This is a genomic window from Micromonospora mangrovicola (assembly GCF_047200535.1).
GTDB lineage: Bacteria > Actinomycetota > Actinomycetes > Mycobacteriales > Micromonosporaceae > Micromonospora.
The window spans coordinates 1-55,431 of sequence record NZ_JBJZOG010000015.1 but is presented as its reverse complement, the minus strand read 5'-3'; the positions used below and the strand labels follow the sequence as shown (position 1 = coordinate 55,431).

General features: G+C 74.0%; 57 protein-coding genes and 1 riboswitch (1 of these 58 only partly in view). Of the genes, 44 read left to right on the top strand and 13 right to left on the bottom strand.

What is annotated here, in order from left to right; genetic code table 11:
• Positions 1-524, top strand: partial view of a primosomal protein N' gene (locus ACL02O_RS09110; protein ID WP_412817548.1) — the 3' end only. 1,411 nt of this gene lie to the left of the window's left edge; the window shows 524 of its 1,935 coding nt (coding positions 1,412-1,935); its start codon lies beyond the left edge, outside the window; the stop codon is at positions 522-524.
• Positions 525-772: 248 nt separating this feature from the next.
• On the top strand, positions 773-1,756 hold the full coding sequence (locus ACL02O_RS09105; RefSeq protein ID WP_412817547.1) for an AAA family ATPase: 984 nt from the start codon (positions 773-775) through the stop codon (positions 1,754-1,756).
• Positions 1,757-1,768: 12 nt separating this feature from the next.
• On the opposite strand, the gene ACL02O_RS09100 is transcribed toward ACL02O_RS09105, so the two are convergent.
• Positions 1,769-2,485 carry a CTP synthase C-terminal region-related (seleno)protein gene (locus ACL02O_RS09100; protein WP_412817546.1) on the bottom strand — a complete coding sequence of 239 codons (717 nt, stop codon included), beginning with the start codon at positions 2,483-2,485 and terminating at the stop codon, positions 1,769-1,771.
• Positions 2,486-2,561: 76 nt separating this feature from the next.
• Here ACL02O_RS09100 and ACL02O_RS09095 point away from each other — a divergent pair, with 76 nt between their 5' ends.
• The 6 genes from ACL02O_RS09095 to ACL02O_RS09070 all read left to right on the top strand — a co-directional run bounded on the left by ACL02O_RS09095 (position 2,562) and on the right by ACL02O_RS09070 (position 9,869).
• On the top strand, positions 2,562-3,416 hold the full coding sequence (locus ACL02O_RS09095) for a LysR family transcriptional regulator (RefSeq protein ID WP_412817545.1): 855 nt from the start codon (positions 2,562-2,564) through the stop codon (positions 3,414-3,416).
• Between the two features lie 60 nt (positions 3,417-3,476).
• The gene (locus ACL02O_RS09090; protein ID WP_412817587.1) at positions 3,477-4,778 is read left to right on the top strand and encodes a cytochrome P450; all 1,302 of its coding nucleotides are present in this window, start codon (positions 3,477-3,479) and stop codon (positions 4,776-4,778) included.
• 42 nt (positions 4,779-4,820) lie between these two features.
• Positions 4,821-5,381: a peptide deformylase gene (def, locus tag ACL02O_RS09085; RefSeq protein WP_412817544.1), complete on the top strand. Its 561-nt coding sequence runs from the start codon at positions 4,821-4,823 to the stop codon at positions 5,379-5,381.
• Between the two features lie 5 nt (positions 5,382-5,386).
• Positions 5,387-6,313, top strand: coding sequence for a methionyl-tRNA formyltransferase (fmt, locus tag ACL02O_RS09080; RefSeq protein ID WP_412817543.1), 927 nt, complete (start codon positions 5,387-5,389; stop codon positions 6,311-6,313).
• Positions 6,310-7,887 carry an RsmB/NOP family class I SAM-dependent RNA methyltransferase gene (locus tag ACL02O_RS09075; protein WP_412817542.1) on the top strand — a complete coding sequence of 526 codons (1,578 nt, stop codon included), beginning with the start codon at positions 6,310-6,312 and terminating at the stop codon, positions 7,885-7,887. Before fmt ends, ACL02O_RS09075 begins: the two co-directional genes overlap by 4 nt.
• Before the next feature lie 242 nt (positions 7,888-8,129).
• On the top strand, positions 8,130-9,869 hold the full coding sequence (locus tag ACL02O_RS09070) for a M28 family peptidase (protein ID WP_412817541.1): 1,740 nt from the start codon (positions 8,130-8,132) through the stop codon (positions 9,867-9,869).
• A 44-nt stretch (positions 9,870-9,913) separates the two neighbouring features.
• Here ACL02O_RS09070 and ACL02O_RS09065 read toward each other — a convergent pair whose 3' ends face one another.
• On the bottom strand, positions 9,914-10,801 hold the full coding sequence (locus tag ACL02O_RS09065; RefSeq protein ID WP_412817540.1) for a septum formation family protein: 888 nt from the start codon (positions 10,799-10,801) through the stop codon (positions 9,914-9,916).
• A 122-nt stretch (positions 10,802-10,923) separates the two neighbouring features.
• The gene (locus ACL02O_RS09060; protein WP_412817539.1) at positions 10,924-11,811 is read right to left on the bottom strand and encodes a septum formation family protein; all 888 of its coding nucleotides are present in this window, start codon (positions 11,809-11,811) and stop codon (positions 10,924-10,926) included.
• Between the two features lie 254 nt (positions 11,812-12,065).
• On the opposite strand from ACL02O_RS09060, the gene rpe reads away from it, so the two are divergent.
• The 7 genes from rpe to ribH all read left to right on the top strand — a co-directional run bounded on the left by rpe (position 12,066) and on the right by ribH (position 18,262).
• Complete coding sequence (rpe, locus tag ACL02O_RS09055) at positions 12,066-12,746, top strand: ribulose-phosphate 3-epimerase (protein ID WP_412817538.1); 681 nt, start codon at positions 12,066-12,068, stop codon at positions 12,744-12,746.
• A 1-nt stretch (position 12,747) separates the two neighbouring features.
• Positions 12,748-13,704 carry a GGDEF domain-containing response regulator gene (locus ACL02O_RS09050; protein ID WP_412817537.1) on the top strand — a complete coding sequence of 319 codons (957 nt, stop codon included), beginning with the start codon at positions 12,748-12,750 and terminating at the stop codon, positions 13,702-13,704.
• An 81-nt stretch (positions 13,705-13,785) separates the two neighbouring features.
• A riboswitch (FMN riboswitch) is annotated at positions 13,786-13,959 on the top strand.
• A gap of 168 nt (positions 13,960-14,127) precedes the next feature.
• Complete coding sequence (ribD, locus tag ACL02O_RS09045; protein WP_412817536.1) at positions 14,128-15,189, top strand: bifunctional diaminohydroxyphosphoribosylaminopyrimidine deaminase/5-amino-6-(5-phosphoribosylamino)uracil reductase RibD; 1,062 nt, start codon at positions 14,128-14,130, stop codon at positions 15,187-15,189.
• A 1-nt stretch (position 15,190) separates the two neighbouring features.
• Positions 15,191-15,802 (top strand): riboflavin synthase, encoded by a 612-nt coding sequence (locus ACL02O_RS09040; protein WP_412817535.1) that lies wholly within the window; start codon positions 15,191-15,193, stop codon positions 15,800-15,802.
• Positions 15,802-16,497 (top strand): nicotinamide riboside transporter PnuC, encoded by a 696-nt coding sequence (gene pnuC / locus ACL02O_RS09035; RefSeq protein ID WP_412817534.1) that lies wholly within the window; start codon positions 15,802-15,804, stop codon positions 16,495-16,497. Before ACL02O_RS09040 ends, pnuC begins: the two co-directional genes overlap by 1 nt.
• Positions 16,494-17,762, top strand: a complete 1,269-nt coding sequence (locus ACL02O_RS09030; protein ID WP_412817533.1) for a bifunctional 3,4-dihydroxy-2-butanone-4-phosphate synthase/GTP cyclohydrolase II — start codon at positions 16,494-16,496, stop codon at positions 17,760-17,762. Before pnuC ends, ACL02O_RS09030 begins: the two co-directional genes overlap by 4 nt.
• Before the next feature lie 2 nt (positions 17,763-17,764).
• Positions 17,765-18,262, top strand: coding sequence for a 6,7-dimethyl-8-ribityllumazine synthase (gene ribH, locus ACL02O_RS09025; RefSeq protein WP_412817532.1), 498 nt, complete (start codon positions 17,765-17,767; stop codon positions 18,260-18,262).
• 239 nt (positions 18,263-18,501) lie between these two features.
• Here ribH and ACL02O_RS09020 read toward each other — a convergent pair whose 3' ends face one another.
• Positions 18,502-19,851 (bottom strand): MFS transporter, encoded by a 1,350-nt coding sequence (locus tag ACL02O_RS09020; RefSeq protein WP_412817531.1) that lies wholly within the window; start codon positions 19,849-19,851, stop codon positions 18,502-18,504.
• Entirely contained in the window at positions 19,848-20,501 is a 654-nt protein-coding gene (locus tag ACL02O_RS09015) for a winged helix-turn-helix domain-containing protein (RefSeq protein ID WP_412817530.1), read from the bottom strand. Before ACL02O_RS09015 ends, ACL02O_RS09020 begins: the two co-directional genes overlap by 4 nt.
• A gap of 172 nt (positions 20,502-20,673) precedes the next feature.
• Between ACL02O_RS09015 and ACL02O_RS09010 the strand changes: the two genes are divergently transcribed.
• The 19 genes from ACL02O_RS09010 (at position 20,674) to argH (ending at position 38,846) form a co-directional block, all read left to right on the top strand.
• Positions 20,674-20,880, top strand: coding sequence for a hypothetical protein (locus ACL02O_RS09010; protein ID WP_412817529.1), 207 nt, complete (start codon positions 20,674-20,676; stop codon positions 20,878-20,880).
• A gap of 109 nt (positions 20,881-20,989) precedes the next feature.
• Positions 20,990-21,253, top strand: coding sequence for a phosphoribosyl-ATP diphosphatase (locus ACL02O_RS09005; RefSeq protein WP_459560882.1), 264 nt, complete (start codon positions 20,990-20,992; stop codon positions 21,251-21,253).
• 48 nt (positions 21,254-21,301) lie between these two features.
• Complete coding sequence (gene hisG, locus ACL02O_RS09000; protein ID WP_412817528.1) at positions 21,302-22,147, top strand: ATP phosphoribosyltransferase; 846 nt, start codon at positions 21,302-21,304, stop codon at positions 22,145-22,147.
• A complete protein-coding gene (locus ACL02O_RS08995) occupies positions 22,144-23,103 on the top strand; it encodes a DMT family transporter (protein ID WP_412817527.1) in 960 nt (319 codons plus the stop codon). The genes hisG and ACL02O_RS08995 overlap by 4 nt, the downstream gene beginning before the upstream one ends.
• Entirely contained in the window at positions 23,100-23,570 is a 471-nt protein-coding gene (locus ACL02O_RS08990) for a PH domain-containing protein (RefSeq protein ID WP_412817526.1), read from the top strand. Before ACL02O_RS08995 ends, ACL02O_RS08990 begins: the two co-directional genes overlap by 4 nt.
• Before the next feature lie 441 nt (positions 23,571-24,011).
• Positions 24,012-24,614, top strand: coding sequence for a translation initiation factor IF-3 (gene infC, locus ACL02O_RS08985; protein ID WP_412817525.1), 603 nt, complete (start codon positions 24,012-24,014; stop codon positions 24,612-24,614).
• A 19-nt stretch (positions 24,615-24,633) separates the two neighbouring features.
• Entirely contained in the window at positions 24,634-24,828 is a 195-nt protein-coding gene (gene rpmI, locus ACL02O_RS08980; RefSeq protein ID WP_073835294.1) for a 50S ribosomal protein L35, read from the top strand.
• 32 nt (positions 24,829-24,860) lie between these two features.
• Positions 24,861-25,253, top strand: coding sequence for a 50S ribosomal protein L20 (gene rplT / locus ACL02O_RS08975; RefSeq protein WP_091263835.1), 393 nt, complete (start codon positions 24,861-24,863; stop codon positions 25,251-25,253).
• Between the two features lie 35 nt (positions 25,254-25,288).
• A complete protein-coding gene (locus ACL02O_RS08970; RefSeq protein ID WP_412817524.1) occupies positions 25,289-26,173 on the top strand; it encodes a TrmH family RNA methyltransferase in 885 nt (294 codons plus the stop codon).
• Between the two features lie 172 nt (positions 26,174-26,345).
• Positions 26,346-27,419, top strand: a complete 1,074-nt coding sequence (pheS, locus tag ACL02O_RS08965) for a phenylalanine--tRNA ligase subunit alpha (protein WP_412817523.1) — start codon at positions 26,346-26,348, stop codon at positions 27,417-27,419.
• A 42-nt stretch (positions 27,420-27,461) separates the two neighbouring features.
• A complete protein-coding gene (pheT, locus tag ACL02O_RS08960) occupies positions 27,462-30,008 on the top strand; it encodes a phenylalanine--tRNA ligase subunit beta (protein WP_412817522.1) in 2,547 nt (848 codons plus the stop codon).
• Positions 30,009-30,372: 364 nt separating this feature from the next.
• Positions 30,373-31,374: an N-acetyl-gamma-glutamyl-phosphate reductase gene (gene argC, locus ACL02O_RS08955; RefSeq protein WP_412817521.1), complete on the top strand. Its 1,002-nt coding sequence runs from the start codon at positions 30,373-30,375 to the stop codon at positions 31,372-31,374.
• Complete coding sequence (argJ, locus tag ACL02O_RS08950) at positions 31,371-32,543, top strand: bifunctional glutamate N-acetyltransferase/amino-acid acetyltransferase ArgJ (RefSeq protein WP_412817520.1); 1,173 nt, start codon at positions 31,371-31,373, stop codon at positions 32,541-32,543. The genes argC and argJ overlap by 4 nt, the downstream gene beginning before the upstream one ends.
• Positions 32,540-33,535: an acetylglutamate kinase gene (gene argB / locus ACL02O_RS08945; RefSeq protein WP_412817519.1), complete on the top strand. Its 996-nt coding sequence runs from the start codon at positions 32,540-32,542 to the stop codon at positions 33,533-33,535. The genes argJ and argB overlap by 4 nt, the downstream gene beginning before the upstream one ends.
• Positions 33,532-34,719, top strand: a complete 1,188-nt coding sequence (locus ACL02O_RS08940; RefSeq protein WP_412817518.1) for an acetylornithine transaminase — start codon at positions 33,532-33,534, stop codon at positions 34,717-34,719. The genes argB and ACL02O_RS08940 overlap by 4 nt, the downstream gene beginning before the upstream one ends.
• A complete protein-coding gene (gene argF / locus ACL02O_RS08935; RefSeq protein ID WP_412817517.1) occupies positions 34,716-35,645 on the top strand; it encodes an ornithine carbamoyltransferase in 930 nt (309 codons plus the stop codon). The genes ACL02O_RS08940 and argF overlap by 4 nt, the downstream gene beginning before the upstream one ends.
• Entirely contained in the window at positions 35,642-36,157 is a 516-nt protein-coding gene (locus ACL02O_RS08930) for an arginine repressor (RefSeq protein WP_412817516.1), read from the top strand. The genes argF and ACL02O_RS08930 overlap by 4 nt, the downstream gene beginning before the upstream one ends.
• Positions 36,154-37,365 (top strand): argininosuccinate synthase, encoded by a 1,212-nt coding sequence (locus tag ACL02O_RS08925; protein ID WP_412817515.1) that lies wholly within the window; start codon positions 36,154-36,156, stop codon positions 37,363-37,365. The genes ACL02O_RS08930 and ACL02O_RS08925 overlap by 4 nt, the downstream gene beginning before the upstream one ends.
• Positions 37,366-37,382: 17 nt before the next feature.
• Entirely contained in the window at positions 37,383-38,846 is a 1,464-nt protein-coding gene (argH, locus tag ACL02O_RS08920; protein WP_412817585.1) for an argininosuccinate lyase, read from the top strand.
• Between the two features lie 39 nt (positions 38,847-38,885).
• On the opposite strand, the gene ACL02O_RS08915 is transcribed toward argH, so the two are convergent.
• Complete coding sequence (locus ACL02O_RS08915; protein ID WP_412817514.1) at positions 38,886-39,239, bottom strand: MmcQ/YjbR family DNA-binding protein; 354 nt, start codon at positions 39,237-39,239, stop codon at positions 38,886-38,888.
• 87 nt (positions 39,240-39,326) lie between these two features.
• On the opposite strand from ACL02O_RS08915, the gene ACL02O_RS08910 reads away from it, so the two are divergent.
• A complete protein-coding gene (locus ACL02O_RS08910; RefSeq protein WP_412817513.1) occupies positions 39,327-39,650 on the top strand; it encodes a nucleoside triphosphate pyrophosphohydrolase family protein in 324 nt (107 codons plus the stop codon).
• Positions 39,651-39,729: 79 nt separating this feature from the next.
• Here the strand turns inward: ACL02O_RS08910 and ACL02O_RS08905 are convergent, their stop codons facing one another.
• The gene (locus ACL02O_RS08905) at positions 39,730-40,164 is read right to left on the bottom strand and encodes a DNA-binding protein (protein ID WP_412817512.1); all 435 of its coding nucleotides are present in this window, start codon (positions 40,162-40,164) and stop codon (positions 39,730-39,732) included.
• An 83-nt stretch (positions 40,165-40,247) separates the two neighbouring features.
• Here ACL02O_RS08905 and ACL02O_RS08900 point away from each other — a divergent pair, with 83 nt between their 5' ends.
• Complete coding sequence (locus ACL02O_RS08900) at positions 40,248-40,865, top strand: DNA-3-methyladenine glycosylase (protein WP_412817511.1); 618 nt, start codon at positions 40,248-40,250, stop codon at positions 40,863-40,865.
• Positions 40,866-40,973: 108 nt separating this feature from the next.
• On the opposite strand, the gene ACL02O_RS08895 is transcribed toward ACL02O_RS08900, so the two are convergent.
• Positions 40,974-41,462, bottom strand: coding sequence for a hypothetical protein (locus tag ACL02O_RS08895; protein WP_412817510.1), 489 nt, complete (start codon positions 41,460-41,462; stop codon positions 40,974-40,976).
• A 174-nt stretch (positions 41,463-41,636) separates the two neighbouring features.
• On the opposite strand from ACL02O_RS08895, the gene ACL02O_RS08890 reads away from it, so the two are divergent.
• Both ACL02O_RS08890 and ACL02O_RS08885 read left to right on the top strand, forming a co-directional pair.
• Positions 41,637-42,785, top strand: coding sequence for an LLM class flavin-dependent oxidoreductase (locus tag ACL02O_RS08890; protein WP_412817509.1), 1,149 nt, complete (start codon positions 41,637-41,639; stop codon positions 42,783-42,785).
• On the top strand, positions 42,782-43,408 hold the full coding sequence (locus tag ACL02O_RS08885; RefSeq protein ID WP_412817508.1) for an FMN reductase: 627 nt from the start codon (positions 42,782-42,784) through the stop codon (positions 43,406-43,408). Before ACL02O_RS08890 ends, ACL02O_RS08885 begins: the two co-directional genes overlap by 4 nt.
• A gap of 36 nt (positions 43,409-43,444) precedes the next feature.
• Here ACL02O_RS08885 and ACL02O_RS08880 read toward each other — a convergent pair whose 3' ends face one another.
• Together ACL02O_RS08880 and ACL02O_RS08875 are read right to left on the bottom strand one after the other, a co-directional pair.
• Complete coding sequence (locus ACL02O_RS08880) at positions 43,445-44,332, bottom strand: universal stress protein (protein WP_412817584.1); 888 nt, start codon at positions 44,330-44,332, stop codon at positions 43,445-43,447.
• Positions 44,333-44,587: 255 nt separating this feature from the next.
• Positions 44,588-45,484, bottom strand: a complete 897-nt coding sequence (locus ACL02O_RS08875) for a universal stress protein (RefSeq protein ID WP_412817507.1) — start codon at positions 45,482-45,484, stop codon at positions 44,588-44,590.
• Positions 45,485-45,633: 149 nt separating this feature from the next.
• Between ACL02O_RS08875 and ACL02O_RS08870 the strand changes: the two genes are divergently transcribed.
• Positions 45,634-46,050 carry an Hsp20/alpha crystallin family protein gene (locus tag ACL02O_RS08870; protein WP_412817506.1) on the top strand — a complete coding sequence of 139 codons (417 nt, stop codon included), beginning with the start codon at positions 45,634-45,636 and terminating at the stop codon, positions 46,048-46,050.
• A 59-nt stretch (positions 46,051-46,109) separates the two neighbouring features.
• On the top strand, positions 46,110-46,580 hold the full coding sequence (locus ACL02O_RS08865) for a cyclic nucleotide-binding domain-containing protein (protein ID WP_412817505.1): 471 nt from the start codon (positions 46,110-46,112) through the stop codon (positions 46,578-46,580).
• A 242-nt stretch (positions 46,581-46,822) separates the two neighbouring features.
• On the opposite strand, the gene ACL02O_RS08860 is transcribed toward ACL02O_RS08865, so the two are convergent.
• From ACL02O_RS08860 to ppdK, 3 genes are all read right to left on the bottom strand, one after another.
• A complete protein-coding gene (locus ACL02O_RS08860) occupies positions 46,823-47,098 on the bottom strand; it encodes a hypothetical protein (RefSeq protein WP_412817583.1) in 276 nt (91 codons plus the stop codon).
• A gap of 201 nt (positions 47,099-47,299) precedes the next feature.
• Positions 47,300-47,752, bottom strand: coding sequence for a hypothetical protein (locus ACL02O_RS08855; protein WP_412817504.1), 453 nt, complete (start codon positions 47,750-47,752; stop codon positions 47,300-47,302).
• Between the two features lie 12 nt (positions 47,753-47,764).
• Entirely contained in the window at positions 47,765-50,425 is a 2,661-nt protein-coding gene (ppdK, locus tag ACL02O_RS08850) for a pyruvate, phosphate dikinase (protein WP_412817503.1), read from the bottom strand.
• A 144-nt stretch (positions 50,426-50,569) separates the two neighbouring features.
• Here ppdK and ACL02O_RS08845 point away from each other — a divergent pair, with 144 nt between their 5' ends.
• The 4 genes from ACL02O_RS08845 to ACL02O_RS08830 all read left to right on the top strand — a co-directional run bounded on the left by ACL02O_RS08845 (position 50,570) and on the right by ACL02O_RS08830 (position 55,282).
• Positions 50,570-51,049, top strand: coding sequence for a GNAT family N-acetyltransferase (locus ACL02O_RS08845; protein WP_412817502.1), 480 nt, complete (start codon positions 50,570-50,572; stop codon positions 51,047-51,049).
• A gap of 488 nt (positions 51,050-51,537) precedes the next feature.
• On the top strand, positions 51,538-52,932 hold the full coding sequence (locus tag ACL02O_RS08840; protein WP_412817501.1) for a sugar transferase: 1,395 nt from the start codon (positions 51,538-51,540) through the stop codon (positions 52,930-52,932).
• Positions 52,933-53,237: 305 nt separating this feature from the next.
• Positions 53,238-54,314 (top strand): GNAT family N-acetyltransferase, encoded by a 1,077-nt coding sequence (locus tag ACL02O_RS08835; protein WP_412817500.1) that lies wholly within the window; start codon positions 53,238-53,240, stop codon positions 54,312-54,314.
• 35 nt (positions 54,315-54,349) lie between these two features.
• Positions 54,350-55,282 (top strand): glycosyltransferase, encoded by a 933-nt coding sequence (locus tag ACL02O_RS08830; RefSeq protein WP_412817499.1) that lies wholly within the window; start codon positions 54,350-54,352, stop codon positions 55,280-55,282.
• Positions 55,283-55,431 lie beyond the last annotated feature (149 nt).

Genomic DNA, 55,431 nt, shown 5'->3' with positions numbered 1-55,431 from the left:
GGGCCGAACCGATCGCCGCCGGCGGGTACGGGGCGGTGCTGCTGCTCGACTCGTGGGCGCTGCTCACCCGGGCCGACCTGCGGGCGGGGGAGGAGGCGCTGCGGCGCTGGCTGGCCGCCGCCGCGCTGGCCCGGCCCGGTCCCGCGGGCGGCCGGGTCGTGGTGGTGGCCGACGGCGGCCTCGGCCCGGTGCAGGCGCTGCTGCGCTGGGACGCGCCCTGGTTCGCCGCCCGGGAACTGGCCGAGCGGCGCGAGCTGGGTTTCCCGCCGGCGGTCCGGATGGCCAGCGTCACCGGGCCGGCGGAGGCGGTGGCCGACCTGCTGGCCGGCGTCCGGCTGCCCGACGGCGCCGAGGTGCTCGGCCCGGTGCCCGCCGCGGAGGGGCGGGAACGGATGCTGGTCCGGGTGCCCCGGGCCCGCGCCGCCGCCCTCGCGCAGGCGCTGCACGCCGCCGCCGGGCAGCGCAGCGCCCGCAAGGCCGCCGACCCGGTCCGGCTGCAGGTCGATCCGCTCGCCCTGTTCTGACCCGGCCGGCCCGGTGACGTGCCGCGCCCGGCCCGTCGCGATGGTCGTGACCTGGGGTTTGTCGCACACGTCGTGCGGCAGTTCGGTAATCGGCGCGTGATAACATCGCCCGTCATGCCTGGGTGTACGACGGCTCCGGGTCGCGGGGCGGCGTCAGCCGCGCCGAGCCGGGGCGATGAAGGCGGAAGAGCGTCGGGCGACGCCAACTCGATGATGTCAATCAGCCGGTGAGCGAGGGTGGACCAGTCGTGACCGTTCGTCAGTCGATCGTCTTCAACGGTGACCTCGGCAGCGGCAAGAGCACCGTCTCCGTCGAGATCGCCAAGCGGCTGAACCTGCGTCGGGTCAGCGTCGGCGACCTCTACCGGCAGATGGCCGAGGAGCGGCAGATGACCGCCCTCCAGCTGAACCTGCACGCCGAGCTGGACCAGGCCGTCGACGGCTACGTCGACCAGCTCCAGCGGGACATCGCCGCCTCCGGCGAGAGCCTGGTGATGGACTCCCGGCTGGCCTGGCACTTCTTCACCGACGCGCTCAAGGTGCACATGATCACCGAGCCGACCGAGGCGGCCCGCCGGGTGCTGGCCCGGCCGTCCGGCCCGGCCGAGAGTTACACCTCGATCGAGGAGGCGAAGGCCAAGCTCAAGGAGCGCAGCGAGAGCGAGCGGGGCCGGTTCATCGTGCGGTACGGCGTCGACAAGGCCCGGCTGCGCAACTACGACTTGATCTGCGACACCACCCGGGCCACCCCCGAGCAGGTGATCCAGCACGTCATCGACGCGTACGAGGGCCGCCTCGGCGCGGACGTGCTGCGCGACGGCCAGCCGCTGCTGCTGCTCGACCCGGCCCGGGTCTACCCGACCGAGGACATCACGACCCTGCGCGGGCTGTGGGACGCGGAGTTCGTCGGCGAGGTGGCCGAGGCCGGCGACGAGGCCCTGGAGCCGCTGACCATCGGCTACACGGGCGAGTACTTCTTCGTGGTCGACGGGCACCGGCGGCTCAGCGCCGCCCTGCAGAGCGGCTTCCCGCTGGTCCCGGCCCGGCTGGTCGCCGAGGTGGAGGAGCCGGTGGTCGGCGGGATGAGCGCGGTCGACTACTTCACCGCCCAGTCCCGGCCCAGCCTGATCCACGACTGGGAGGCCGCGCACGGCATCCAGCTCCCGCTGCCCGAGCACGCCCTGTTCGGCGGGGACGCGGTGCTCGCCGGGGAGCCGGGCACCGGCGCCTGACGGGTCGCCGCCTCACCCGGTCGTCCGCCGCCGGGCCGCCCGCTCCGCCGTCGCCTCCGCGAACGCCCGGATCAACGGGTGCGGCTCGTCCCCGTCCCCGGCCAGCTCCGGCTGGAAGAGGGTGGCCAGGAAGAACGGGTGCCCGGGCAGCTCGGCCACCCGTACCTCACCGGCCTCGTCGTGCCCGGTGAACCGGAGGCCGTGCGCGGCCAGGGTGTCCAGGTGCCGGTGGTTGAGGCCGTACCCGCACTGGTACCGCTCCATGCTGCGTTCGACGCCGGTCGCCCGCTGAACCAGCGAACCGGCGGTGAACCGCACCGCCGCCTGGTGGCCGCGCAGCGCGCAGGCGAGCGGCTCGATCAGCAGGTCCGCCGCCTCCGGCGTGTTCTCTGCGTGGGCCACCCCGGTCAGGCCACAGACCGTCCGGGCGTACTCCAGCAGGGCGTGCTGGAAGCCGCCGCAGGTGGCCAGGAACGGAATGCCGGCGCGGCGGGCGGTGCCCGCCGCCTCCAGCGCGCCGGCCTCGCTGCGGTACGGGCTGCCCGGCAACAGCCAGATCCCGTCGAACTCGGCGAGGCGGCTCGCCGGGACCTCCTCGGTGGGGATCCAGTACGCGTCGAGGTCGGTGGCCTGCCGGTCGCGGAGGGCGGCCAGCAGCGCGGGCAACCGGACGTGCGAGCGGACGGCGGGGGAACGGTCGGCGACCAGCGCGAGCCTGGGAACGATCATGCGAGCATCGTGACCCGGAACGGTTCATCAGCGCCAACGATGATCTCTGCTGGGCCGATCAGGAAGACTTATCGACGTGGACCCGCACCTGCTGCGCACCTTCACGACCGTGGCGCGACTGCGATCGTTCTCGGCGGCGGGGGCCGAGCTCGGCTACACCCAGTCGGCGGTCAGCCAGCACGTCGCCGCGCTCGAGGCCGACCTCGGCGTACGCCTACTGGAGCGCCGCCCGGTGACGCCGACCGTCGCGGGGGAGCGGCTGCTGGCGTACGCCGAGCCGATCCTGCTCCGGCTGGCCGCCGCCCGGGCCGACCTGGCCCGGCTGCGCGCGCCTCGGCCCGGACCGCTGCGGGTCGGCGCCACCGCGCTGGCCGTGCCGGCGGCGGTGGCGCTCGCAGCCGACGAGCACGCGACCGGCCTGGTGCTCCGGGTCGTGTCCCGCGCGGACCTGGTCCGCCGGGTCGCGACCGACGAGCTCGACCTGGGTGTGCTGGACGGTTTCGTGGCCCCCAGCGACCCGCTGCCGGTCGTCGAGCTCGGGCCCACCGCCACCACCCGGCACGCGGAGCAGCCGGTGGTGGTGGCCCTGCCCCGGACCCACCCGCTCGCCGCCCGTTCCGGCCTGCGGCTGGCCGACCTGGCGGTCGCTCGCTGGATCGCCGCGCCGGACGTCGCCGCGCCGCTGCCGCAGCTGCGCGCCGCGGCCGGCGTCGACGGTTTCCCCGCGGCCACCCGCTACGACGGGACGGACGTGGCCGGCCTGCTCGCCGCGGTGGCCGCCGGTCACGGCCTCGCGGTGCTGCCCGCCGGGCCGGTGCACGACCACCCGGGGCTGGCCGGCGTCGCCCTCGTCACGCCTCGACTGGTGCACCGCGTCGAGCTGGTCCGGCCGGCCGGCGGGGATCGCCCGATCGAGCGGATCGGAGCATGATGAGGGCCTTCGACCCTGGGGAGGCTGACCGTGGATCCTGCCGACGCCCTCGCACTGCTGATGTCCCCGGCGGGGCGGGTGAATCCGTACCCGACGTACGAGCAGTTGCGCGCGCACGGGCCGATCGTCCCGGCCGGACCGGTCTTCTACCTGGTCACCGGCTACGCCGAGGCCGACGCGATCCTGCGCGACGCCCGGTTCGGGGTGATGGACGACGGCCTGCGCGACCAGTTCATGCCCGGTTGGCGGGAGAGCCCGGCCGCGCTGTCCATCTCCCGGTCGATGCTGCGCACCAACCCGCCCGACCACAGCCGGATGCGGCGGCTGGCGGCCGGCGCCTTCACCCCGCGCCGGATCGCCGCCATGCGGGACGTGGTCGCCGCCCAGGCCGACGAGCTGATCGACCGGATGCTGGCCCGGGGCCGCGACGGCACGCCCGTCGACTTCCAGGCCGAGTTCGCGTACCCGCTGCCGGTGGGGGTCATCTGCGCGCTGCTCGGAGTGCCGGCGGCTGACCGGCCGCTGTTCCGTCGCTGGGCCACCGACCTCACCGGGATCCTGGAACCGGAGATCACCCCGGAGGAGCTGGCGGTGGCCGACCGGGGCGCCAGCGAACTGCGCGCCTACTTCACCGAGCTGGTCGAGGCCCGTCGTCGGGCTCCGGCCGACGACCTGACCACCGCGCTGGTGCAGGCGCACGACGCCGACGGCCATGATCCGGCCTCCGCGCCGGCAGGCGGCGCCACGGACCGAATGAGGGCCGACGGCGACCGGCTCTCCGGGGACGAGCTGCTGGCCAACCTGGTCGTGCTGCTGGTGGCCGGCTTCGAGACCACCACGAACCTGCTCGGCAACGGGCTGGTCGTGCTGCTGGAGCACCCCCGCGCGGCGGCGGCGCTGCGCGACCACCCCGAGTTCGCCCCCGGGTACGTCGAGGAGCTGCTCCGGTACGACTCCCCGGTCCAGCTGACCTCGCGGATGAGCACCGCCCCGGCCCGGCACGGCGACGTCGACCTGCCCGCCGGGACCTGGACGATCGTGCTGCTCGGCGCGGCGAACCGGGACCCCCGCCGCTATCCGGAGCCGGACCGCTTCGACCCGTGGCGCCCGCAGGTGCACCCGCTCTCCTTCGGCGCCGGTCCGCACTACTGCCTGGGCGCGGCGCTGGCCCGGCTGGAGGCGCAGGTGGCCTTCCCGCTGCTGCTGCGCCGGCTGCCCGGGCTCGCCCTGGCCGGGACGCCCGAGCGCCGGGTCCGGCTCACCCTGCGCGGCTACGCCACCCTGCCGGTCACCGTCGGTGACGAGGCGTCGCGGGTCACCGATCGCGGTACGCCGGCCGGGGCGGCGGGGGCGACTCCGTAGACTGGTACGGCACCACTCGTCCCACCGAAGGAGCCACCCCGCGTGACCGTCCAGCCCATCCGTCTGTTCGGGGATCCGGTGCTGCGCACGCCGGCCGACCCGGTCGTCGACTTCGACGCCGAGCTGCGCAAGCTGATCGCCGACCTGACCGACACGATGCGCGAGCAGAGCGGGGCCGGCCTGGCCGCGCCGCAGCTCGGAGTGGGCCTGCGGGTGTTCACCTTCGACGTGGACGACGTCCTCGGGCACCTGGTCAACCCGGTGCTGGAGTTCCCCGACTCCGAGGAGCAGGACGGACCGGAGGGCTGCCTCTCCATCCCCGGGCTCTACTTCGACACCAAGCGCCGGCAGAACGTGGTCGCCAAGGGCTTCAACGGTTACGGCGACCCGGTGCAGATCGTCGGCACCGGCCTGATGTCCCGGTGCGTCCAGCACGAGACCGACCACCTCGACGGGGTGCTCTTCGTCGACCGGCTCGACCCGGCCGGCCGCAAGGCGGCCATGAAGGCGATCCGCCAGGCCGAGTGGTACGACCCGGCCACTCCGCCGATGGTCAAGCTCAGCCCGCACGCCGCCGGCAACCCGTTCGGCCTGGGGCGGTGACCCGGATGCGCCTGGTCTTCGCCGGTACCCCGGCCGTCGCCGTCCCCGCCCTGGACGCCATCGCCGCGTCCGGTCACGAGCTGCTGGCCGTGGTCACCCGGCCCGACGCGCCGGCCGGGCGGGGCCGGGGCCTGGTCCGCTCGCCCGTCGGGGCCTGGGCCGACGCGCACGGCGTCGAGGTGCTCACCCCGGCGAAGCCGCGCGAGCCGGAATTCCTGGACCGGCTCCGCGAGCTGGCCCCGGACTGCGTGCCGGTGGTCGCGTACGGTGCGCTGGTCCCGCCGGTGGCGCTGGAGATCCCCCGGCACGGCTGGATCAACCTGCACTTCTCGCTGCTGCCCGCGTGGCGCGGCGCCGCGCCCGTGCAGCACGCGGTGCTGCACGGCGACGAGCTGACCGGTGCCAGCGTGTTCCAGCTGGAGGAGGGGCTGGACACCGGCCCGGTGTACGGCACGGTGACCGACGAGGTCCGTCCCGGCGACACCTCCGGCGACCTGCTGGAGCGGCTCGCCCACTCCGGTGCCGGCCTGCTGGTGGCGGCGCTCGACGCGCTCGAGGCGGGCACGGCCCGGGCCGAGCCGCAGCCCGCTGACGGGGTGTCGCTCGCGCCGAAGCTGACCGTCGAGGACGCCCGGGTCCGCTGGGCCGACCCGGCGTTCGCCGTCGACCGGCGGATCCGTGCCTGCACGCCCGCCCCCGGCCCGTGGACCACCTTCCGCGGCGACCGGGTGAAGCTCGGCCCGGTCACCCCGCTGGCGAACGGCCCGGAGCTGAAGCCGGGCGAGCTGCTGGTCGAGAAGTCCCGCGTCCTCGCCGGCACGGCGACCGTGCCGGTGCAGCTCGGTGAGGTGCGGGCGGCCGGTAAGAAGGCGATGTCGGCGAGCGACTGGGCGCGCGGCGCCCGGGTCGCCGCCGGTGAGGTGCTCGCGTGACGGGGCCCGTCGAGCCCCGGGGTGACCGTTCCTCCGCCGCGGGCCCGCCCGGCGACCGCGACGGCCGTCCGGGTGCCGAGCGGCCCGCCGGGGGCGGGCGGGGCCAGCGGTACGGCGGTGGCGCCCGGTCCGGCGACGGCGGCCGGTTCGCCGGCGGGGACCGCTCCCGCGGGGGGCGCTCCGGCGCCGACCGGCGCGGCGGTCGCCCGGCCCGGCCCGCCGTCGACCTGCCCCGGCACGTGGCCTACCAGGCGATCGCCGCGGTGCACCGGGACGACGCGTACGCCAACCTGGTGCTACCGGCGATGCTGCGCGAGGAGGGGCTGACCGGCCGGGACGCGGCCTTCGCCACCGAGCTGACCTACGGCACGCTGCGTCACACCGGCACCCTGGACGCGATCATCACCGACGCGGCCGGGCGGGACGTGCAGCGGATCGACCCGCCGGTACGGGACGCGCTGCGGCTCGGTGCGTACCAGCTCCTGCACACGAGGGTGCCGGCGCACGCGGCGGTCTCCTCCACGGTGGACCTGGTCCGGGCCGTCGGCCCGGGCGCGACCGGGTTCGCCAACGCGGTGCTGCGCGAGGTGGCCGGCCGGGACAGCGACGGCTGGGTGACGAAGCTCGCCCCGTCGGCCGAGACCGACCCGATCGGGCACCTCGCGCTGGCGTACAGCCATCCGCAGTGGATCGTGCGCGCCTTCGCCGAGGCGCTCGGCGGTGACCTGGGCGAGACGACCCGGCTGCTGATCGAGGACAACGAGCGCCCCCCGGTGCACCTGTGCGCCCGGCCGGGCCTGGCCGACCCGGTGGAGCTGGCCGACGACGTCGGCGGCGCGCCCGGTGCCTTCTCGCCGTACGCGGTCTACCTGCCGGGCGGCGCGCCGGGCGAGCTGCCGGCGGTGGCGCAGGGACGCGCCCACGTCCAGGACGAGGGTTCCCAACTGGTGGCGAACGCCCTGGCCGTCGCGCCGCTGGACGGCCCGGACGGCCGCTGGCTGGACCTGTGTGCCGGCCCGGGCGGCAAGGCGGGCCTGCTCGGCGCCCTCGCCGCGCAGCGCGGCGCCCGGCTCACCGCCGTCGAGGTGGCCGAACACCGGGCCCGGCTGGTCGAACAGGCCACCCGCGGGCTGCCGGTGAACGTGCTGAACACCGACGGGCGCACGGTGGGCGCCGACCCGAAGCTGCCGGAGGGGCACTTCGACCGGGTGCTGGTCGACGCCCCGTGCACCGGGCTGGGCTCGCTGCGTCGCCGGCCGGAGTCCCGCTGGCGTCGCCAGCCGGCCGACCTGCCCCCGCTGACCCGGTTGCAGCGGGAGCTGCTCACCGCGGCGTTGCGCGCGGTGCGGCCCGGCGGCCTGGTCGCGTACGTCACCTGCTCGCCGCACACGGTGGAGACCCACGTGACGGTGACCGAGGCGTCCCGCCGCTGCGGCTTCCCGGTGGACTTCGTGGACGCCCGGCCGCTGCTGCCGGCCGGGATGCCCGGGCTCGGGGACGGGCCGACGGTGCAGCTCTGGCCGCAGCGCCACGGTACCGACGCGATGTTCCTGGCGGTGCTGCGCCGGGGCTGAGCCGGCCGTCGCTGAACCACCGACGACCCCGGGGCAGGTGACTGCCCCGGGGTCGCGTCGTGCCGGGCGGGGACATCCCGGCGAAGAGAGTGTTCAGGCGGGATGTGACGCACCGTTGACTCTTAGATTGATACATGTAACTGTTCCGATCACCGGTCCGTCGACGCCGGGGCTCTCACCGGAGCCCACGGGTCGCGCTCCACCCCGCCCGTACGCCCCGTCGACCCCCACGAGGAGTCTCCATGAGACGTGCCACCCCGACCGCGGGCCTCGCGCTCGCCCTCTTCGCCGCGATGACGGCGACCCTGGCGGGGACCGCCGCCTCCGCCGCCCCCGCCCCGGTGGCCGCGGCGCCCGCGCTGGCCGCCGCCGCACCGGACATCTCGGTGACCAACGTCCAGGCCCACCTGACCCAGCTCAACAGCATCGCCACCAGCAACGGCGGCACCCGGCGGGCCGGCTCTGCCGGCTACACCGCCTCGGTGGCGTACGTGAAGTCGAAGCTCCAGGCCGCCGGCTACACGGTCACCGAGCAGACCTGCACCACCTGCACCTACCCGGCGAGCAACCTGATCGCCGAGTGGCCGCAGGGCCCCGCCGACCAGGTGATCATGTTCGGCGCGCACCTGGACAGCGTCTCCGCCGGCCCGGGCATCAACGACAACGGCTCCGGCTCGGCCACCCTGCTGGAGAACGCCCTGGTGCTGGCGAGTCAGCACCCGACCATGACGAAGCGGGTCCGGTTCGCCTGGTGGAACGGCGAGGAGCAGGGACTGCAGGGCTCGAAGTACTACGTCGGCCAGCTCAGCTCGACCCAGAAGAGCTACATCAAGGCGTACTACAACTTCGACATGGTGGCCTCACCCAACGGCGGCTACTTCATCAACCGGGTCACCTCCACCACGGCCGCGCCGTTGAAGGCGTACTGGGACTCGTTCAACCTCCAGCCCGAGGAGAACACCGAGGGGCAGGGCCGCAGCGACGACTACTCGTTCGCCAACGCCGGCATCCAGACCTCCGGGTACGCCTCGGGAGCCAGCTACACCAAGACGTCCGCCCAGGCCGGCAAGTGGGGTGGCACCGCCGGGGCGGCGTACGACTCCTGTTACCACAAGTCCTGCGACACCACCAGCAACATCAACGCGACCATCCTCAACCGCAGCGCCGACGGCGTGGCCTACACGATCTGGCAGCTCGCGGTCGGCACCGGCACCCCGACCGACGACTTCTCCGTCGCGGTGAGCCCGACCTCCGGCAGCGTCGCCCGTGGCGGCTCCACCACCACGACGGTCAGCACCGCCACGACCAGCGGCAGCGCGCAGACGGTCAGCCTGTCCGCCACGGGCGCCCCGAGCGGGGTGACGGTGAGCTTCAGCCCGTCCTCGGTGACCTCGGGCGGCTCGGCCACCATGACGGTCAGCGCCTCGTCGACGGCCGCCACCGGCACGTACGCCATCACGGTCACCGGCACCGGCTCGGTCACCCACAGCGCCACCTACAGCCTCACCGTGACCGGCGCGGGTGGCTGCACCGGCGGCCAGATCATCGCCAACAGCAGCTTCGAGTCGGGCAGCGCGCCGTGGAGCGCCACCGCGGGTGTGATCACCAGCTCGTCCAGCCAGCCGGCCCGGACCGGGTCGTACAAGGCGTGGCTGGACGGGTACGGCAGCTCGCACACCGACACGCTGTCGCAGTCGGTGACCCTGCCGGCCGGGTGCGGCAGCTACACCCTCGCCTTCTGGCTGCACATCGACACGTCGGAGACGACCTCGTCGATCGCGTACGACAAGCTGACCGTGCAGGTCGGTGGCGTCACGCTGGCGACGTACTCGAACCTCAACAAGGCCGCCGGCTACACCCAGCGCACCTTCGACCTGGCCGGGTACGCCGGGCAGACGGTGACGCTGAAGTGGACCGGCGTCGAGGACGCGTCCCTGCAGACCAGCTTCGTCATCGACGACGTGACGCTGCAGGTCGGCTAGGCGGCTCCCCGGGGCGGGGCGGGCGGTGGTCCGTCCCGCCCCGCTCACCGGAGCGGCAGCCCCTTGCTGCCCGCGCCCTTGAGCGAGCGGGTGAGCGTGCGGTCCGACAGCCACAGGAAGCACTGGATGCCCCGGTTGCCGTCCTTCCACTCCTCCTCGAACGGGTGGTAGATGATCGTGCCGGCGCGGTACCGCATGTCGCTGTTGTCCGGCACCTTGGCGTACTTGGCGATCAGGCTGCGGCACGCCTTGTGCGCGCGCCCCGAGGTGCGCTGGAACTCCGCGTACGAGATGTCCGGGAACTGGTAGATCCCGACGAACTCGGCGTGATGCTTGGCGGTGCAGGCGACCGGCCGCATCTCCTCGATGTCGTCCTTGGCCAGCTTGGGGTTGAAGCAGCCGAAGGTCAGCGGCGAGCCCGGCTTGAGCGCCCCCCGCAGGCTGCCGGTGCGCGGGGTGACACTGCCGTCGTCGAGGCTGGCGACCTCGTAGACGTCGCAGCGGAACCAGCGGGCCCCGCCCGCCCACGCCGACCCCGACGGGAAGACGACGGAGAGCTGCAGTCGCCCCGAGCGCCAGTCCGCCCCGACGGCCTTGTTCACCTGCCGGTCGCACTCCGCCCGCGCGGTGTGCACCCCGTTCGATCCGGCGCGCGGCGGCGTCGACCGGTCGGCGTCCGGCCCGGTCAGAGTGCCCACGTGCAGGGTCTCGACCCGGTGCTGGGTGGCGCAGTCGACCGGGTTGTAGCCACTGAGGTAGCCGATGTCCTGGACGATGGGGTGGCAGGCGCCGGCCTCCGGCACGAAGGCCTTTGCGGCCGGCAGCGCCGGCCAGTCGTCGGCCAGGTCCCGGTCCACCCCGGCTGGCACGCCGCACCCGGCGAGCGCCAGTACCGCCGTCACGGCCACGGCCGCCGTCAACCATCGCCGCATCGCACCGACCTCCCCGTCGTCGTGGTCGCGGCTTCGACCGTTCCGGCTCGGGCGCGTTCGACGCCGCGCGGCGACCCGGAAACGGTGCACTGCCACGGCGGTGCAGCATACGGCACCGGGGCTCAGGAGATGGGTAGTCCCTGCGGCCCGACCCCGCGCATCGAACGGGTCAGCTTCCGGTCGTCGCTCCACAGGAAACAGCGCACCCCGCGGTCGCCCTCCTCCCACTCGCGCTGCGACGGCGGGTAGAAGATCGAGCCGGCCCGGTACTGCAGCTCGTCGTTGTCCGGCACGTTCGCGAAGGCGGCGATGAGCGTCATGCAGCGGCGGTGCGCCTGCGGAGCGGACCGGGTGAACTGGTCCCAGCTCATGTCGTGTTCCTCGTAGACGCCGACGAACTCGGCGCGGTGCGGCTCGGTGCAGAGCACCGGGGCCATGTAGTTGAGGTTGTCGCCGATCAGCTTCGGGTCGAAGCAGCGGTGTACGAGGGGGTTGTCGCCGACCAGCGCGCCGCGCAGGCTGCCCACCCGGTTCACCGGACGGGTGTTGTCGATGCTGTCGGTCTCGGCGAGATCGCAGCGGTACCAGCGCGCCCCGGACAGCCAGGCGGTCACCGAGGGCAGCGCGATGTTCATGGTCAGCCGGGCGGCGTGCCAGTCGCCACCGATGACCTGCCGGGCCCGCTGGTCGCACTCGGCCCGGGCCACCCGCAGCGCGGGGGAGCCGGGCTCGGGGCGGGTGCCGGCCGCGGCGGCCCCGGCGAAGGTGCCGACGTGCACCACCTCGGCGAGGTGGCTGCGCACGCAGTCCACCGTCTCGTACGTCCCGGCCTGCACCACGGCCGTGATCCGCAGGAGGCAGGCGTCGGTCTCGGGCACGAACAACCGGGGTGTCGGCAGCGCGGGCCAGTCGTCGGTCAGGTCACCGTCGGCCCGATGGGTCTGGACGCAGCCACCCAGGACCACCGTCGCCGTGCCGGCCAGCGCCAGCGCCAGGAGCCACCGTCGCATCGTCCGCCCTTCCCGGGAGATACAGCCGGTCGCCGCGGCCCGTACGGCGTTCTCCGCCACCGGGCGTGGAGCATACGTGACCGTCCCCGTTGGAGTTTCGCCGTCTTTCAGCCGATCGGCCAGCCGCGCTTGACTTCTCGTTCCGAATTTCGCTCCGGACGGGCCTGTTCGGCACCCGGGGTCACCTCTGGATCACAGCTGGTGCCCGTCGGTGCCGCGCGGTCGGCGGGTGGCCGCGTTCGTACACTGGCCCCGTGACCGTACCGCCGCCGATCGTCGCCCCCAGCATCCTGGCCGCCGATTTCTCCCGCCTCGCCGACGAGGTGCGCGCCGTCGAGCACGCCGCCGACTGGCTGCACGTCGACGTCATGGACAACCACTTCGTGCCGAACCTGACCATCGGGCTGCCGGTGGTGCAGAGCCTGCGCGCGGCGACCGAGCTCCCCTTCGACGTGCACCTCATGATCGAGGAGCCGCGCCGCTGGGCGCCCGGGTACGCCGACGCCGGCGCGTACAACGTCACGTTCCACGCCGAGGCCTGCGACGACCCGGTGGCGCTGGCCAAGGACCTCCGCTCGGCCGGCGCCAAGGCGGGGCTGGCCATCGACCGGGACACCCCGATCGAGCCGTACCTGGAGCTGCTGCCCAGCTTCGACACGCTGCTGATCATGACGATCAAGGCCGGCTTCGGCGGGCAGCGATTCATCCCGCAGCTGCTGGACAAGGTGCGCGCCGCCCGCCAGCACGTCGCGAGCGGGCACCTGGAGCTGCGGATCGAGGTCGACGGTGGGATCGCCGCCGACACCATCGAACAGGCCGCCGCGGCGGGCGCCGACGCCTTCGTGGCCGGCACCGCCGTCTACGGCGCCGGCGACCCCGCCGAGGCGGTGCGCCGGCTGCGGGGCCTGGCGGAACGCGCGATGACCGGGGCCTGACATGGACCCGGCCGGCGACCGACCCGACGTCATCCTGGTCGTCGACGACGACGCGGACATCGCCCGATTCGTCGAGTTCAACCTGCGGCTGCACGGCTTCGAGGTGCTGCACGCCAGCGACGGCCAGGAGGCCCTGGAGGTCATCGAGCGGCAGCGGCCGGACCTGGCCGTGGTGGACCTGATGATGCCCCGGATCGACGGCCTGGAGCTGACCCGCCGGCTGCGGGCCGACCCGATGACCTCGGCCCTGCCGGTGATCATGCTGACCGCCAAGGGCATGACCGTCGACAAGGTCAACGGCCTCGCCGCGGGCGCCGACGACTATCTGGTCAAGCCCTTCGACACCGCCGAGCTGGTCGCCCGCGTCAGCTCGACGCTGCGCCGCAACAAGGAGTTCCGGGAGGTCTCCCCGCTGACCGGGCTGCCCGGCAACAGCCGGATCCGCCGGGAGATCAGCGACCGGGTCCGCAGCGGCGTCGACTACGCCGTCGGCTACATCGACATCGACCGGTTCAAGAGCGTCAACGACCGGTACGGCTTCGTGCGGGGCGACGAGTTCATCTCCGCCCTCGCCGGCAGCCTGCACCGCGCGGTGGTCTCGATCGGGCTGCCGCCGGCCTTCCTCGGCCACGTCGGCGGCGACGACTTCGTCATCGTCTGCACCCCCGCCCAGATCCGGCCGCTGACCAGCCGGGCCGTGGTCGACTTCGAGAAGGCCGCCGACGCCCTCTACGACCCGACCGACCGGGAGCGCGGCTTCGTCGAGCTGAAGGACCGGCGCGGCAACATCCGGCGGGCCGCCCTGGTCACCCTCTCCATCGGGGTCTCCCTCTCCGACGCCGACAAACGGTTCACCGATCCCCTCGAGGCGATCGCGGTGGCGTCCGAGATGAAAACGGTCGCCAAGAGTCAACCCGGGTCGTACGTCGCGGTCGACCGGCGTAGGGGCGTACCGTGACACCCCTGTTCTCCCTGTGAGGTAGCTCGCCTCTCTGGCGCCATCCCCCGCCGAACGTGTAAGACTTCCCCTATACCCACCACGCGCTGGCGGGGCTCGGTGAAATTCCGAACCGGCGGTGATCCACGGCCCGACCGTGGTAAGCCCGCGACCCGGACGGCTTCGGCCGGACGGTGGACCTGGTGAGAATCCGGGGCCGACGGTTGGGGAGCGGCTCGTCCGCACCCCAGACAGTCCGGATGGGAGACAGCGCGCGGGACGGGGAGGCCCCTGCCGGCCGCCGCCTTGTCGGCTGCCGTCCGGGCTCCCCGGGGTCGGCTCCGCCGTCCCCGGGATCTCCGCCGCCGCGTGTCCGCGGCACCCGTGCCGCCACCTCCCGCCCAGCCCGCGCGCGACCGGCGAGCGAGAGGGCAGGGGCAGGCGATGGCAAGCGTCTCCGTCGACGAGGCGATGCGTCGTGCGATCGTGCTGGCCGCCCGCGGCCTGGGCACCACCAGCCCCAACCCGGTCGTCGGCTGCGTGCTCCTCGACCCGGACGGCGAGGTCGTCGGGGAGGGATTCCACGCGTACGCCGGCGGTCCGCACGCCGAGATCGTCGCCCTCGCCCAGGCCGGCCGGCGCGCCCGCGGCGGGACCGCCGTGGTCACCCTGGAACCCTGCGACCACACCGGCCGCACCGGCCCGTGCAGCCATGCGCTCATCGCGGCGGGCGTCGCCCGCGTCGTGGTCGCCGTGCCGGACCCCAACCCGGTCGCCTCCGGCGGCGCGGCCACCCTGCGCGCCGCCGGGGTCGAGGTCGAGATGGGGGTACGCACCGAGGAGGCCGAGGCCGGCAACATCGCCTGGCTCACCTCGATGCGCCGCGGCTGGCCGTACGTGATCTGGAAGTACGCGGCCACCCTCGACGGGCGGTCCGCCGCCGCCGACGGCACCAGCATGTGGATCACCTCGGAGGCGGCCCGGATCGACGTGCACGCCCTGCGCGGCACCGTCGACGCGGTGATCGCCGGGGTGGGCACCGTGCTCGCCGACGACCCCCGGCTCACCGCCCGCAACCTGCGCGACGGCACCCTGGCCATCCGGCAGCCGCTGCGCGTGGTGGTGGACAGCTCTGGGCGTACCCCGGCCGACGCCCGGGTCCGCGACGGCGCCGCCCGGACCTGGGTCGCCACCGCGGCCGAGGTCGGCGCCGGCCCGGACGGCCGGGTCGACCTGCCGGCGCTGCTGGCGGAGCTGCACCACCGCGGCGTCCGGGCCGCCCTGCTGGAGGGCGGTCCCCGGCTGGCCGGCGCGTTCCTCGCCGCCGGCCTGGTCGACAAGATCGTCGGGTACGTCGCGCCGAAGCTGCTCGGCGCCGGCCCCACCGCGCTGCTCGACGCGGGCGTGACGACCATCGCCGGCGCCATCGACCTGGAGCTCACCGACGTTACGCAGATCGGTCCCGACCTGCGGATCACCGCGCTGCCCTGGAAGAGGGAGGCCTGACATGTTCACCGGCATCGTCGAGGAGCTGGGCGAGATCGTCCGGACCACCGACACGGGAGGCGACTCCGCGCTGGTCGCCATCCGTGGCCCGCTGGTCACCTCGGACGCCCGGCACGGCGACTCCATCGCGGTCAACGGGGTCTGCCTGACCGTGGTCGACGTCGACGGCGGCGTCTTCACCGCCGACGTGATGGGGGAGACCCTGCGCCGCACCGCGCTCGGCGCGCTGCGGCCGGGCGACCCGGTCAACCTGGAACGCGCCGCCGCGCTGGGCAGCCGGCTCGGCGGGCACATCGTGCAGGGGCACGTCGACGGGGTCGGCGAGGTCGTCTCCCGGGAGCCGGCCGCGCAGTGGGAGACGGTCCGCTTCCGGCTGCCCGCCGCGCTCGCCCGGTACGTGGTGGAGAAGGGCTCGGTCACCGTCGACGGCGTCTCGCTGACCGTCGCCGAGGTCGGCGACGACTGGTTCGCCGTCGGGCTGATCCCGACCACCCTCAAGCTCACCACCCTGGGCGCCAAGGGTGCCGGCGACCCGGTCAACCTCGAGGTGGACGTGCTGGCCAAGTACGTCGAGCGGCTGCTCGGCGACCGGCAGGCGGGCGGTGTCCGCTGATGGGCCCGCTCGGCTGGCTGCTCGACACCCAGGTCCAGGTCGCCGGCTCGCCGGTGCTGGTCCGGGAGATCGTCGGCAACGTCTTCGGTCTCGCCTCCGCGCTGCTCGGGCTGCGCCGCCTGGTCTGGGCCTGGCCGGTCGGCATGATCGGCAATGCGCTGCTGTTCACCGTCTTTCTCGGTGGGGTGTTCGCCACCCCGCAGGCACACGACCTCTACGGCCAGGCCGGCCGGCAGGTCTTCTTCTTCGCGGTCAGCGTCTACGGCTGGTGGCGCTGGTCGCGCAACCGGCGCTCCGACGGTGGGGAACAGCCCGCGGTCGTCCCGCGCTGGGCGACCTGGCGGGAGCGGCTCGGCCTGCTCGCCGCCGCCGCGGCCGGCACCGCCGCCGCGTACCCGGTGCTGGCCGCGCTCGGCTCGTGGGGGCCGCTGCCGGACGCCTGGATCCTGGTCGGCAGCCTGCTGGCCACCTACGGCATGGCCCGCGGCTGGGTGGAGTTCTGGCTGATCTGGATCGCCGTGGACGCCGTCGGCGTACCGCTGCTGCTGCAGGGCGGCTTCTACCCGTCGGCCGCCATGTACCTGGTCTACGGCGGGTTCTGCGTGGCCGGCCTGGCCGCCTGGTGGCGGACCTCCCGGGCCACCCCGCCCGCCCGCACCCCGATCCCGCCGACGTACTCGGAGGCCGTCGCATGACCAGCACCTTTGGCAGCATCGAGCAGGCGGTGGCGGACATCGCCGCCGGCCGGCCCGTCGTCGTGGTGGACGACGAGGACCGGGAGAACGAGGGCGATCTGATCTTCGCGGCCGAACTGGCCACCCCGGAGCTGGTCGCGTTCATGGTCCGGTACACCTCGGGCTACATCTGCGTGCCGCTCACCGAGAGCGAGTGCGACCGGCTGGACCTGCCGCCCATGCACCACACCAACCAGGACCGGCGGGGCACCGCCTACACGGTGACGGTGGACGCCCGAGAGGGGGTCAGCACCGGCATCTCGGCCGCCGACCGGTCGCACACCATCCGGCTGCTCGCCGACGCCGGCACCGACCCGACCGACCTGGCCCGCCCCGGTCACGTGGTGCCGCTGCGCGCCCGCGAGGGTGGGGTGCTGCGCCGCCCCGGGCACACCGAGGCGGCCGTCGACCTGACCCGGCTGGCCGGGCTGCGCCCCGCCGGGGTGCTCTGTGAGCTGGTCAACGACGACGGCACCATGATGCGCCTGCCGGACCTGGGGAAGTTCTGCGCCGAGCACGGGCTGACCCTGGTCACCATCGCCGACCTGATCGCCTACCGGCGGCGCACCGAGAAGCAGGTGGAGCAGGCCGCCGAGGCGCGGATGCCCACCCCGTACGGGGTGTTCCGGGCGCTCGGCTACCGCAGCGACTTCGACTCGGCCGAGCACGTGGCGCTGGTCATGGGCGATCTCGGCGACGGACGGGACGTGCTGGTCCGGGTGCACTCCGAGTGCCTCACCGGGGACGTCTTCGGCTCGCTGCGCTGCGACTGCGGCCCGCAGCTGCAGGCCGCCCTGGCCCGGGTGGCCCGGGAGGGTCGCGGCGTGGTCCTCTACGTGCGCGGGCACGAGGGGCGCGGCATCGGGCTGCTGCACAAGCTCCAGGCGTACCAGCTCCAGGACCAGGGCCGGGACACCGTGGACGCGAACCTCGACCTGGGCCTGCCCGCCGACGCCCGCGACTACGGCACCGGCGCGCAGATCCTCTACGATCTCGGCGTCCGCTCGATGCGGCTGCTGACCAACAACCCGGCCAAGCGGGCCGGCCTGGAGGGGTACGGCCTCACGGTGAGCGGCCGCGAGGGGCTGCCCATCCGGTCGAACCCCGAGAACGTGCGGTACCTGCGGACCAAGCGGGACCGGATGGGCCACCTCCTGGAGGGGCTGGACGAGGTGACCGAGGCGCCGATGGGCCGTCCGGTCGCCGGCGACGAGATCGGAGCGTAGGCATGGCGGGTTTCGGGGAACCGGGCGTCACCGCGGTGGACGCCGCCGGGCTGACCGTCGGCATCGTGGCCGCGCGGTGGCACGGCGACCTCACCGACCACATGGTCGACCGGGCGGTGGCCGCCGCCGAGGCGTGCGGCGCGCGGTCCGTGGTGGCCCGGGTGGCCGGCTCGGTGGAGCTGCCCGTGGTGGCCCAGGCGATGGCCCGCCGGTACGACGTGGTGGTGGCGCTCGGCGTGGTCGTGCGGGGCGCGACGGCGCACTTCGACTACGTCTGCCAGTCGGTGACCGAGGGGCTGACCCGGGTGGCCCTGGACGAGGGCAAGCCGGTGGCGCACGGGGTGCTCACCGTGGAGACCATCGAGCAGGCCCGGGACCGGGCCGGCCTGCCCGGGTCGGCGGAGGACAAGGGCTGGGCGGCCACCGTCGCGGCGCTGGACGCCGCCCTGGCCATCCGCGGCCTCGACGCCACCAACGGTCGTCGGGTCGGCTTCGCCTGACCGGCCCCGGCCGGTCGACGCGGGCCGGCTCGGGTCGGTTGACCGACTGCCGGTCAGTCGGCTGTGCGTGCAGGACCTCGGCAGCGAGGGCGCGCACCGCGCTCCGGCGTGGTGGGTGCGAGTAGGCGGCCGGGGGTGGCGGCGGTGGGTTGAGCCGGGTCGACGAGTGGACCCGGCCGAGGCGGCGGCCTCCGGTACTGCCGGACACCGCCACCTCGGCGCGACGTGGCGCGGCGGAGCTACCCGGCGGTGACGCCGACCGGAGCCGGCTGCTCGGCCGGCGTCGGCTCGGTCGCCGAGCCGGCCGGTGCGGTGAGGCGGCGGCCGGTGAGCAGGTAGCCGGCGGTGGCCAGCAGCAGCGCCCCGGTCGCCGCGAACAGCAGCCGGTAGTCGACCAGGCCGACGAGCAGCGCGCCCGCCCCGATCGCCACTGCCTGCGGCCCGCTCGCGAGGGCGTCCAGCGAGGCCGAGGCCCGGCCCACCAGGTCGGCCGAGGTGCGCCGCTGCACCAGGGTCATGGTGCCCACCATTCCGATCGGCAGCCCGAGCCCGACCAGCGCGCTGCCGGCCACCGCGAGCACGAGAGCGGGCCGGACCAGGGCCAGGTCGCCGGCGGCGAGGGCGGCCACGCCGAGCGCCATGGCGCCCAGCTCCCCGAACCGGCGTACCAGCGCGGCCGAGGCGACTCCGCCGACCAGGCCACCGATCCCCTGCAGGGAGACCAGCACGCCGAGGAAGGCCGGCTCCCGTCCGAGCCCCTGGTCCACGTACGCGAACCAGAGCGTCTCCGCGAAACCCAGCGCGATGGTGGCCACCACGACCGCGACCAGCGCCCGGCGCAGCGCCGGCTCGTCCACCAGGTGCCGGATCCCGGCGACCAGCTCGCCGCGCCCACCGGCGGCCCCGACCTGGACCGTGGGTGCGGCCGACGCCCCGGCCGCCCCGACGCCCGTGGTGGCGGTGGCGGCCGACCCGATGCCGTCATCCGCGACCGTCGCCGCGGCCGTGGCCGCGCTCGAATCCGCAGCCACCCGGCGCAGCGTCAGGCCGATCGCGGCTGCCGCCAGGAATCCGAGCGCGCAGGCGCCGGCCAGCGCCGGACCGCCGAGCAGCACGTAGAGGCCGGCGCCGAGCAGCGGACCGGCCAGCCGCAGCCCCTGCTTGACGGTCTGCGAGACGCCGTTGGCGTCGGGCAGCAGCTCCGCCGGGACCAGCTCCTGCACGAGCGCGGTGACGGTCGCGCCGAGCGCGATGTAGGAGAGGCCGTAGCCGACGGCGACCGCGTAGACCACCCAGAGCCGGTCGGCGTCGTGGACGGTGAGCAGCGGCAGCAGCAGCGCGGCGGTGACCGCGTTGAGCGCCACGAAGAGGGTCCGGCGGGGCGTCCGGTCGACCAGCCAGCCGGCCAGCGGAGCGAGCACCATCGGCGTGACCAGCGCGACGAGCGTGGCGCCGGCCAGCCCGTCCGATCCGGTCAGGTCCTTCACCCACACGGCGAGGGCCAGCAGGAGGACCGATTCGGCGGCCATGCTGACGGTCAGCGCGGCGAAGAAGAGCCGGAAGTCCGGCCGGCGCAGCAGTTGTCTCATCGTTCCCCGTTCCCCTCCGCGTCGGCTCCACCGACGACCGGTCCGTGTTCCACTGCTCCGTCGGCGGCGCCGACGACTGGGCCGTCGACCTCGGGAACCCCCCAGGCCATCAGCCGCACCGGCCGGGATCCGGGCGGGCGGGCCGCCGGGTCGCCGAGCCGGTCCAGGTGGCGCCCGAACAGCGCCCGGGTCTCCTCCTGCAACTCGCCGAGCTCCTCCGGGGTGCACCAGGTGAGGAACTGGTTGAAGAAGCCGGCATCACGCCAGGCGGGGCTTTGCTGGCGGCGGGCCGCCATCCAGTCCCAGAGCTTGCGGTATTCCAGGTCGAGCAGGACCCGGGCGGCCGCGTCGCCGGCCCTGGCCAGTTCGGGACTCTCCTCGCCCTCGCCCCACTGGTGCCCGTCGGTGACCAGCCGCCACGGCCGCTGCCGGCCGGTGCCGCCTCCGGCCTCGGCGACGAAGCCGTACTTGGCGAGCTGGCGCAGGTGCCAGGAGCAGTTGGCCGGGCTCTCGCCGACCCGCTCGGCCACCTGGGTGGCGGTCAACGGGCCGTACAGCCCGACCACGTCGAGGATGCGCAGCCGCAGCGGGTGGGTGAAGGCGCGCAGCGTGTCGACGTCGGTGATCTCGCGGGGTCGCTGCTCGGTCATGCGTCGAAGGTTACCTTTCGAAGGATGTCTTTCGAAAGACCTACTTTTACTCGCCTTCGTGATTGACCGCGTCGTGGTTGCGCCACCCGGGAGGCGGTGCTGGCCGCCCTCAACGCCCCGCCTCCCGACTGGTGGGAGCGGTTGACCGAGATCACAGCACCCGACCCTGGTGGTGGCCGGCGGTCCCGCCAGCCACCTGCCGCAGGACCGGCTCGCCGCGCCGGCCGCCCGCATCCCCGCCGCCCGACTGGTCACCGTCGACGCCGGCCACGCGATCCCCGCCACCCGCCCCGCCGACCTCAGCGCCGCCGTCCGCGACTTCCTGCCGACCACGGATCGACCGGGCGACCCGCCGGGCTGGCGGCCTGCCACGCCATGATCAGCCTGGCCGGGCGGGTCGAGGGGGCGCGGGGAGGGCGGTGAGATGAGCGACCCGGGCGGACCCCGGGGCCGGTGGTCACCGCGTGCGGCTGGAAGAATCGCCTTCCGTGAAGACGTTCGAGGAGTTGTTCGCCGAGCTGCAGGCCAAGGCCGCCGCCGGCACCCCGGGCTCGGGCACGGTCGCCGCGCTCGAGAAGGGCGTGCACTTCATTGGCAAGAAGGTCGTCGAGGAGGCGGCCGAGTCGTGGATGGCCGCCGAGCACGAGGGTCCCGAGCGGGCCGCCGAGGAGATCTCCCAGCTGCTCTACCAGGCTCAGGTGCTGATGATCGCCACCGGTCTCGAGCTGAAGGACGTCTACCGACATTTGTGAGTGCACCCGTCCGCTGATCACCCGATCGATCGAAGGAGCACTCCACCCATGCTGCGTGTCGCCGTACCGAACAAGGGCGCGCTGGCCGAGTCGGCCGCCCAGATGCTGCGTGAGGCGGGCTACCGCCAGCGCACCGACCCGAAGGACCTGGTCTGCCGGGACGAGTCCAACGACATCGAGTTCTTCTACCTGCGCCCCAAGGACATCGCCACCTACGTCGGCTCCGGTGACCTCGACGTCGGCATCACCGGCCGGGACCTGCTGGTCGACTCCGGCGCGCCGGCCGAGGAGATCGTCGACCTGAACTTCGGCCGGGCCACCTTCCGGTTCGCCGCCCGCCCCGACGACGTCGACTCGGTGCAGCAGCTCGGCGGACACCGGATCGCCACCGCCTACCCCGGGCTGGTGGAGCGGCACCTGGCCGAGCTGGGCGTCAAGGCCGAGGTGATCCGCCTGGACGGCGCGGTGGAGAACGCCATCCGTCTCGGCGTCGCCGACGTGGTCGCCGACGTGGTGGAGACCGGCGCCACCCTGCGCCAGGCCGGCCTGGTGGTCTTCGGTGACCCGCTGCTGCGCTCCTCGGCGGTGCTGGTCCGCCGGGTCGGCGCGCTCGGCTGCGGCCAGCAGGAGCAACTGCTGCGCCGGCTGCACGGCGTGCTGGTCGCCCGCCGCTACGTGATGCTCGCCTACGACGTGCCGGCCGGCCTGCTGGACCGGGCCAGCTCGCTCACCCCCGGCATCGAGTCGCCGACCGTCTCCCCGCTGCACCGCGAGGGCTGGGTCGCCGTGCAGGCGATGGTCCTGCGCGACGACGTGCACCGGATCATGGACGAGCTCTACGAGCTGGGTGCCCGGGCCATCCTGGTCACCAACATCCACGCCTGCCGGCTGTGAGGCCGCTGCCGGCCCCGGCCGCCCTTGCCGTGGTGGGCCTGGGCGGCGTGGCCTCGGCGGCACAGGGAGTGGTCAACGCGGAGCTGGGGGAGCGGGCCGGCGACCCGATCCTGGGCGCCGTGGTCAACAACCTCGGCGGCTGCCTGCTGGTGCTGCTCGGGCTGGTCGCCCTTCCGTCGATGCGTGCCGGGCTGGCCGGGCTGCGCCGTTCCGGTCTGCCCTGGTGGGCGTACCTGGGCGGGCTGGGTGGCGCGGCGATCGTGCTGATCGCCCCGTTCGTCGTACCGGCCCTCGGGGTGGCGATCTTCACCATCGCCCAGGTGGCCGGCGGCAGCCTCGGCGGCCTCGCCGTCGACCGGGCCGGAGTGGCCGCGACGGGTCGGCTGCCGCTCACCGCGCCCCGGGTCGTCGGGGCGCTGGCCGGGATCGCCGCGGTGACCCTGGCCCAGCTCGGCCGGCCGGTCGGTGACCTGGCGGTGGGGCTGGTGCTGCTCTCGGTCGCCGGCGGCCTCGCGGTGGCCCTGCAGTCCGCCCTGAACGGGCGGGTCTCCGCCGCCGTCGGTTCGGCCGCCGGGCTGGCGGTGAACTTCGCGGTCAGCACCTCGGCGATCGCGGCGGTGGCGACGCTGGCCGGCGTGCTGGCCACCGGCCCGAACTGGCCGTCCCAGTGGTGGCTCTACAGCGGCGGCCTGTTCGGCGTCGGCATCGTGCTCTCCCTGCTGATCGGGGTCCGGGCCGCCGGTGTGCTGCGGACCGGCCTGGCCCTGGTCGCCGGGCAGCTCGGGGGCGCGCTGCTGCTGGATTTGCTCCGGCCGGGCGGTCCCGGGGCGCGCCTGCCGGTGCTGTTCGGCGCCGTCCTCACCCTGTCGGCGGTGCTGGTGGCCTCGGCGCGGCGGCGTCCGGTCCGTGTGGCGGCGGAACGTGCACCGGAACCGGATGGCAGACTGGTCGGGTGAGCGATTCCGTGGTGACCGTACGTCCGCGCCGGATCCGCCTGGTCTGCTGGGCGTCGGCCGTCGCCCTGGTGGTGGTGTTCAGCGCGGTGGCCACCTCGCTGCGGGGCTCGCTCGGCGACGGGTACGGCACCTTCCAGCGTGGCGACCAGCTCGCCATGGTCGGGCTGGGCGTCTTCGGGGCCCTCGGCATCCTGCTCTTCACCCGGCCCCGGGTGGTGGCCGACGCCAAGGGCGTCCGGGTCCGCAACGTGATCGGCTCGTACGAGCTGCCCTGGGAGGTGATCCGCGGGGTCCGGTTCGACCGGGGTGCCCCGTGGGCCAGCCTGGAGCTGCACGACGACGACCTGCTGCCGATGGTTGCCCTGCAGGCCGCCGACAAGGAGCGCGCGGTGGAGGCCGTCCGCGCACTGCGCCGCCTCCACCAGGCCCACCCGGCCACCCCCGCCGCCGACCCCACCCCCCGCTGATTCCCCGGGCGAGGCACCCCGCCCGCCCGTCCGAGGTCGCTGATTCACGGAATTAGTGGCCATCCAGCGCTGGATGGCCACTAATTCCGTGAATCAGGCCCGGCGCGTCCCGCGGGGTAGGGAGGCCGGGTTGGGGGTGGGTGGGGTGGGGGTGTAGTGTTGCGGGGTCGACCAGACTGTCCCCGTCCCTGACGTGTGGGTGGTCCTGAAGCGGAGCGCCTGCTCCCACCCGAGTCGCCCCGAGGGCGGCCGGGTCCGGTCCCGGGTTCCGGGCACGTTCCGGCCCCGGATGCGCGATCATGTGATCGTGCCGACCGGTCGAGCGGGCCCTGGCATGTGCCGGGGCCTTCTGCTTTCCGGGTCGGCTCCCGCCCGGGAGCCCGCGGAGTCGGCACCGTAGGAGACTCGACTCGAGGAGGCCCCATCAGCGTCGAACCACGCGTGAACGAGCAGATCCGGGCACGTGAGGTCCGACTGGTCGGCCCTGAAGGTGAGCAGGTGGGCATCGTCCCGCTGGAGCGCGCCCTTCAGCTGGCCGCGGACGTCGACCTGGACCTGGTCGAGGTTGCGCCGATGGCGCGCCCGCCGGTGTGCAAGCTCATGGACTTCGGCAAGTTCAAGTACGAGAGCGCACTGAAGGCGCGCGAAGCGCGGCGTAACCAGCAGCAGACCGTCATCAAGGAGATGAAGCTCCGGCCGAAGATCGACCCGCATGACTACGAGACCAAGAAGGGTCACGTGGTGCGGTTCCTCAAGGCCGGCGACAAGGTCAAGGTGACGATCATGTTCCGCGGTCGCGAGCAGAGCCGCCCGGAGCTGGGTTACCGGCTCCTGCGCCGGCTCGAATCCGAGATCTCGGAGCTGGGGTACGTCGAGGCCGCGCCGAAGCAGGACGGCCGCAACATGATCATGGTGCTCGCGCCGCACCGCGCCACCAAGGCCGCCGCCGTGGCCCGTGGTGCCGGACCGCGCGAGCGGGAAGCGGGCGCCGCCGAGGCGCCTCCGGCCGAGGCGGCCGGGCCCGCCGGGACGACCGGCGAGTAACAGGGGAGAAGACGTTCCAATGCCGAAGATGAAGAGCCACACGGGGATGGGCAAGCGGGTCAAGGTGACCGGCAAGGGCAAGATCGTTGCCCAGCAGGCCGGGCTGCGCCACAACCTGGAGAAGAAGGCCTCCACCCAGACCCGCCGGCTGACCGGCACCGTCGAGCTGGCCAAGGCCGACGTGAAGCGAATCAAGAAGCTGCTCGGCCGCTGACGCGCGCCACCTGAACCGAAGAAGGAGTTGAGATGGCACGCGTCAAGCGGGCTGTGAACGCCCAGAAGAAGCGTCGTACCCTGCTGGAGACCGCGAGCGGTTACCGCGGTCAGCGCTCCCGCCTCTACCGCAAGGCCAAGGAGCAGGTGCTGCACTCGATGCAGTACTCCTACCGGGACCGTCGCGACCGCAAGGGCGACTTCCGGCAGCTCTGGATCCAGCGGATCAACGCCGGTGCCCGGGCCAACGGCCTCACCTACAACCGGCTGATCCAGGGCCTGCGCCTGGCCGGCATCGAGGTCGACCGCAAGATCCTGGCCGACCTGGCCGTCAACGACGCCGCGGCGTTCGCCGCGATCGTCGAGCTGGCCCGCGCCGCCGTGGCGGCCGAGGGCACCGGTGGCGCCGCGGCCCAGGCCGCCTGATCCACCCGTACCAGCAGCAGATCGAGGCGTCTCCCATGCAGTCACCATCGCGCGGGAGGCGCCTCGACGCCGTCTCCGGCCCGTACAGCCCGCGTACCCCCCGGGTCGTCGCGGCCCGCCGGCTGCACCGCCGCCGGGACCGTGACAACACCGGCCGGTTCCTCGCCGAGGGACCGCAGGCCGTCCGCGAGGCCCTGGACCGCGCCGGCACGGTGGTCGAGCTGTTCGGCACCCCCGCCGCCCTCGACCGGTACGCCGACCTGGCGGCCCGGGCCGCCGGGGCCGACGTCCCGGTCTCCGAGGTCACCGACGAGGCCCTCGCCGCGCTCACCGAGACCGTCGCCCCGCAGGGCCTGGTCGCCGTCTGCCGGCATCTGGACGTACCGCTGGACCGGGCCCTCGCGCGTGGACCGCGACTGGTCGCGGTGCTCGCCGAGATCCGCGACCCGGGCAACGCCGGCACCGTGCTGCGCACCGCGGACGCGGCCGGCGCGGGCGCGGTGGTCTTCGCCGGCGACGCGGTCGACCCGTACAACGGCAAGTGTGTGCGGGCCTCCGCCGGCAGCCTCTTCCACGTCGACGTGGTCCGCGCCGCCGACCCCGTCGAGGTGGTCGCGGCGCTGCGGGCCGCGGGGCTCACCGTCCTCGCCACCACCGGGTACGGCGACCGCGACCTGGACGACCTCGCCGACGCCGGCCGGCTCGCCACCCCCACCGCCTGGCTCTTCGGCTCGGAGGCGCACGGCCTGCCCGCGGAGCTGACCGACGCGGCCGACGCCCGGGTCCGGGTGCCGCTGCACGGGCGCGCCGAGAGCCTGAACCTGGCTGCGGCCGCGGCCGTCTGCCTGTACGCTTCAGCCAGAGCACTGCGCCGACCGACGGGTCGCGCGGGCGACAGAGCAGGGGAGTCAGTCGGATGATGAACGCGCCACGGCGTTCGTTTAGCCAGCCCGCCGGTGTCGGCGGGCGGCGGGCCTGACCCTTCCCCCTGCGTAACTCCCACACCGGCGGGCTGCGGCGAAGCCGCGCGTCCGTAGACTCGCCTAGCCGCCCGTGAGGGCCGGCGCCGCCGTGAGGGAGTGCCCGTTCGCCATGAGCTACCGCAACGATCCGTACGACCCGAAGCAGGTCGCCCTGCTCGACCCGGACGCCCTGGCCGGGGCCGTGGCCGACGCCGAGAAGGCGTTCGCCGCCGCCGCCGATCCGGACGCGTTGACCGCGCTGCGTCCCGCGCACCTCGGGGACCGGTCCCCGATCTCCCTCGCCCGCCGGGAGATCGGCGCGCTGCCGCCGGCCGCCAAAGCCGACGCCGGCAAGCGGGTCAACGAGGCCCGCCGCGCCGTCGAGGCCGCCTACGCCGCCCGGCAGGAAGTGCTGGAGCAGGAGCGGGCCGAGCGGGTGCTGGTCGAGGAGCGGGTCGACGTGACCCTGCCGTACAACCGCCGGCCGCGTGGCGCCCGCCACCCGTTGAGCACCCTGATGGAGCAGATCAGCGACCTGTTCATCGGGATGGGCTACGAGGTGGCCGAGGGGCCCGAAGTCGAGCTGGAGTGGACCAACTTCGACGCCCTGAACATCCCCGCCGACCACCCGGCGCGGGGGCTGATGGACACCTTCCACATCGCCCCGTCCGAGGGCGCGGAGAGTTCGGGCCTGGTGCTGCGCACCCACACCTCGCCGGTGCAGGCGCGCACCATGCTCAGCCGCAAGCCGCCGATCTACGTGGTGGTGCCCGGCCGGGTCTACCGCACCGACGAGCTGGACGCCACCCACGCGCCGGTCTTCCACCAGGTCGAGGGCCTGGTGGTGGACAAGGGCATCACGATGGCGCACCTGCGTGGCACGCTGGACCACTTCGCCCGGGCCATGTTCGGCGAGGGCGCGAAGACCCGCTGGCGGCCGCACTACTTCCCGTTCACCGAGCCGTCGGCCGAGTTCGACGTCTGGTTCCCGGAGCACCGGGACGGCCCGCAGTGGGTCGAGTGGGGCGGCTGCGGCATGGTCAACCCGCGGGTGCTGCGGGCCTGCGGCATCGACCCGGAGGTCTACTCCGGATTCGCGTTCGGCATGGGCATCGACCGGACGGTGATGGTCCGGCACGGGGTCAGCGACATGCGGGACATGGCCGAGGGTGACGTGCGGTTCACCCGCGCGTTCGGCGTGTAGACGGTGCGGGCACGAGTTACGGAGACGGTGGTTTAAACAGTCATGCGAGTTTCTGTCAGTTGGCTGCGGGAGTACGTCGACCTCCCCGCCGACCTGCCCGCCGGCGACCTGGAGCAGGCGCTGGTCGACCTCGGCATCGAGGTCGAGTCGATCGTGGACCTGCGGGAGACCGTCACCGGTCCGCTGGTCGTCGGTGAGGTCCTGGAGATCGAGGAGCTGACCGGCTTCAAGAAGCCGATCCGGTTCTGCCGGGTGGACGTCGGCGCCGCCAACGGCACCGGCGAGCCGCAGGAGATCGTCTGCGGGGCGCGCAACTTCGCCCCCGGCGACCGGGTCGTGGTGATCCTTCCCGGCGGTGTGCTGCCCGGCAACTTCGCCATCGGCGCGCGCAAGACCTACGGGCGCAACTCCCACGGCATGATCTGCTCGGCGAAGGAGCTGGGCCTGGGCGACGACCACTCGGGCATCATCGTGCTGCCCGAGGACACCCCGGCCAAGCCCGGCGACGACGCCCGTCCGGTGGTCGGCCTCGACGACGTCGTGGTCGAGATGGAGATCACCCCGGACCGCGGGTACGCGCTCAGCGTGCGGGGCATCGCCCGCGAACTGTCGCACGCCCTCGGCGTGGCGTTCCGCGACCCGGCCGACGCGCCGGCCCCCGGCGCCACCGCCGAGCCGGCGTACCCGGTTCAGGTGCGCGACACCGTCGGCTGCGACCGGTTCGCCGCCCGGATGGTCCGCGGTGTCGACCCGACCGTCGAGACGCCCGGCTGGATGCGGCAGCGGCTCACCGTGGCCGGCATCCGGAGCATCTCGCTGCCGGTCGACATCACCAACTACCTGATGCTCGAGCTCGGCCAGCCGATGCACGCCTTCGACGCCGACCGGATCAGCGGCCCGCTGGTGGTCCGCCGCGCCGAGCCGGGGGAGAAGCTGACCACTCTGGACGGCGTCACCCGCACCCTGGTCGCCGAGGACATGGTGATCTGCGACGACACCGGCCCGATCTCGCTCGCCGCGGTGATGGGCGGCGAGACCAGCGAGGTCGTCGCGTCCACCACGAACGTGCTGTTCGAGGCGGCGCACTGGGACCCGGCGATGGTGGGCCGCACCGCCCGCCGGCACAAGCTGTTCAGCGAGGCGGCCAAGCGCTGGGAGCGGGGCGTCGACCCGGCGATCGCGCTGGTCGCGCTGGAGAAGGCGGTAAGGCTGCTCACCGAGCACGCGGGCGGCACGGTCGGCGAGGAGATCCTCGACATCGACCACGTCCGGCCGCGTACGCCGGTCACCCTGCCGGCCGACCTGCCGTCGCGCCGGGTCGGGGTGGCCTACTCGACGGAGCGGGTGGTCGAGCTGCTGGAGCAGGTCGGCTGCACGGTCACCCGGGGCACCGACCGGCTCGGCGAGGACCCGGGCGAGGTCGGCGTCTCCGCCGGGGGCGCCGAGGTGCTCGGCGTGAGCCCGCCGAGCTGGCGGCCCGACCTCACCGACCCGGCCGACCTGGTCGAGGAGGTGGTCCGCCTCGACGGGTACGACCGGGTGCCCTCGGAGCTGCCCACCGCGCCGCCCGGCCGTGGCCTCACCTGGCGGCAGCAGCGCCAGCGGGCGGTCGCGCGGTCGCTCGCCGAGCACGGGTACGTCGAGGTCCTCGCCCACCCGTTCGTCGCCCCCGAGCTCGCCGACCAGCTCGGCCTGCCCGCCGGCGACCCCCGCCGGCCGGCGGTCCGGGTGGCCAACCCGCTGTCCGAGGAGCAGCCGCTGCTGCGCACCACCCTGCTCGGCCCGCTGCTCGGCATCCTCAAGCGCAACATCGCCCGGGGCCAGCGCGACGTGGCGATCTACGAGATCGGCACCGTGTTCCACCCGCGTCCGGGCGTCGGCGCCCCGCCGGCCATGGGCGTGGACCGGCGCCCGACCGACGAGGAGTTCGCCGCTGCCGACGCGGTGGTGCCGGACCAGCCGCGGCACGTCGCGGTGGCGCTCGCCGGGGAGATCGAGCCGGCGGGCTGGTGGGGCGCGGGCCGGGCGGCCGGCTGGGCGGACGCCGTCGAGGCCGGCCGGGCCGTGCTGGCCGCCGCCGGCATCCCGGCCGACCAGGTCACCGTCCGGGCCGCCGAGCGGGCTCCGTGGCACCCCGGCCGCTGCGCCGAGCTGCTGGTGGACGGCGCCGCCGTCGGGTACGCCGGTGAGCTGCACCCGGCTGTGGTGGCGACGCTGGAGCTGCCCCGCCGGACGAGCGTGATGGAGCTGAACCTGGATGCGCTGCCCGCCGCTGCGCTGATGGCCGGCCCGGCGATCTCCACCTTCCCGCCGGCGCTGATCGACGTGGCCCTCGTCGTGGACGAGTCGGTGCCGGCCGTCGAGGTGGAGCGGGCCCTCGTCGAGGGGGCCGGCGACCTGCTCGAGGGGGTCCGTCTCTTCGACGTGTACGCCTCCGAGCAGCTCGGCGCGGGACGCAAGTCGTTGGCGTACAAGCTGACCTTCCGGGCCCCGGACCGGACGCTGACCGTCGAGGAGGCGGTGGCCGCCCGGGACGCGGCGGTCGCGCTCGTCGCCGAGCGCTTCGGCGCGACCCTGCGCGGCGCGTAGCCACGTTCCGCGACGCAAGCCCTCCCGCCGACCGGCGGGAGGGCTTGCGGCGCTTCGGCGCCGGGCGGGGGCCGGTCGGAATTCGTACAGATCCACTCCGGCGGTGGGGCGGGCGCGCATGCAGTCCTTCGACCCGAGAGACGCCGAGGGATTCGCATGCCGGATTCGCCTTCCGATCCGCTCGACGACCGTGGGCGCGGCTGCCGGGCACAGTGGTTCCGCCAGCTGAAAGCGGACCTGATCACCCGGTGGTCGTCACGGCGAACGCCGTCGGCAGGCGGTGCAGCTTCATGCATCATACTGCATGAACTTGCAGCCGGTGGATCGGTCCTGGTAACCTCTGCATAGTCATGCGGAGGTGAGTATGGGTATCCGGGTTGCGGTTGCCGGGGCGAGCGGATACGCCGGCGGCGAGCTGCTGCGGCTGCTCGCCGGGCACCCCGAGTTCGACCTCGTCGCCGCCACCGCCCACTCCTCGGCCGGCCAGCCCGTCGCCGCCGTACACCCGCAGCTCGCCGGGCTGGACCTGGTGCTCGGGGCGACCGACCCGACCACCCTGGTCGACGCGGACCTGGTCTTCCTGGCCCTGCCGCACGGCCGGTCGGCGGCCCTCGCGGCGGCCCTCCCCGACCCGGTCAAGGTGGTCGACCTCGGCGCCGACCACCGGCTGCGCGACGCCGACGGTTGGGCCGCCTACTACGGCGGCACGCACGCCGGCGCCTGGACCTACGGCCTGCCCGAGCTGCCCGGCCAGCGGGCTGCGATCGCCGCCGCCACCCGGGTCGCCAGCACCGGCTGCTACGCGGTCGCCACCACCCTGGCGCTGGCCCCGCTGATCGCCGCCGGCGCGGTGCTCCCCACCGACGTGGTGGTGGTCGCCGCCTCCGGCACCTCCGGCGCGGGCCGGGCCGCCAAGGCCCACCTGCTCGGCAGCGAGGTGATGGGCGACCTGTCGCCCTACAAGGTCGGCGCGCACCAGCACGTGCCGGAGATCAAGCAGGCCACCGGGGCGACCAGCCTCTCCTTCACCCCGGTCCTCGCGCCCATGCCGCGGGGCATCCTCGCCACCGTCACCGCCGTGCCCACCGGCGACGCCGACCCGCGCGAGGTGCTCGCCGCGGCCTACGCCGACGCGCCCTTCGTCCACGTGCTGCCCGAGGGGGCGTGGCCGCACACCGCCGCCACCGCCGGCTCCAACTCCTGCCACCTGCAGGCCACCGTCGACGTCGACTCCGGCCGGGTGATCGTGGTCAGTGCCATCGACAACCTGGGCAAGGGCGCGGCCGGCCAGGCCGTGCAGAACGCCAACCTGATGTCCGACCTCCCCGAGACCACCGGACTCTCCACCTTCGGAGTGGCCCCATGACAGTCACCACCCCCCGGGGCTTCCGCGCCGCCGGCGTCGCGGCCGGGCTCAAGGCCGGCGGCGCCGGCGACGTCGCCCTGGTCCTCAACGACGGCCCCGACGCCGGGGTCGCCGGTGTCTTCACCGCCAACCGGGTCAAGGCCGCCCCGGTGCTCTGGACCCAGCAGGTCGTGCGCGGCGGCGTGGTCCGCGCCGTGGTGCTCAACTCCGGCGGCGCGAACGCCTGCACCGGCCCGGCCGGCTTCCAGGACACCCACGCCACCGCCGAGCACACCGCCGCCGCGCTCACCGCCAGCAGCCCTCGGCTGATGGTCGGGGCCGGCGAGGTCGCGGTCTGCTCCACCGGCCTGATCGGCGAACGGCTGCCCATGGACAAGCTCCTGCCGGGCGTCCGCAACGCCGTCCGTGGCCTCGGCCGGGACGGCGGCCGGGCCGCCGCCGAGGCGATCATGACCACGGACACCCGGCCCAAGACGACCGTGGCCCCGGGCAGCGGCTGGACCGTCGGTGGCATGGCCAAGGGCGCCGGCATGCTCGCCCCGGCGATGGCCACCATGCTCTGCGTGCTCACCACCGACGCGGTGGCCGGGCAGCAGACCCTGGACGCCGCGCTGCGCGCCGCCACCCGGGTCACCTTCGACCGGATCGACTCCGACGGCTGCATGTCCACCAACGACACCGTGCTGCTGCTGGCCAGCGGGGCCTCCGGCATCGAGCCCAGCGAGGCGGAGCTGACCGCCGCGGTCACCGCCGCCTGCCACGACCTGGCCCAGCAGCTCATCGCCGACGCCGAGGGCGCCACCAAGCAGATCGCCGTCGACGTGGTCGGCGCCGCGAGCGAGGACGACGCGGTGGAGGTGGGCCGCTCGGTGGCCCGGAACAACCTGGTCAAGACCGCGCTGTTCGGCAACGACCCCAACTGGGGCCGGATCCTCGCCGCCGTCGGCACCACCGCCGCCGCGTTCGAGTCCGACGGCGTGGACGTCGCGGTCAACGGCGTCTGGGTGTGCCGGGGCGGCGCCGCCGCCGAGGACCGCGCCAAGGTGGACCTCGCCGGCCGGGACGTGAGCATCCGGATCGACCTGCACGCCGGCGACGCCGCGGCGACCATCTGGACCAACGACCTGTCGCACGCGTACGTCCACGAGAACTCGGCGTACTCGACATGAACCTCACCGCGGACCTCACCCGGGCCCAGGTCAAGGCCGAGACACTGATCGAGGCCCTGCCCTGGCTGGCCCGCTTCTCCGGCGCCACCGTCGTGGTCAAGTACGGCGGCAACGCCATGGTCGACCCGGCGCTGCAGCGCGCCTTCGCCGCCGACATGGTCTTCCTCCGGTACGTCGGCCTCAGGCCGGTCGTCGTGCACGGCGGCGGGCCGCAGATCTCCACCATGCTGGGGCGGCTCGGCATCGCCAGCGAGTTCAGGGGCGGCCTGCGGGTGACCACCCCGGAGGCGATGGACGTCGTCCGCATGGTCCTCGTCGGGCAGGTCGGCCGGGAACTGGTCGGCCTGATCAACGCGCACGGCCCGTTCGCGGTCGGCCTGTCCGGCGAGGACGCCGGGCTGTTCACCGCGGTGCGCCGCCCGGCCTACGTCAACGGCGAACCGGTCGACGTCGGGCAGGTGGGCGACGTGGAGTCGGTGAACGTCTCCGCGGTGGCCGACCTGATCGCGGCCGGCCGGATCCCGGTGATCTCCACGGTCGCGCCGGACGCCGACGGGGTGCTGCACAACCTCAACGCGGACACCGCCGCCGCCGCGCTCGCGATCGCGCTGGAGGCCCGCAAGCTGGTCGTCCTCACCGACGTTTCCGGCCTGTACGCGGACTGGCCCGACACGTCCAGCCTGGTCAGCGAGATCACCACCGACGACCTGGCCGAGCTGCTGCCGTCCCTGGAGTCGGGGATGGTCCCGAAGATGGAGGCCTGCCTGCGGGCGGTGCGGCAGGGAGTGCCCGCCGCGCACGTCGTCGACGGCCGGGTCGCCCACTCCACGCTGCTCGAAGTGTTCACCTCGGAAGGATTCGGCACGATGGTCGTGAGCGCGAGGAGTGAGCTCGCGAGCCCCGCAGCCGCGAACAAGGAGGGCTTCGTGAGCGCGAGGAGTGAGCTCGCGAGCCCCGCAACCGCGAACAAGGAAGGCGGGGTGGCGGAGTGAGCAGCCTGGTGCAGCGCTGGGGCGCGGCCATGATGGACAACTACGGCACGCCGCCGCTCGCGCTGGTCGCCGGCTCCGGCGCCGTCGTGGTCGACGAGGCCGGCCGGGAGTACGTCGACCTGCTCGGCGGCATCGCCGTCAACGCCCTCGGCCACGCCCACCCGGCCGTGGTGGCCGCCGTCTCCAAGCAGGTCGCCACCCTCGGGCACGTGTCCAACCTGTTCGTCGCCGAGCCGCCGGTGGCCCTCGCCGAACTGCTGCTGGCCCTCGCCGGCCGGCCCGGCCGGGTCTTCTTCGCCAACTCCGGCGCCGAGGCGAACGAGGCCGCGTTCAAGCTCTCCCGGCTCACCGGCCGCACCCACGTGGTCGCCACCCGGGGCGGCTTCCACGGCCGGACCATGGGCGCCCTGGCGCTCACCGGCCAGCCGGCCAAGGCCGACCCGTTCCGCCCGCTGCCCGGCGACGTCACCCACGTCCCGTACGGCGACGCCACCGCCCTCGCCGCGGCGGTCACCGACGGCACCGCCATGGTGATCATCGAGCCGATCCAGGGCGAGAACGGCGTTGTCGTCCCGCCGTCCGGCTACCTCGCCGAGGCCCGGCGGATCACCGCCGCGCACGGCGCGCTGCTGGTGCTCGACGAGGTGCAGACCGGTGTCGGCCGTACCGGGCACTGGTTCGCCCACCAGGCCGAGGGGGTCGAGCCGGACCTCGTCACCCTGGCCAAGGGGCTCGGCGGCGGCCTGCCCATCGGCGCCTGCCTGGCCTTCGGCCGGGCCGCCGAGCTGCTCGGCCCCGGTTCGCACGGCACCACCTTCGGCGGCAACCCGGTCAGCTGCGCCGCCGCCCTCGCGGTGATCGCCACCATCGCCAACGAAGGGCTGCTCGACCACGTCAAGCGGATCGGGGAGCGGCTGCGGCGGGGGATCGAGGCGCTCGGCCACCCGCTCGTCGCCGAGGTCCGCGGCGCCGGCCTGCTGCTCGGCGTCGTGCTCGAGTCGCCGGTCGCCGGCCAAGTGGCGGGTGCGCTGCGCGACTCGGGCTTCCTGGTCAACGCGGTGCAGCCCGGCGTGGTCCGGCTCGCCCCGCCGCTGATCCTCAGCGCCGAGCAGGCCGACGCCTTCCTGGCCGCCCTCCCCGCCGCCCTCGACGCCGCCAGCGCCCCGACGGAGGTCACCGCATGATCCGGCACTTTCTGCGCGACGACGACCTGTCGCCCGCCGAGCAGTCCGCCGTACTCGACCTGGCCGCCCGGATGAAGGCCGACCGGTTCGGGTACCGGCCCCTCGCGGGGCCGCGGTCGGTGGCGGTGCTCTTCGACAAGCAGAGCCTGCGCACCCGGATCTCGTTCGATGCCGGCATCGCCGAGCTGGGCGGCCACCCGCTCGTGGTGGACACCCAGGTCACCCACTTCGGGCGGGGCGAGACCCTGGCCGACGCGGGCCGGGTGCTCTCCCGCTACGTCGCGGCGATCGTGCTGCGCACCCACGGCGACGACCGGATCGCGGAGGTCGCCTCGCACGCCACCGTGCCGGTGGTCAACGCGCTCACCGACACCTACCACCCGTGCCAGCTGCTGGCCGACCTGCTCACCGTGCGGGAGCGGTTCGGCGCCACCGCCGGGCGCACCCTGGCGTACCTCGGGGACGCGGCGAACAACATGGCGCACTCGTACCTGCTGGCCGGGGTGACCGCCGGGATGCACGTCCGGGTCGCCGGCCCGGTGGGGTTCCAGCCCGACCCGGAGATCGTCGCCCGGGCCGAGAAGCTCGCCGCCGGCACCGGCGGCTCCGTCCGGGTGCTCACCGACCCGGTCGAGGCGGTGCGCGCCGCCGACGTGGTCGCCACCGACGCCTGGACCTCGATGGGCCAGGAGTCCGACGGCCTCGACCGGATCACTCCGTTCCTGCCGTACCAGGTCAACGACGCGTTGCTCGGCCACGCCGGGCCCGAGGTGATCGTGCTGCACTGCCTGCCCGCCCACCGCGGCGAGGAGATCACCGACGAGGTGCTCGACGGGCCGCGCAGCGCCGTCTTCGACCAGGCGGAGAATCGCCTGCACGCCCAGAAGGCGCTGCTGACGTTTCTCCTGGAGGCATCCACATCATGACCGCCCCGCTGACCCGCGCCGCGCGGCACGCCCGCATCGTCGAGTTGATCCGCGACCGGGCCATCCACTCGCAGACCGAACTGGCCGACCTGCTCGCCGGTGACGGCATCCAGGTCACCCAGGCCACCCTCTCCCGGGACCTCAAGGAACTCGGGGCGGTCACTGCCCGGGGCGGCGACGGGCGGGGCGTCTACCTGATCCCCGAGGACGGCCACCGGCCGCTGCGCGAGGCCGAGGCAGCCCCGGCCCGGCTCGTCCGGCTGCTGCGCGAACTGCTCAACGGGGTCGACTCCAGCGGCAACATCGCCGTGCTGCGCACCCCGCCGGGCGCAGCCCACTATCTGGCCAGCGCGTTGGACCGAGCGGGCCTGTCCGAGGTCGTCGGCACCATCGCCGGCGACGACACCATCCTCGTCGTGGCCCGCGAGGCCGACGGCGGCGCCGCGTTGGGCGACAAGCTCGCCGCGTGGGCCCGCCGGGAAGAGATCGTTGAAGGGAGCAGCACACCATGACCGAGCGGGTCGTCCTGGCGTACTCCGGGGGTCTCGACACCTCCGTCGCCATCCCGTACCTGGCCGAGCAGACCGGCGCCGAGGTGATCGCGGTCGCGGTCGACCTCGGCCAGGGCGGCGAGGACATGAACGTCATCCGGCAGCGCGCGCTGGACTGCGGCGCGGTCGAGTCCGAGGTGATCGACGCGCGTGACGAGTTCGCCGCCGACTACTGCCTGCCGGCCATCCGGGCCAACGCCCTCTACATGGACCGCTACCCGCTGGTCTCCGCGCTGTCCCGGCCGCTGATCGTCAAGCACCTGGTGGCCGCCGCGAAGCAGCACGGCGGCACCATCGTGTCGCACGGCTGCACCGGCAAGGGCAACGACCAGGTCCGGTTCGAGGTCGGGCTGGGCGCACTCGCCCCCGACCTGAAGATCATCGCCCCGGCCCGGGACTTCGCCTGGACCCGGGACAAGGCGATCGCCTTCGCCGAGGAGAAGGGCCTGCCGATCGACGTCTCGGCCAAGTCGCCGTACTCGATCGACCAGAACCTGTGGGGCCGCGCCGTCGAGACCGGCTTCCTGGAGGACATCTGGAACGGCCCGGTCGAGGACCTCTACTCGTACACCGCCGACCCGGCCGAGCCGCGGGACGCCGACGAGGTGGTGATCACCTTCGACGCCGGCGTGCCGGTCGCCGTCGACGGCGAGACGGTCACCCCGTACCAGGCGATCCTGGAGCTCAACCGGCGGGCGGGCGCCCAGGGCGTGGGCCGGCTGGACATGGTCGAGGACCGGCTCGTCGGCATCAAGAGCCGCGAGGTGTACGAGGCACCCGGCGCGATCGCGCTGATCACCGCCCACCAGGAGCTGGAGGCGGTCACCGTCGAGCGGGACCTGGCCCGGTTCAAGCGCGGCGTCGACCAGCGCTGGGGCGAGCTGGTCTACGACGGCCTCTGGTTCTCGTCGCTGAAGAACGCCCTGGACGCGTTCATCGACGACGCCCAGCGGCACGTTTCCGGCGAGGTGCGGCTCACCCTGCACGGCGGCCGGGCCGTGGTCACCGGCCGGCGTTCCGAGGCCAGCCTCTACGACTTCGGCATGGCCACCTACGACACCGGCGACACCTTCGACCAGTCCCGCGCCAAGGGCTTCGTGCAGCTGTGGGGCCTGCCCAGCAAGATGGCCGCCGCGCGGGACGCCCGGCTGGGTGGGGCGGAGTCCTGACGTTGAGCGCTGCCACAATGGGTGGGGTGGACGACAAGAGCCTGACCGAGAACAGCGCCGCCACCAACCGGACGAGCCTCTGGGGAGGCCGGTTCGCCGGCGGCCCCGCCGAGGCGCTCGCGCGGCTGTCGGTGAGCGTCCAGTTCGACTGGCGCCTCGCCCCGTACGACATCGCCGGCTCCCGGGCGCACGCCCGGGTGCTGGCCGGCGCCGGCCTGCTCGACCCCGAGGAACTGGGGGAGATCCTGGCCGCGCTGGACGACCTGGAGGCCGCCTGCGCCTCCGGGACGTTCCGGCCCACCGTCGATGACGAGGACGTGCACACCGCGCTGGAGCGCGGCCTGCTGGAGCGGCTCGGCAGCCTCGGCGGCAAGCTGCGCGCCGGCCGCTCCCGCAACGACCAGGTCGCCACCGACCTGCGGCTCTACCTGCGTGACCACGCCCGTGGCGTGGCCGCCCGGCTGGTCGAGCTGGCCGAGGCCCTGGTCGAGCAGGCCGGGCGGCACGTGGACACGGCCGCGCCCGGCATGACCCACCTCCAGCACGCCCAGCCGGTCACCTTCGGGCACTGGCTGCTCGCCCACGTGCAGCCGCTGCTGCGGGACCTGGAGCGGCTGCGCGACTGGGATCACCGGGCCGCGATCAGCCCGCTCGGCGCGGGCGCGCTCGCCGGCTCCGGCCTGCCGCTGGACCCGGTGGCGGTCTCCAAGGAGCTGGGCTTCCGCACGTCCTTCGCCAACTCGATGGACGCGGTGGCCGACCGGGACTTCGTCGCCGAGTTCCTCTTCGTCACCGCGATGATCGGGGTGCACCTGTCCCGCCTCGGCGAGGAGGTGGTGCTCTGGACGTCGCAGGAGTTCGGCTGGGTCGAGCTGGACGACGCCTTCGCCACCGGGTCGTCGATCATGCCGCAGAAGAAGAACGCGGACATCGCCGAGCTGGCCCGGGGCAAGTCCGGCCGGCTGGTCGGCGGGCTGATGAGCGTGCTCACCATGCTCAAGGGCCTGCCGATGACCTACGACCGGGACATGCAGGAGGACAAGGAGCCGGCCTTCGACGCGGTCGACACCCTGGAGCTGCTGCTGCCGGCCCTCGCCGGGATGATCTCCACGATGACCGTACGCGTCGACCGCCTGGTCGCCGCCGCGCCGGTCGGCTACTCCCTCGCCACCGAGGTCGCCGACTGGCTGGTCCGCCGGGGTGTGCCGTTCCGCGACGCGCACGAGATCACCGGCAGGCTGGTGGCGCTCTGCGTCGCCCGCGACTGCGCGCTCGACGAGGTCTCCGACGACGACCTCGCCGCGGTCAGCGAGCACCTCGACCCGTCGGTGCGCGACGTGCTCTCGGTGCGCTCGGCCCTCGCGGCCCGGACCACCCCCGGCTCGACCGGCCCCGGGCCGGTGGCCGACCAGCTCGCCGCCGCCGGAGACAAGCTGGTCGGCTGGCGGGACTGGGCCGCCGAGCCGGTCGTGCCCCGCTGACCTCGACGCCTCGCGCGGCGGCCGGTCCGCCGCGCGAGGTCAGGCCGTCGGGCGTTCGCGCTTCGGCAGTTTCGCCAGCACCGCCTCGTACGACCCGTCGACGGCCTCGATCAGCTCGTCGTCCGGGATGCCGCCGTCCAGCCGCAGGGTGTTCCAGCCGGACCGGCCGATGTAGGGGGAGGGGCGGGCGTCGTCCGGGAACCGGTGCAGCCACTCGTCGGCCACCTCCCGGGACGGGCCGCACTTGACCCCCATCCGCGCGTCGCCCTCGGGCGAGCCGAGGAAGGCGAAGATCCGGCTGCCCACCTTCACCACCTCGTCCCCCTCCCACGGGCGGTCCAGCCAGGCCCCGGGCCTGCCCAGGCAGTACGCCAGCATCTCCTCGCGGGTCATCGCATCCTCCAGCGTCGGTTGCCCGGACAGTCTCGGCTCCCGGTCCGACAGCCCACGCCGGACGCGCTGTCTGACATACTGCCGGGCGTGACCACCGACCTGCGCCGGCTCGCCGACGAGGTGGCCGCCGTCTCCGACCGGTACGCCTCCCGGCACGGCATCGACCGCGCCGATCCCTGGTATCTGCTGAAGCTCCAGGAGGAGGTCGGGGAGCTGACCCAGGCGTACCTGATGCGCGCCGGTCAGGCCCGGGACAAGGGGCTCACCGCGGACCAGCGCGAGGCGGCGTACCGGGCGGAGCTGGCCGACGTGCTCTGTCACGTGCTGCTGCTCGCCCGCCGCGACGGGGTCGACCTGCTGGCCGAGGTGGAGCGGAAGTGGCTGTCCCGGCTGCCGGGGCGGATCGGGTGAGCCGCCGCGGTCCGGCCGGCCCACCCCGGCAGCTCACCCGGCCGTTCGACCGCCGGCGGGTACTCCGGTCGGCCCCGGCTCAGTCGCCGGTGCCGGTGCGTACGGTCAGCCGTTCGTAGCGCTGCCGGGCCGCCTGGGCGCTGCCCAGCCCCAGCCCGAACGCGATCGCCTGCCAGGTCATGCCCCGGCTGCGGGCCGTCTGCAACAGCCCCGCCTCCAGCGTGTCCACGTCCGAGCGGACGTGCGGGATCAGGGTCAGCGCGGCCATCAGGTCGGCCTGGTCGACCGTCTCCTCGCCCGGTTCCAGGTCCGCCCCGCCCGCCAGGGCCATCACCAGGGTCGCCGCCTCGTACGCGTCCGGGACGTCGGGGTGGGCGTACCGCCGGCGCCGGGCGTTCGTGCCCGCGTGCCGCTCCGCGATCCGCATCAGCGCCGCGTAGTTGCGGTGTGCGCGCGCCTGGGCAGCATCCGGAGCGGTGAACGGGTCGTTGTTCAGCGTGACCATGTCATCCATCAGACATTCTTGAACATGGTCTTGTCAACGCCTTGTTGAAAGCAACTTGTGTTCATCTTCCGGCGGCCGGATAGGGTTCCCCCGTGACCGGCACCGACCTCGCCACCCTCTCCGACCTGCTCGCCGGCCCGGTGGTTCCCGCCGCCCGGGGGCTGCTCGGCTGCCGGCTCACCGGCAACGGCGTCACCGTCCGGATCACCGAGGTCGAGGCGTACGCCGGCACCGCCGGGGACCCGGCGTCGCACGCCCACCGGGGACGTACCCCGCGCAACGCCGTGATGTTCGGTCCGGCCGGGCACGCCTACGTCTACTTCACCTACGGCATGCACTGGTGCGTCAACGTGGTCACCGGGCCGGACGGCGAGGCGTCGGCGGTGTTGCTGCGGGCCGGTGAGGTGGTCGACGGCCCCGACCTCGCCCGGGCCCGTCGCCCCGCCGTACGCCGCGACGTGGACCTGGCCCGTGGCCCGGCCCGGCTCTGCGCGGCGCTCGGCATCGACCGCTCGGCCTACGGCGCGGACCTGCTCGGCGACGGTCCGGTCCGGCTGCGGCCGGCGGTCGCCCCGGCGCCGCAGGCGGCGATCGCGGCCGGTCCCCGGGTCGGCGTCACCGGGGCGCACGACGTCCCGTGGCGGTTCTGGCTCGCCGGCGATCCGACGGTCAGTGCCTACCGCCGGCACGTGCCCCGCGTCCGGCGCTGAACGGACCTTGTGCGGGGAGGGCGGCGGGCCCCGTCGCCGACGGCGCCGAGGTGCCGGTGCTCCCGCCGGTGGCCGGCGGCTGACGGGCACCTGCCCGGAGTGACCCGATCATCGATCAGGTGCGTGTCTCCGGCGGTTGGCCGCCGTGTCCGGACGCCCTTCCAGGTCGGTAGCGTCGGTCCCGGCGCGTCCGGGAAGCAGGTGGGGGCGCAGTGCCCGGCGGGCCACGAGGCTCCCCAGCGCGACGGCCGTGGCGGTGGCGTGTCCGACCCGCGTCACGGCGTCACCGCCGCCGAGGGCGTAGAGCGCCCAGCCGTTGGCGGCCGCATCGGTGACCAGGATCAGGCAGGCCAGGTCCATGCCGGCCCGCCGCCGGGCGAGCAGCAGCACGGTCGCGACCGGGTCGGCCACCGTCAGCGAGACGAGGTACGCGGCCATCCACCAGGGTGCCCAGGGGTACGGGCCGGTGCCGCCGACAGCCAGGTCGACCACGTGCACGCCGCCGCCCCAGGCCAGCAGGGCCGCGTAGCCGCCCACGGTCCACCGGGCCCAGCGGGGAAGCGCCCGCCACCGCGTCCACCACCCTGACCGTCGCACTGCTCCAGTCTGTAGCCGGCCCGCCGGCGTCGAGGCCAGGGTTGTGACGGGTGCCACTGAGCAGGACGGGCGCATGGGCGCCCGTCTCCTCGACCGGAATAGTTGACTCGTCAAATATGTTGTGCGGTGCGATCCCGGGCCGAACCGGACCGGACGTCATGCGAGGAGCTGGTCATGCAGTTCGGAGTCTTCACCGTCGGCGACGTCACGGTCGACCCGACCAACGGGCGGCTGCCGTCCGAGCATGAGCGGATCAAGGCCATGACGGCCATCGCGCTCAAGGCCGAGGAGGTCGGGCTCGATGTCTTCGCCACCGGTGAGCACCACAACCCGCCGTTCGTGCCGTCGTCGCCGACCACCATGCTCGGCTGGATCGCCGCCCGCACCGAGCGGCTGCTGCTGTCCACCTCGACCACGCTGATCACCACCAACGACCCGGTGAAGATCGCCGAGGACTACGCGATGCTCCAGCACCTGGCCGACGGCCGGGTGGACCTCATGATGGGGCGCGGCAACACCGGCCCGGTCTACCCGTGGTTCGGGCAGGACATCCGCAACGGCATCCCGCTGGCCATCGAGAACTACGACCTGCTGCGCCGGCTGTGGCGCGAGGACGTGGTCGACTGGTCCGGCCGGTTCCGCACCCCGCTGCAGTCGTTCACCTCCACCCCACGCCCGCTCGACGGCGTGCCGCCGTTCGTCTGGCACGGCTCGATCCGCAGCCCCGAGATCGCCGAGCAGGCCGCGTACTACGGCGACGGCTTCTTTGCCAACCACATCTTCTGGCCCAAGGAGCACACCCAGCGGATGGTCGGCCTCTACCGGCAGCGCTTCGAGCATTACGGCCACGGCTCCGCCGACCAGGCCATCGTCGGTCTCGGCGGGCAGGTCTTCATGCGGAAGAACTCCCAGGACGCGGTCCGCGAGTTCCGGCCGTACTTCGACAACGCCCCCGTCTACGGACACGGACCGTCGCTGGAGGAGTTCAGCCGCGAGACACCGCTGACCGTGGGCAGCCCGCAGCAGGTCATCGACCGCACCCTCGGCTTCCGCGAGTACGTCGGCGACTACCAGCGCCAGCTCTTCCTGATCGACCACGCCGGGCTGCCGCTGAAGACCGTCCTGGAGCAGCTCGACCTGCTCGGCGAGGAGGTCGTGCCGGTGCTCCGCAAGGAGTTCGACTCGCTGCGCCCGGCGCACGTGCCCGACGCGCCCACCCACGCCTCGCTGCTGGCCGCGGCCGGCGGCCGCACCGACAGCACCGACAGCACCGTGCACGCCGTCGACGACGTGACCGGCCAGGCACCCGAGGAGGCTCGATGACCACCCGCACCCTGGCCGTTGTCTCGGCCGGCCTCGGCCAGCCGTCCTCGACCCGGCTGCTCGCCGACCAGCTCGCCGCGGCCGCCCGCGACGAGCTGGTCCGGCGCGGCGCCGAGGTGGAGATCCGCCCGGTGGAGCTGCGTGACCACGCCCACGACGTGGTGAACCACCTGCTCACCGGCTTTCCGTCGACCGCCCTGCGGGAGGCGCTGGACACCGTCGCCGGGGCGGACGGCCTGATCGCCGTCACCCCGATCTTCAACGCCTCGTACAACGGGCTGTTCAAGTCGTTCTTCGACGTGGTCGACGGGGACGCCCTGACCGACCGGCCGGTGCTGATCGGGGCCACCGGTGGCACCGCCCGGCACTCGCTGGCCCTGGAGCACGCCGTCCGGCCGATGTTCGCGTACCTGCGGGCGGTGGTCGTGCCGACGGCGGTCTTCGCCGCCCCGGAGGACTGGTCCGGCGAGGGCGCCGACGGGGCGCTGCGGGCCCGGCTGCGGCGGGCCGGCGTCGAGCTGGCCGAGCAGGTGGACCGCCGTCCGGCGGCGACCGGCCCGGCCGACCCGTTCGCCCTCACCACCAGCTTCGAGGAGCTGCTCGCCGGCCGCGACCCCGCCTGACCCGGCCCGTCCGCCCAGCTGCCTCGCGGCGTGGCCTCAGCCTCCCGCCTCGTACGGGTGGGCCACCAGCACGGGGCAGTGGGCGTGCTGCACCAGGGCCTGACTGACCGAGCCGAGCAGCAGCCCGGCGAACCCGCCCCGGCCCCGCGATCCGACGACCAGAAGGGCCGCCTCGCCGCTGGCCGCGATCAGCGCCTGCTCCGCCGAGGCGGCCCGCACCGGCCGCTCGACCACGCTGAGCACCGGGTGGTCCGACCGGATCCGGGCGGCGGCCCCGGCCAGCAGCTCCGTCGACTCGGCCTGCCCGGCGGCTGCCGCCTCCGCCGCCTCCTCCGGCGCCGGGCCGCCCCGCTCCGGCGGGCGGACGTGCACCAGCACGAGATCGGTGTCGCGACGCACCGCCTCGTCGGCGGCGAGTCGGACGGCGTGCGCCGCCGACTCGGAGCCGTCCACCCCGACGAGCACCGGCCCGCCCATCGGGATCGGCTGCTCGGCGGGGCGCACCACCAGCACCGGGCAATGCCCGTGCTGGGCCACCTGGTTGCTGACCGAGCCGAGCAGCAGCCCGGCGAAGCCACCCACCCCCCGGCTGCCCACCACCACGAGGTCGGCCCGGCGGGACTCCTCGACCAGCGTGGCGCCGGGCCCGCCGGCCACCTGGCGGACCTGCACCGCCAGCGTGGGATGCCGGTCGGTCAGCTCGGCCGCCACCTGCTCGAGCATCTTCTGCGCCTCCTCGGTGGGCGCCGGCACCCCGAGGTCGTACGGGTTGAGCGGCACGCCGTAGCCGAGCGGGTGCAGGTAGCCGTGCACCAGGTGCAGCGGCCGGGACCGCGCGACGGCGGCCCGCGCGGCATGCTCGGCGGCGGTCAGGCTGGACGACGATCCGTCGACGCCCACCACGACTGGTCGGTTCATCGAAATCCCTTCCGGTCGGCTCAGGCCATTCTCGGCGGCGGCGTCCCCGTCGGAGCGTATTTGCCCCGACAAGCCCGCGCCGGATCGCCGCCGGACCCGCTCGCGGCGTCCCCGCGACGCCCGACGCCGCTCGTGGCGCACCGCGCTGCCGGCGCGGGGGCCGCCCGCCGGGTGCACCACCGTCCGGCGGGGCGGAGCCGGCGCCCGCACGGCAACGATCCGCGCCGGCCAGCAGAGTGGCCGGCGCGGACCCGGTCCGGGTCAGGCGGCTACCCGGTCCTTGTGGTGCCGGACGATGGCCAGCGGGCTGCGCGAGTGGTGCAGCACCGCGTGGCTGACCGAACCGAGCAGCAGCCCGCCCAGGCTGCCCCGGCCGTGCGCGCCGACGACGGTCAACTGCGCGTCGGTCGACTCCTCGACCAGGGCCCGGGCCGGCGAGGCGGCCACCAGCTTCTGCCGTACCCGGACCTCCGGGTAGCGGTCGGCCCAGCCGGCCACCGCCTCGGCGAGCACCCGCTCCTCCTCGGCGCGCAGCTTCTCCGGGTCGTACGCCAGCGGCACGATGTCACCCGGGCCGACCGGGGACGGGTAGAGCCAGGCGTGCACGGCGACCAGCTCGGCGCCGCGCTGCGCCGCCTCGGCGAAGGCGAAGCCGATCGCCTCGCCGGAGAGGGCGGAGCCGTCCACCCCGACGACGACCGGACCGTCGGCGCGCGGCTCGCTCCGCACCACCAGCACCGGGCAGTCCGCCCGGGCCGAGAGCTGCACGGCCGCCGAGCCGACCAGCAGCTCGGCGAAGCCGCCCAGGCCACGGTGGCCGAGCACCAGCAGCGCGGCGTTCCGGCTCTCCCGCAGCAGCACCGCGACGGGCCCACCGTCGACCACCTCGCCGGTCACCCGGAGCTCGGCGTCGATCTTGCGGGCCTCGTCCGCCGCCTCCCCGACGAGCTTCCCGGCCTCCTGCCGCAGCCCGTCGTCGGGCAACGCGGCGGAGACCGGGCCGAGCGGCGTGCCGAGCAGCGGCCACAGGAACGCGTTCACCACCCGTAGCGGCCGGTGCCGGGCCACCGCCTCCCGCGCGGCCACCCGCACCGCGTCCAGCGCAGAGGGGGAACCGTCCACGCCCACCACGACGGGGGCACCAGCTCTGTCGGTCATCACGTCCTCCTTCGTCCACCTCCAGCCTGCTCCGGGCGGCGGCCGGCCGGCAGGGGCCTTGCGCCCGCGCCACCCGGGACCATCGGCCCTGACGGTTCGGGCCGGACCGGAGTGGGATGGAGTCGGGACGATCGACAAGGAGGTCGAAAATGTCCACTGTCACCAAGTTCCGGGGCGGCACTCTCGCGCCGTTCGACTGGAACAACCTGTCCTGGCTGCCGATGCTGGCGCCGACCATCCGGATCGAGGACTACCTCGACGGTGAACGGTACGTCGTCCGCGCCGAACTCCCGGGCATCGACCCGGCGAAGGACGTGCGCATCACGCGTACCGGCGAGAGCCTGCGGCTGGACGTGGTCCGCCGGGAGAGTCACGCGGACAAGGTCCACTCCGAGTTCCACTACGGCTCGTTCTCCCGGCTCCTCCCGCTGCCGGCGGGGGTGAAGGAGGAGACCATCGCGGCCCGCTACGCGAACGGCATCCTCGAGATCACCGCGACCGTCGGCGCTGCCGAGCCGATCGCACGGGAGATTCCGATCACCGTGGAGTACGGCACCGAGAAGTGACCAACGCCCGCCAGGGACCCGGTCGGTGGCCGGGTCCCGCTCCCGATCCTGGAGGCGTGATGACCCCGCTGGAGATGCTCCGCGCACACCCCTTCCTCGCCGGACTGCCGCAGGAGTGGCTGCCCCGGCTGACCGGCTACGCCCGTCCGGTGGCGTGGCACCCCGGGCACCGGTTGTTCGTCGCCGGCCAGCCGGCCGAGCGGTTCTGGCTGGTCCGCGCGGGCGAGGTGGCGCTGGACTTCCCGGTGCCCGGCCGCGGTGACGTGGGGATCGAGACGATCGGCCCGGGCGGCGTGCTCGGCTGGTCCTGGCTCTTCCCGCCGTACCGCTGGCAGTTCGGCGCGGTCGCCGTGCAGCGCAGCACCGCCGTCGAGTTCGACGCCGCCGGCGTGCGCCGGCTGATGGAGTCCGACGACACCCTCGGTCGTCAGCTCACCACCCGCTTCATGAGCGTGGTGGTGGACCGGCTCCAGGCGTCCCGGGTACGCCTGCTCGACCTGTACGCCTACCCGACGTCCGTGGCGAGCTGAGCCGCGGCTTGCCGTACCGCCGCGGCGCCGGCACCGCCCCGACGGGCGGGGCGGCGCGGATCCGGTCCGCCACGCTCCCGGACGGAGAGGGCCGCGACCACGGCGAGCAGGACCCATCGCCCGCTCCCGGCCGAGGAAGCGGCCGACGGCGGACGCGACGTACCGGACCTGGCCCGCGTCGGGACGTGGTCCGCGTCGGCCCAGCGGCCGCCACCACCGGCGGCCACAGTGGATGCTGTCCGCTATCCGTCCGCCTCCTCCGCCGGTTCGGTCCGCCCCACGACCAGTTCGGCCACCTCCAGCCGGCCGATGCGCAGTTCTCGGATCACCGCCCGCCGGATGGCCAGGCGGCCGATCACCAACGTGCCGACCGCCACCGCGCCGAGCGCCGCCGCGGCGAGCGCCAGCGGGGCGGCCGCGGTCGGCCCGAGAGCTCGCGGGCCGGCCACCGTCGGGCCGGCGACGGCGGTACCGGCGGTGCGCGTCGGGGCTGCCGGGCCCCGCCAGCACTGGCGCATCCTGTTCACCCGCCGATCCTCCGCCCTCACCCGGTATGTCCGGCGTCGGTCCCGGCGCCGGTCCACCACGCGGGTGACGTCGCCCGTTCGCTGGTCGCCGGCTCGGCGCAGCGCCCGCCGGGTGCCGCCGGGTGCCGTCGAGCGACGCTGCCGCTGGCCGGGCGCCACCGGGGCGACGCTGCCGCCCGGCGGCGGTCGGGTTCAACTTTCGACCACCAGCCGGCGTGCCCGCAGCACCCGGGCCCACCAGGGCCGGCCGGGCTCCGGCCGCAACGAGGGCGGGCGGACGCCGCGCAGGCTCACCCAGCCGCCCGGGCCCATGCGCACCGTGCCGATGGCGGGCGGCTTACGGCGGGCCACCGCCACCCCGGCGGCGGCGAGGACGGCGACGGCGATCGCCCCGGCGGCGGCCGCGACGAGCCGGTCCGGATCGACCACCCGCCGGTACCGGATCCGCCCGCCGGACAGCACGAACGCACCGACCGGCCGGCCCTCGCGGGTCACCGGCACCAGCGCGGCGCCCGGCGTGCCGGGCAGTTCCAGCACCGGGCCGACCGGACCCGGGGTCGGGGCCGGCGGGGCGGCCGCCGGTGCCGGCGGGGCCGGCACCGGGCTCACCGGGGCCAGCCCGGTCGGGTTGAAGATGGCGGTCATCGCGTTGCCCTCCTAACGGGAGTCGGACGTGCCGGTGCCGGGTTCGACGGCCGCCCGGCCGGCGGCCAGCCGGGCGATCGGCACCCGGTACGGCGAGCAGGAGACGTAGTCCAGCCCGGCCCCGGCGAAGAACGCCACCGAGTCGGGGTCGCCGCCGTGCTCCCCGCAGACCCCGACGGTCAGCTCCGGACGGGCCGCCCGGCCCTCGGCGACGGCCAGCCGGACCAGCCGCCCGACGCCCTTCGAGTCGATGCTCTCGAAGGGCGACACCGGGAAGATCCCGCGCTCCAGGTACGCCCCGAAGAACGAGCCCTCCACGTCGTCGCGGGAGAACGCCCAGGTGGTCTGGGTCAGGTCGTTGGTGCCGAAGGAGAAGAAGTGTGCCTCCGCGGCGATCTCCCCGGCGGTCAACGCCGCCCGGGGCACCTCGATCATCGTGCCGATCGGGATCTCCGGCGCGCCGTCGACCTCGGCGAGCACGCGCTCGACCTCGACCCGGACCGCGGCGAGTTCCCGGACGTCGCCGACGAGCGGCACCATGATTTCCGGACGCGGGTCGCCGCCGGCGCGGACCCGCTGGGCGGCCGCCTCGGCCGCCGCTCGCACCTGCATCGCGAACAGGCCCGGCACCACCAGCCCGAGCCGGACGCCGCGCAACCCCAGCATCGGGTTCGCCTCGTGCATCCGGCGCACCGCGGCCAGCAGTGTCGCGTCCCGGCCCGGGTCCTCGCCGCGCGCCTCGGCACGGGCCACCCGGGCGGTCAGCTCGGGCAGCGGGGGCAGGAACTCGTGCAGCGGCGGGTCGAGCAGCCGGATGGTCACCGGCAGCCCGTCCATCGCGGCGAGGATGCCGACGAAATCGGCCCGCTGCAACGGCAGCAGCGCCGCCAGCGCGGCCTCCCGGGCGGCCGGGCCGTCGGCCAGGATCAGCCGCTCGACCAGTTCCCGGCGCGCGCCGAGGAACATGTGCTCGGTGCGGCACAGCCCGATGCCGGTGGCGCCGAGGCGGCGCGCCCGGCGGGCGTCCTCCGGGGTGTCCGCGTTGGCGCGCACGCCCAGCCCGCGGACCGCGTCGGCGTGGCTGAGCAGCCGGTGCACCGCGGCGACCAGCGGGTCCGCCTCCGGGCTCAGCTCGCCGGCCAGGTAGCGAGCCACCGGGGAGGGCTGCACGGGTACCGCGCCGAGCCAGATCCGGCCGCTGGTCCCGTCGATCGAGATGACGTCACCGGCCCGGACCACCCGGTCGCCCACGGCGAACTCGCCGCGCCCGGAATCGATGTCGACCGCCTCCGCACCGCACACGCAGGTCCGCCCCATGCCCCGGGCCACCACGGCGGCGTGCGAGGTCTTACCGCCCCGCGTGGTGAGCACCCCGGCCGCGGCGATCATGCCGGGCAGGTCGTCCGGGTTGGTCTCCCGGCGGACCAGGATCACCGGGTCGGTGGCGGCCGCGGCGGCGGCCGAGTCGAACACCACCTGCCCCACGGCGGCGCCCGGCGAGGCGCCCACCCCGACGGCGAGGGGCTCGGGCGCGCCGGCGAGGTCGAACGCGGGGAACATCAACTGGGCCAGCTGCGCCCCGGTGACCCGGGTGAGCGCCTCGTCCGGGGTGATCAGTCCCTCGTCGACCAGTTGCGCGGCGATCACGAACGCCGCGGCCGCGGTGCGCTTGCCGACCCGGGTCTGCAGCATCCACAGCTTGCCGCGCTCGATGGTGAACTCGATGTCGCACAGGTCCCGGTAGTGCCGCTCCAGGGTCGCCATGATCTCCCGCAGCCGGTGGAAGCTCACCGGGTCGATCCGCTCCAGTTCGGCCAGCGGGATGGTGTTGCGGATGCCGGCCACCACGTCCTCGCCCTGCGCGTCGGGCAGGTAGTCGCCGTACACGCCGGGAGCGCCGGTGGCCGGGTCCCGGGTGAACGCCACCCCGGTGCCGGAGTCCGGTCCCAGGTTGCCGAAGACCATCGCCATCACGTTGACCGCGGTGCCCAGCTCGTCCGGGATGCGCTCCTGCCGTCGGTAGATCCGGGCGCGCTCGGAGTGCCACGACTCGAACACCGACCGGATGGCCAGGAAGAGCTGCTCGTGCGGGGCCTGTGGGAAGTCGTGCCCGACGTGCCGGGCGAAGATCTTCTTGTACGTCTCGACCAGGTCGCGCAGCTGCCCGGCGCCCGGCCCGCCCGGCCCGGCGGTGGCCCGTACCGCCGCCAGCTCGTGCTCGAACTCCTCGGCCGGCACGCCGTACACGGTGCGGCCGAACATCTGGATCAACCGCCGGTACGAGTCCCAGGCGAACCGCTCGTCGCCGCTGCGCGCGGCCAGGCCGCCCACCGTGGCGTCGTTCAACCCGATGTCGAGGATGGTCTCCATCATTCCCGGCATCGAGTACCGGCCGCCGGAGCGGACGGCCAGCAGCAGCGGATCGCGGGGGTCACCGAGCCACTGGCCCAGCCGGGCCTCGATCTCCCGCAGGTGTGCGTTGACCTCCTCGAACAGTCCGGCCGGCGGTGACCCGGTGGCCAGGAACACCCGGCAGGCCCCGGTGCTGATCGTGAATCCGGGCGGGACGGGCAGCCCGAGCCGGGTCATCTCGGCCAGGTTCGCGCCCTTGCCACCGAGCAGGTCGGCCCGGCTCCGGTCACCCTCGATGAAGTCGTAGACGTACTTCGACATGGTCCGGCCTCCACTCGGCTCGCCACGGGACACGTCGTTCCATTCCTTGGTACCGATGGGCGGGGCGGGGGCGGCAGGGCCGGACGGGACCGGCGCGGGGCCAGAGGTCCCGATTCTGTCGGCGGGCCGGCGTATCCTGCGCCGGTGACCAGTGACGTGCGGCTGCGCCCGGTGCGCGACGAGGACCTGCCCGTGTTCTTCGGCCATGAGCAGGACCCGCAGGCCAACTGGATGGCCGCGTTCGTCCCGGAGGATCCCTCCGACCGGGCCGCGTTCGACGCGCACTGGGCGCGTATCCGCGCCGACGAGCGCATCGTCAACCGCACCGTCACCGTCGACGGCGAGGTGGTCGGTCGCGTCGCGGCCTTCCCGGTGGGGGAGCGCACCGAGGTCAGCTACTGGATCGATCCGGCCCGCTGGGGCCGGGGGCACGCCACCGCCGCCCTCGCGGCGCTGCTGCGCGAGCTGCCGCAGCGGCCGGTGCACGCCCGCGCCGCGAAGGACAACGCCGCGTCCCTCGCCGTGCTCCGCAAGTGCGGCTTCGTGGTGGTCGGCGAGGACTCCGGGTATGCCAACGGCCGCGGCGCCGAGGTGGAGGAGTACGTGCTGGAACTGCCCGCCTGACGGGCTCACCCGCGGTGGGCGCTCGGCCAGGTGGTGTCGCCGTAGAGCGACCTTCCTGACGTCCGAAAGTTGCTCGTGATTGCCTCGATGGGTTGTCCGGGCAACTGGATGGACCATTATGGAACACCGAATCGGTGCCGGGCCTGACGCCGGTCAGCCTTTGGGTTGTCGGCAATTCGACTTCAGTCCAGAAATGCCGAAAGCGATGCTGGCGCACTGAGTGCGCGGTCAGCATGCTCATACTTCAGTCGGTCCCGCCTACGCTTCCGGGGCACCGCGCTGCCGGATGCGCAGTCGTCGCGGGTACCTCACCGACTCGAACGGACGACGAGCCGTAGGGGCACGGCTTGGTCGGCCTGTGTACGTGGGGGCGGTGCATATCGGTGGAAGCTGCGCAGGTCATCGACGACATAGCAACCCGACACGGCGGGCGGTCGCCGACCGGCCATTCGATCACGCCGGCGCGGACGGGTTGGCAGTCGCGCTACGTGGCCACACTCTGCCTCGTCGACTTCGTGGTCAGCCTGGGGTCGGCCGGGGTGGCGCTGAGCCTTCGATTCGGCTCGGCGACGGCGGAGCCGTACAACCGTGGCTATCTCTGGCTCACCCTTGCGCTGCCGTTCGCCTGGGTGCTGGCGCTCACCCTCAACCGAGCGTACGAATCGCGCTATCTATTCGTGGGGAATGATGAGTACGCCCGGGTGTTCCAAACGGGCCTCGCCATTACCGCCACGTTGGCGATGGTCTCTCTCGCGTTCGATTTCCGGCTCGCCCGAGGCTACGTGATCATCGCGATGCCACTGGTCACCGTCGCCGGCGTCGCGATGCGGTACCTGGTCCGCCAGCAGCTGCACCGCTCGTGGGCACGCGGTGAGCGGCTGCACCGGGTGATCCTGGTCGGGCACGAGGTCGCCGTCGCGGAGATGACGAGGAGGCTGCGCCGCGAGTGCTACCACGGGCTCGGCGTGGTCGGCGCCTGCCTCCCGCACCCGACCGGGGGGCTCGCGGAGCGGCGCGACGGCGAGCTGCCGCCCATCCTCGGCACCTTCGCCGAGGTGTCGACGGCCGTCGCCGGTGCGCGTGCGGACACGGTCGTCGTGCTGTCCTGTCCGGAGATGGCGGGTGCCGCCCTGCGCCGGCTGGGTTGGCAGCTCGAACGCGACGAGGTCGACCTCATCGTCGCCAGCAACCTCGTGGACGTGGCCGGGGACCGCACCACCGTCCGTCCCGTGGACGGGTTGCCGATGCTGCACGTGGAGCACCCGCGGCTGAAGGGCGGCCGGCGGGTGGTCAAGGCGGTCTTCGACCGGGTGACTGCGCTCCTGCTGCTGGTTCTCGTCGCCCCGATCCTGCTCGCGATCGCCGCACTGGTCCGGCTGAGTCCCGGCGCCGGTGGCCCCGCCATCTTCCGCCAGGTCCGGGTGGGCAAGAACGGCCGGCCGTTCGTCATCTACAAGTTCCGGACGATGTACGTGGACGCCGAGGAACGCCTGGCGGAGCTGCTCGACCGCAACGAGAGCGACGGCGAGCTGTTCAAGATGCGTCAGGACCCCCGGGTAACTCCGGTCGGGCGATGGCTGCGCCGGCTGTCGTTGGACGAGGTTCCCCAGCTCATTAACGTGCTCAGGGGCGACATGTCGCTGGTCGGACCGCGGCCGCCGCTGCCGCGGGAGGTGGCCAACTATCCGTCGGACATGCGCCGGCGTCTGGTGGTCAAGCCGGGACTGACCGGGTTGTGGCAGGTCTCCGGTCGGTCCGACCTGTCGTGGGAGGAGTCCATCCGGCTCGACCTGTCGTACGTGGAGAACTGGTCGCTGACCATGGACCTGGTGATCCTGGTCCGTACGCTGAGCGCCGTCGTCCGAAGCTCCGGAGCCTACTGAGCGCGCTGCCCGGTCATCGCACAACTGGCGCGCACCGTCGGTCGCGTCACGGTACGTCCGGAGGAAGCCATGGACACCGGCGCTCGGCCACCCGCCTCTCGGCGTCGACGACACGATGCCTCCGGGCTCCCGGCCGTCCGTGGGTCGAGCCCGATGAACCCCCGGTCCTCCGAACGGTGCCGAAGGGCCGCCATGAGGCCACATGTGGAGACGGCTAGCCGACACCGGCCGCGGTTCACCTTTCCTTCGGCAGCGGGCACGATGAAACGCGGCGAAGACGGCGCTGCCCCTGAAAGAGGCGACTGATGCAGATCTCCGTTGTCCGTCCGAGCGAGCTCGGCGCGGCCGAGCTCGCCGAGTGGCGGCAGATGCAGGAGTCGCAGCCGAGGCTGCAGAATCCCTTCCTCGCCCCGGAATTCACCCTCGCGGTCGGCCGGAGCCGCCCGACCGCCCGCGTCGCGGTGCTGCAGGACGGCCCGGAGACCGTCGGCTTCTTCCCGTACGAGGTGCGGCATCGGGTGATCGGAGTGCCGATCGGCGCCGGCATCTCCGACTGTCAGGGCCTGGTGCACCGGCCCGGCCTGGACTGGGATCCGATCCGGCTGTTGAAGGCGTGCGGTCTGGCCGTCTGGGAATTCGATCATCTGATGGCCGACCAGCCACCCTTCGCGCCGTACCAGGCGCGGATGGCCAAGTCTCCGATCATCGACCTGTCGAAGGGCTATCAGAGCTACGTCGACGGCCGGATGACCGATGGGAATCTGATCCGGCAGTCGCTCCGTAAGCAGCGCCGCATGGTGCGTGAGCTCGGCGAGGAGCGGTTCGAGTGGGACGACCGCACCGAGGGCGCGATGCTCGCGCTGCGGCGCTGGAAGTCGGCCCAGTATCGCCGGACGCAGCAGTACGACCGGTTCCGGACACCGTGGATCCAGGCGGTGCTGGAGGAGTTGTGCCAGTCGTCCGCGGCCGGCTGCCGTGCCGTGGTCTCCACGCTCTACGCGGGGGACCAGCCGGTGGCCGCCCATCTGGGTCTCCGGAGCCGGTCGGTGCTGGCCTACTGGTTCCCCTCGTACGACGTCGACCTGGCGCGGCACTCGGCCGGCATCCTGCTCTGCCTCCGGATGGCGGAGGCCGGTGCGGCCGACGGGATCGAGCACATCGACCTGGGCAAGTCCGAGGCGCTCTACAAGAACCGGCTGACGAACGACGAGTTGCCGGTGGCCGAGGGGCGGGTGGGCCGGTCGTGGGCGGTGACCGGCGCACGGCGGGCGCATACCGCGCTGGCCCGCTCCGTGCGCACCGGCGCCGTCGGCGATCGACTCCGCACCGGCGGGACGGGACGACTGCTGCGCGGTCTCCGCGCCCGCCTGCACGAGCGGTGACAGGTGGCATTTCACGGCTGGGAGCAGAGCACCTGATGAGCGTCTCCGAGGTAAGGGTTGCCGTCGTCGTGGTGACCTACAACAGCGCGCGGCTGCTGCCGGATCTCCTTGCGGCGCTGGGACCGGGCCTGGGCGCGTTGTCCTGGCACCTGACGGTCGCCGACAACGCGTCCGCCGACGGCACCGTTGTCGCCCTGCGCCGGTTGGCTCCCGAGGCGACCGTGGTGGAGATGGGGCGCAACGCGGGCTATGCCGCCGGGATCAACGCCGCGGTGGCCGCCGCGCCGCCGCACTCCGCGGTGCTGGTGCTCAACCCCGACGTCCGGCTCAGGCCGGGCTGCGTGGAGACTCTGCTGGCCGCCCTCGACACCAGCGGCACCGGCATCGCCGTGCCGCACATCGTGGACGGTGCCGGCGCGCTCATTCCGACGCTGCGCCGCGAACCCACCATCCTCCGCGCCCTCGGCGACGCCGTGCTCGGCGCGCGGAGAGCGGGCCGCTACGCCGTCCTCGGCGAGGTGGTGACCGACGACCGTCGGTACGCCCGCGAGACGGTCACCGACTGGGCCGAGGGCTCCACGATGCTGATCAGTCGAGCGTGCTGGCAGCAGTGCGGGCCGTGGGACGAGTCCTTCTTCCTCTACTCGGAGGAGACCGACTTCGCCCTGCGGGCCCGGGACGCGGGTTTCGCCACGCGCTTCGTTCCCGCTGCCGGGGCCGTGCACCTGGAGGGTGACTCCCGGCACTCGCCGAAGCTGTGGGCGCTGCTCACCCTCAATCGGGTCCGCCTCTACCGCCGTAGACACGGCCCGGCGCGTACCGCCGCCTTCTGGCTGGTGCTGCTGGGTCGGGAGACCAGCCGCGCCCTCCTCGGCCAACGGACCAGCCGGGCCGCCGCGCGTGACCTGCTCAGGCCCGCGAAGCTGCGTGAGGTGCCGGGACCGGCCACGGTGCACCCCGCGGGTTGACCCCGGCTATCTCCAACGCTTGGCCACGCTCACCAACTCGCCACGGAGCCGTCGGGGGGGGGGGGGGGGGGGGGGGGGGTGTGTGTGGAGGGGGGGGGGGGGGGGGGGGGTGTGTGGGGGGGGGGGGGGGGGTTTTGTTTTTGGGGGGG

What these genes read in the sequence shown, in the direction of transcription:
- ACL02O_RS09100 (WP_412817546.1), bottom strand. Translation starts at nt 2,485, where the DNA reads ATGATCGTTCCCAGGCTCGCGCTGGTCGCCGACCGTTCCCCCGCCGTC.
- ACL02O_RS09090 (WP_412817587.1), top strand. Translation starts at nt 3,477, where the DNA reads ATGTCCCCGGCGGGGCGGGTGAATCCGTACCCGACGTACGAGCAGTTG.
- fmt (WP_412817543.1), top strand. Translation starts at nt 5,387, where the DNA reads ATGCGCCTGGTCTTCGCCGGTACCCCGGCCGTCGCCGTCCCCGCCCTG.
- ACL02O_RS09070 (WP_412817541.1), top strand. Translation starts at nt 8,130, where the DNA reads ATGAGACGTGCCACCCCGACCGCGGGCCTCGCGCTCGCCCTCTTCGCC.
- ACL02O_RS09065 (WP_412817540.1), bottom strand. Translation starts at nt 10,801, where the DNA reads ATGCGGCGATGGTTGACGGCGGCCGTGGCCGTGACGGCGGTACTGGCG.
- ACL02O_RS09060 (WP_412817539.1), bottom strand. Translation starts at nt 11,811, where the DNA reads ATGCGACGGTGGCTCCTGGCGCTGGCGCTGGCCGGCACGGCGACGGTG.
- ACL02O_RS09050 (WP_412817537.1), top strand. Translation starts at nt 12,748, where the DNA reads ATGGACCCGGCCGGCGACCGACCCGACGTCATCCTGGTCGTCGACGAC.
- ribD (WP_412817536.1), top strand. Translation starts at nt 14,128, where the DNA reads ATGGCAAGCGTCTCCGTCGACGAGGCGATGCGTCGTGCGATCGTGCTG.
- ACL02O_RS09040 (WP_412817535.1), top strand. Translation starts at nt 15,191, where the DNA reads ATGTTCACCGGCATCGTCGAGGAGCTGGGCGAGATCGTCCGGACCACC.
- pnuC (WP_412817534.1), top strand. Translation starts at nt 15,802, where the DNA reads ATGGGCCCGCTCGGCTGGCTGCTCGACACCCAGGTCCAGGTCGCCGGC.
- ACL02O_RS09030 (WP_412817533.1), top strand. Translation starts at nt 16,494, where the DNA reads ATGACCAGCACCTTTGGCAGCATCGAGCAGGCGGTGGCGGACATCGCC.
- ribH (WP_412817532.1), top strand. Translation starts at nt 17,765, where the DNA reads ATGGCGGGTTTCGGGGAACCGGGCGTCACCGCGGTGGACGCCGCCGGG.
- ACL02O_RS09020 (WP_412817531.1), bottom strand. Translation starts at nt 19,851, where the DNA reads ATGAGACAACTGCTGCGCCGGCCGGACTTCCGGCTCTTCTTCGCCGCG.
- ACL02O_RS09015 (WP_412817530.1), bottom strand. Translation starts at nt 20,501, where the DNA reads ATGACCGAGCAGCGACCCCGCGAGATCACCGACGTCGACACGCTGCGC.
- hisG (WP_412817528.1), top strand. Translation starts at nt 21,302, where the DNA reads ATGCTGCGTGTCGCCGTACCGAACAAGGGCGCGCTGGCCGAGTCGGCC.
- rpmI (WP_073835294.1), top strand. Translation starts at nt 24,634, where the DNA reads ATGCCGAAGATGAAGAGCCACACGGGGATGGGCAAGCGGGTCAAGGTG.
- rplT (WP_091263835.1), top strand. Translation starts at nt 24,861, where the DNA reads ATGGCACGCGTCAAGCGGGCTGTGAACGCCCAGAAGAAGCGTCGTACC.
- ACL02O_RS08970 (WP_412817524.1), top strand. Translation starts at nt 25,289, where the DNA reads ATGCAGTCACCATCGCGCGGGAGGCGCCTCGACGCCGTCTCCGGCCCG.
- pheS (WP_412817523.1), top strand. Translation starts at nt 26,346, where the DNA reads ATGAGCTACCGCAACGATCCGTACGACCCGAAGCAGGTCGCCCTGCTC.
- pheT (WP_412817522.1), top strand. Translation starts at nt 27,462, where the DNA reads ATGCGAGTTTCTGTCAGTTGGCTGCGGGAGTACGTCGACCTCCCCGCC.
- argC (WP_412817521.1), top strand. Translation starts at nt 30,373, where the DNA reads ATGGGTATCCGGGTTGCGGTTGCCGGGGCGAGCGGATACGCCGGCGGC.
- argJ (WP_412817520.1), top strand. Translation starts at nt 31,371, where the DNA reads ATGACAGTCACCACCCCCCGGGGCTTCCGCGCCGCCGGCGTCGCGGCC.
- argB (WP_412817519.1), top strand. Translation starts at nt 32,540, where the DNA reads ATGAACCTCACCGCGGACCTCACCCGGGCCCAGGTCAAGGCCGAGACA.
- argF (WP_412817517.1), top strand. Translation starts at nt 34,716, where the DNA reads ATGATCCGGCACTTTCTGCGCGACGACGACCTGTCGCCCGCCGAGCAG.
- ACL02O_RS08930 (WP_412817516.1), top strand. Translation starts at nt 35,642, where the DNA reads ATGACCGCCCCGCTGACCCGCGCCGCGCGGCACGCCCGCATCGTCGAG.
- ACL02O_RS08925 (WP_412817515.1), top strand. Translation starts at nt 36,154, where the DNA reads ATGACCGAGCGGGTCGTCCTGGCGTACTCCGGGGGTCTCGACACCTCC.
- argH (WP_412817585.1), top strand. Translation starts at nt 37,383, where the DNA reads ATGGGTGGGGTGGACGACAAGAGCCTGACCGAGAACAGCGCCGCCACC.
- ACL02O_RS08915 (WP_412817514.1), bottom strand. Translation starts at nt 39,239, where the DNA reads ATGACCCGCGAGGAGATGCTGGCGTACTGCCTGGGCAGGCCCGGGGCC.
- ACL02O_RS08905 (WP_412817512.1), bottom strand. Translation starts at nt 40,164, where the DNA reads ATGGATGACATGGTCACGCTGAACAACGACCCGTTCACCGCTCCGGAT.
- ACL02O_RS08890 (WP_412817509.1), top strand. Translation starts at nt 41,637, where the DNA reads ATGCAGTTCGGAGTCTTCACCGTCGGCGACGTCACGGTCGACCCGACC.
- ACL02O_RS08885 (WP_412817508.1), top strand. Translation starts at nt 42,782, where the DNA reads ATGACCACCCGCACCCTGGCCGTTGTCTCGGCCGGCCTCGGCCAGCCG.
- ACL02O_RS08875 (WP_412817507.1), bottom strand. Translation starts at nt 45,484, where the DNA reads ATGACCGACAGAGCTGGTGCCCCCGTCGTGGTGGGCGTGGACGGTTCC.
- ACL02O_RS08870 (WP_412817506.1), top strand. Translation starts at nt 45,634, where the DNA reads ATGTCCACTGTCACCAAGTTCCGGGGCGGCACTCTCGCGCCGTTCGAC.
- ACL02O_RS08865 (WP_412817505.1), top strand. Translation starts at nt 46,110, where the DNA reads ATGACCCCGCTGGAGATGCTCCGCGCACACCCCTTCCTCGCCGGACTG.
- ACL02O_RS08860 (WP_412817583.1), bottom strand. Translation starts at nt 47,098, where the DNA reads ATGCGCCAGTGCTGGCGGGGCCCGGCAGCCCCGACGCGCACCGCCGGT.
- ACL02O_RS08855 (WP_412817504.1), bottom strand. Translation starts at nt 47,752, where the DNA reads ATGACCGCCATCTTCAACCCGACCGGGCTGGCCCCGGTGAGCCCGGTG.
- ppdK (WP_412817503.1), bottom strand. Translation starts at nt 50,425, where the DNA reads ATGTCGAAGTACGTCTACGACTTCATCGAGGGTGACCGGAGCCGGGCC.
- ACL02O_RS08835 (WP_412817500.1), top strand. Translation starts at nt 53,238, where the DNA reads ATGCAGATCTCCGTTGTCCGTCCGAGCGAGCTCGGCGCGGCCGAGCTC.
- ACL02O_RS08830 (WP_412817499.1), top strand. Translation starts at nt 54,350, where the DNA reads ATGAGCGTCTCCGAGGTAAGGGTTGCCGTCGTCGTGGTGACCTACAAC.